The following is a 57,671-nucleotide window of genomic DNA, read 5'->3' as shown; positions in this document are numbered from 1 at the left end:
ATGATGGTTGCCCTCGACAGCCCCTACGAAGGCATTAACTTGCCCGGACCCATCACATGCAAGACCTTCAAGGCCTGTACCTCGCAGGTCAATGTCGGAAGTAATTGAGATAGCATTCCCACTATTACCATACCAGCTCGTAATATTAGCCGTGCCGATGCCGAATACACCGCCAAAGTAGCCGTTCGTTTGGACCGTCATGGCAATGCATGCGAATGTATCCGCATCATTAATGAGGTATGTACCCGACTTCCCGTCACCATTTTGGGACCGTAGCTGATAACCCCAAGAGTAGCCAGCACTGCTGCCAGCATCTGGAGCACCACTCAGATTGCACAACGGCTGATAAAAGGTGCTTTCATCAAGTTTAATAAGATCCTTGCTGAGCTTGCCCTCCTCTCCGGTCAGGCGGATAACCTGGTTATAGGTCAGGTCATCGATCCTCGCCGCAGCAGGACGTTTGTAAAGCCAATAATTATCGTTCGTTGCCTCAGCATCCGAGCCTGAACCTAGAGCAAACACCAATGGGGCGCATCCATCCAAGGATCTAAGAATTTGGCTGGTATTACCGTTGGCCTCGAGCTTGCAATCGGATAAATCGGTAGTCCCACGCAAGCGCAAGACGCCGTTCCATGCCGAACCCACAATTCCGGCACCACATGCGATTGATTCGTTTTTATCAGTTTCAACGCGAACGTCCCCGCAGTCCAGAATTCCAAAACGCGAACGCCCGCCCACGCTATAGCCGCTATCCAAGGCGCCAACAACACCGCCAAACCCGCAGTTCTTTCCATTGGCTTTTGGAGAATGGCACGTGACGTCCGCGCCGTCAACGATTACAACGCCTCCAGTATTGTTGCTCTTTGCCACCCAGCCGACCAGGCCTCCTGCCAGTCGCGGCGCGACGCTGCATGTAGTATCAACCGAACAGCGGTTGCCCGCGGCACCCGTCTTTATATGAAGGGTGTTGTTCGACTTCTCTGTGTTGGTCACATCCTGAACTCTACCGACCAGACCGCCATAGATGGAGCTGGAGCCCGTCACCAGTTTGCTAGTATACGAGCCACCTGATATTGCGACATCGCCGTTCGTTGTGTCCAGGAGACCGAACACGCCGCCCGCGCCCGTGTCCCCACTTTGGCCAAGATTCACGCCCTCGCCCGTATCGATTTGGTCGTTGTTGGCAAACTCGACCGGGCCGGCAAAACTAACGTCGCCGATGAAGCCGCCGGAACTTTTGCTGTTCGCATCGCCGACGTTGGCGGGACAGGTGAACTTCTTGTTGTCCGCGCCCAGCGCGAGCCTGGTCGCCTTACCGATGAAGCCGCCACTGGCGGTGGTGCCCTTGACGGTGAGCATGTGCAGGTCGAGAGCCTCCGTGACGTTGACTGTGGCGCCTGTGTTCGAACCGACGAGACCTGCGACACCACCGGCGGAACCGCTTGCAGACTGAACGGTAGCAGCGGGAACATTAAGGGTGCCGACGTTCAAAGTCGCGCCATCCTCGACCGTGCCTACGAGCAGACCGGCATTACCGGAGCTCGTCTCGACGACACCGCCCGCGGCAAGGCTAGCGGGAAACTTAACAGACCCCACCGTAAAGGTTCCGCTCTTGACTGTATTCGCTAAAAGACCGATGTTTCCCGCTGCATTTACGTTGAGCTTCTCGAGAGAACCGGCAGGGCCATAGGTGACCTCTGTAGTAAGGTCACCCATCGCCTCACCCAAAAGGGGCGCCGTCAGAGCGGAAGTCGTATCCGTCCCGCCGGTACCTACGGGATCTGCGATGTTGACCACAGCGTTGAGCGTCTTGCCCCCACCGCTGACCTTCGTAGCGACCATCGGCGCGCTATAGGTAGTTGCGCCTATCCACTTTATCTTGACCGTATTGTTTTGGTCAGTCAGTTTGAAGTTATTGAAAACCGTCCGGTTAGACGTAAGCTCAACAGGGCTATCAACGCCATTCAACGACCTATAGATTTTGCCTTCAAACGGATGCTCATCACTGCCAAGGCCCTGGAAAGACATGCCGTTCTTAGCCGACTCGGTGAGCTTCGCATCGCCCGTGATGATAACCTTGATCTGCGCATCATAGTAAAGCGAAGCGTCGGCGTTAGACAGGACGGCGAACGCCTCCGACGACTTGACATCAAGGCTTCGGATTCCGCTCCTGTCGTCTTTGCGTACGATGTTTTCCGCGCCGTTCGCCTCGAGCAGCTCGACAAGCTCATCGAGATTTGTAATCGTCGCACCCGCCTGGTCCTCAGCGTCCTCCGAAGTCGCATCATCGGCATCTTGCTCGGCGTCGTCAGCGGCGGCATCGTCAGCGGCATCGTCGCCTTCCGTCTGGTCGCCCGTGGAATCGGAACCCGTAGCGTTATCGGTGGTATCGCCTGCTGCAGCGTCATCCTTCGCCGCGTCATCCCCAGCACTGTCGCTTTCGGCGCCGGTATCACTCGACCCAGACCCGGTCGTGACATCGCTCTTGGTCTCGCCGCTCTCGGCTGCGTCCGATGCCTCCGCAGCCGCGGTGGCAATCTCGCTCGAGATGTTCTGCCAGCCTGCCGCCACGGCGGCGACCGTGGGCGAACATGCCTGGAGCACCATGACCACCGTCATGAACTCTGCGAGTATGCGCTTTGCCGTTCTCATCGATTCCGTACCTCTTATCCTAAAAACTCTGCTTCCAGAGTTATTGAGTCTCCGTCGTGCCCGTCAGGGTAGTTCCGCTCACCCTAATGCCCAGGTCACCCCAGTCACCGGGCGTCTTGCCGTCCGCTCGGTAAAAGTTGACGATCATCGAGCCAGGCTCCATGGTGAACGTAACCGTGTGATTTGTTTTATCCGCCGTCACACCATGGTTGGTCTCGAAGAACGGATCGATCTCCACGTTCTCCCCCCACGTGAGCGTGACGTTTGCCGGTGCGCCCGTAACCGTCACACGGTAGTTGTACGCAGCGTAATCAGCAAACTTGCCAGCCTCATCAACCAGCGCGCCCTCAACCGCAGCGGTTTTGACCTCGGCCTTCTTTGACGGCACGACTTTCGCCGCCAGACAGGTGAGCTCGGTGCCGGGGCTCTCCTTCGAAACAACCATGGCCTTAATCACAAAGTAGGCATGTCCCAACTTGTCCTCAGGAAAGGTCACGGTGTAATCGTTCTTGGTAGGCTGATTCTCCGGAAGCTTGACGTTTCCGGCGGGTTGGGGCGCATAGCTCCACGTGGCACCATCGAGCCCATACCCCTCGACCGTCAAGGTATACGTCACGTTTTTATCGTTGCAGAAGTTGCTGTTGCTCAGCAAATAGTTATAGATGCTAAAGGTGAAGCTGCACTGCTTGTTGTTGGGATATACCGTAACGGAGCGCTGGGCGCGGTCGAGCTCGTCGTTGCCAGGCGCACTCATATAGCCCGTGAGCAGGTCGCTCGCAAACAGGCTCTGCGCGGTGCCCGTTGCGGCGACGGACTTTAGAAATCCGTTGGCGGTGTAGGCGGAATAGGTAAAGTAACCACCCGTCACGAGCGCCACGGCGCAAGCAAGTGCGATTGCTGCCACAACCAGCTTATTCTTGGCTAGGCTCTTGCTTTTTGCCAGCTGCTCGCGCTCGGCATCCTGCTGCTTCTCTCGCTTCTCCATGTGCGCCCCCTCTCCTACTTACCGCTCGTGTTGCGCGCGATCAGGTAGATCACATCGGTCTCTTTGGCGCTCTCGTCCCACGAAAGCCTGATGATAAAGTTGAGCGTGTCATTGTCAGTCGAGCCGTCGAGCGTCTTAGCGTTGAGTTCGCTCTTGCCGAATTTCTTGTATCGGTAGAGCGGGCGCGCGTTGCGCTGGACGTTTTGATAGTCCTTGAACGTAGGGTCGCTTGCGCCCTCGCCCGGCACGGCTGCCAGACCGTCGTTCTCCTTGTTGATATATTCGAAGCTCGTAAGCAGGTTCTCTCCGGTTGCTTTCCAGCTATAAGATTTGCCGTCTGCGGTACCGCTCACGTCGGGCGTCTGGAGCGCAGACGTGTTCTCGGCTCTGTACAGCTCAATAGTGAGACCTGTAATGTTGGTCGTATTCGCGAGTTGCAGCTCAAAACCGTCACCGCCCGTTTGCACGCAAAACGCGCGCTTGAGCGTCACCGTGTTGCCAGTCTTGGTATCGCCGTATTCGGGGTTGTAGCTCAGGTCGATCTGCTCTGTTGCCGTAGCGTTGGGGCCCAGCACTTTGAGCTCTGCCGGCTCCTTGATCTTGCCGACGGTGGAGCCGCGATTGGCATCGACGAACCATCCGAGCGTCAATCCCAGCAACACGAGAAGCACGGTAAGCAAGCCCATGATGGCAAGGGATTCGCGACGGTGGCCGCTCACCCAAGCCTTGATACGCTCGATGCGGCCAGCCGGACGCGCTTCGCCGTGCGAGCCGAACCCGTTGCCGCCGGGGTTTGCCGCTCCTTCGTTGTGTTTGATATCGCCCTGCTCGCGGGCATTAAGCTGCTCGTCCATTTATTTATCCGCCTCCTTGGCGGTAAAGCGCACGCGAATGTACTTGACGTTCTTGCCGATAATCTCGTCGGCGTTGTTGTAATAATTGGCGCAGGTTTCCACATCCGCAGAGGACATGCCGGCTCCGACAGGCGGAACCGCGCTAGGCGCCTGACCTGGCACGCTCGTGCTATCGGCGCGGAAATAGCACGCGTGGTTATTGTTGATGTCGCCGACGAGGGTCGTGTATCCCCCCTCGTCGCCTGTGTTAGCGAAAAGGTTGCCACCGTAGCCGGCGTTGCCCGTGCGAACATAGCTCTTGAACTGCTCCGGCCAAATCCAGTAGAGGGTTTTGGTGACGGTTTCGGTCGTATTGTTTGAGCCCTCAGCACGAAAGCTCTTCGCCGGAATGGTAAAGCTCTGTGTGATGACGGTGACGCTCGCTCCGTCCTGGGTCACCGTGGTTGTCGTGGGAACCAGCGGATTGGAGTAAAAGCCAGAGGTGTCTTTGCCCTGGAAAACCAAGATATGGCCGCGCACCAGATTTTTAAGCGAGTTGATGATCTCTTCATTTTTCGATGCGTCCGTAGCAGTGCCGTCCGTGCCCGCAACGCTCGTCTGGACAGAAATCTCCCAGGTCATCTCCACCGTAATATCGTGCAGGTCGTTGCAGAGCGGCTTGACGTTGAGCTGAAGCTGGCCCGCCGACCCCGGAGAAAGACTGCCATCGGCACTCATGTTATTGAGGTTGAAAAGATTGTTCACGGCAAGGCTTGTACTGTCCGACGCGTAGTTGTCCTGGGCGTCGTACTTACCTGCCGTGCCGCCCTGCGTTCCCGAGAGCACAAACCGTGGGCCCTTCGCCCCGATCGTACTCCCCGTGGCACTCACTCGGTTATTCGCGGCAAACCAGGCCAGGCATGCAAAGATGGCAACGATGGCGGCCAGCACAAACAGACCGCTCACCAGGAAATCCTTCCAGAAATCCTTGAGGGTCCGCACATGCTCGTCGGCAGCTTGGCGGTACTCGGCCGCCGTCTTGTGCTGCTGGAGCTCGCTATGTCGGTCCATGCCACTCATCGTTTGCGTTTGCCCTGCTAGCGGGCGTGCCATCCTTTCCGCTCGGTCGCGTTTATCCGTTGTTCGCAGGTAGAGAATTCAGGCAGAATACAACACCGTACGATAAGGTAAAAGAATAGCATTGACCTGCGGCTTGCTCCACAACGCAAGCCTTAATGATGTCTTAAAGATTACGAACAGCAGCCACGCCCATATGCCAAGGACTTGGTGCAAACTAATCTGCCCCCTGCACCAAAACCGGGGTGGGGCCCGCTGTTCTTGCAGGCCCCACCCCGGTTGATGGTCTATGTGCGCAGGGACGCAGTCGGGCGGGGCGGATCCGTGCTACCGCCCCGCCTGGCCGCGAAGTTAACTACAGCTCGTTGGCCGCGTGATACGCCGTGCGAATGGCGCTCGCGATGTCGGCGGTGCGCTCGCCCGAGCAGTCGCCCACGCAGGTCACGGGCACCGTTACGCCGTCCAGGTCAAACGCGTTGGCCTTGGAGCCCACGGCCATCACCACGTAATCGCAGGCGATCCTCACCGGCTCCTCAGTGCCGTCCTCGGTGGTGTGAATGGCCTCCACGCCCTCGTCGGTAATGGCGGTCAGGCGGGTCTTCACGTGCTGCTCCACGTTGTGCTCGGCAAAGTCGCTCATGATCAGCGGCAGAATGGTCTCGGACTCGCCCGCGGCAATCTTGTCGAGCATCTCGACAATCGCCACCTCGCAGCCGTGCTGCAGCAGGTACTCGGCAGTCTCGGTGCCCACCAGGCCGCCGCCGATGACGGCGACGCGGCCCGTAAGCTCCACCTTGCCGGCCAGCACGTCCCAGCTCGAGACGACCTTGTCCGAGTCGGCACCCGGAACGGGGATGACCACGTCGTGCGCACCCACGGCCACAATCGCGGCGTCGGCGGCGTTGAGGTCCGCGGGGCTAGCGGCGTGGTTGAGCTCAACCTTCACGCCCAGGCCGGGCAGAATCTTCTCGTAATACTCAACCGAGCGCATGATCTCGTCCTTGCGCGGAGGCGCGGCCGCCAGCACAATCTGGCCGCCCAAGTGATCGCTCGCCTCGTAGATGGTCACATCGTAGCCGCGCTTGGCCGCCACGCGCGCGGCCTCCAGGCCGGCGATACCGCCGCCCACCACGGCGATCTTCTTGTCGCCTTCGCCCGGCTTGATGGCGATGGTCGCCTCGTCGCCGTTCTCGGCATTGAGCACGCACGAGATGTACTTGCGGTTTTGAATCGCATCGACGCAGCCCTTGTTGCAGTTGAGGCACTCGCGGATGGGCTCACCCGTGGCAGCCTTCAGCGCAATGTCGGGGTCGCACATGAGCGAGCGGCCATAGGCGATGATGTCGGCCGCGCCGTCTTCCAGAATCTTCTCGCCGGCCTCGACCGAGACCACGCGGCCGACGGTTGCCACCGGCACGGAGACCAGGGCCTTGACGCGCTCGGCCACGGGCAGCGTCCAGTTGTAGGGCATGGCGCCCATGGGCGGAATGGTGTCGCCCATGTTGCCGGTGTGGTTGGCCTGCGCGACCTGGATCATATCGATGCCCGCGCCCTCGAGCAGCTTGGCGAACTCGCAGGCCTCGTCGGGCTGCAGGCCGCCCTTGCCGCGCGGCGTGCCGTCGGGGTTCTCCATAATCACGGGGAGCTTGTACTCCACCATCAGCTGCGGCGCGGCCTCCTTAATGGCAGCGACGACCTCGAGCGCGTAGCGGACGCGGTTCTCGAACGAGCCGCCGTACTCGTCGGTGCGCTGGTTGAGGATGGCCGAGCACAGCGAACCCACCAGGCGGTCGCCGTGGACCTCGATGGCATCGATCCCGGCCTGCTGCGCGCGAGCGGCCGAGGCAGCGATGGCTTCCTTGATCTGGGTGAGCTGCTCTACGCTCGCCTCGTTCACAAAGTGCTGCATGTCGTGGTGCAGCTTGGCGTAGGCCTGCTTGCGGATCTCGTTGGACTCGGCCATCTTGGCGGCAAAGGTCTCCTCGTCGCCGGCGGCCTTTGCCTCCTGCGCAGCTTTCGCAGCGGCCATGGAGCCCATGACCATGCGGCCGACGCCGGGGACGTCGTACTCGGGGTGGAACAGCTGCAGCGCGACCTTGGCGCCGTGCTTGTGGACGGCGTCGGCCAGGGCCTTAAACGTGGGGATCTGAGCGTCGGTCGCCAGCTTGGGCGTGGGGCTTGCGGTCATAACGGGAGCGACGTCGCCGATGACGATGTAGCTCACGCCGCCACGGGCCAGGCGCTCGTAAAAAGCCAGGCTGCGCTCGCCGATGGAACCGTCGCGCTCCTCGTAGCCGGTGGTCAGCGGCGGGAACATAATGCGGTTCTTGAGCTCAAGGGGGCCAACCGTAATGGGCTGGAGCAGCTTGGATGCAGGTGCGGTCATGGACATTCCTCTCTTGTAGGCGCGGCGGCGATGGTGCCGCGTAGTTGTCTAGAGGATATGGCATGGGAGCACAGTGGCGCAACGGAAATCGGCAGACAGCAGGTAGCGGCAGGTGGATGGGGCGGGGCCGGCTGCCGGTTTGTCTCGATCTGTAACAGTAAGACCCTATTTTGCCGAGCAACTGTTACAGATCGAGACAAACCGAAACCGTCCCGGCGGAAAATCTCAATCTGTAACATCTACAGGCCAAAAACGACCCTAGATGTTACAGATCGAGACATTCCTCTCGACCCATCCTCAACAATCTAGATCTGTAACATCTGGACCCACTTTTGCCCCTTTACTGTTACAGATCGAGACAAACCAATCTAGCCTGCCGAAAGATCTAGATCTGTAACGGTTACTCGGCAAAATGGGCCCCAGATGTTACAAATCAAGACAAACGGGACCCGCCTGCAAGAAAATCTCAATCTGTAACAACAACTCGGCAAAATCCGTCCCTCATGTTACAGATTTAGACAAACCGTCCAGGCGGGGACTCAACATCTCAATCTGTAACACCTAGCCGCCCAAATCGGGTCTAGATGTTACAGATCGAGATTTTGTTTGAGAGGCCGAGAATTGGACCGAAAATACGGTCCCGGAATAACAAAAAAGCTCGCCGGCTAGGCCGACGAGCTGCAATTTCTTGGTCGCGGGGGCAGGATTTGAACCTACGACCTCCGGGTTATGAGCCCGGCGAGCTACCAGACTGCTCCACCCCGCAATGTCTGGGCGCCTCATGTGCGCAAGAAAGAATCTTACGCGGGAGTTCGGTAAACGGCAAGGAAAATCTCGTAGAGCATAATTCCTTCATATTTAAATTCCTCAGCCCATATCACCGTCAACGAATCGCAGTCGAGCGCCGTCGGCGACGCGTATACAATGGTGCGCGTCCTTTTACGCCGACACCTGGAGTAGACATGCTGCTCGCTATCGATATGGGAAACACGCAGACGGCCATGGGCCTGTTTGACGGAGACGAGCTGGTGCAGTCATGGCGCATGCCCACCGACCGCTCCTATACCGCCGACGAGATCCACGTGCGCCTGATGGGCTTCTTTAAGATGTACGACCTCTCGCTCAACGCGGTCGATGCGATTGCCTTTGCCGGCGTGGTGCCGCAGCTCTCGCGCGAGTGGCACGCCGTGGCCGACCGCATCGCGGCAGACGCCATCGTCATTGGGCCACAGACGGCCGCGGTGACCAAGCTGCGGGCGGCGCGTCCCCAGGCCGTTGGTGCCGACCGCATCGCCAACGCCGTCGCTGCCGAGACCTTCTACGGCGCCCCGGCGATCGTGGTGGACTTTGGCACCGCAACCAATATCGACGTCATCGACGAGGACGGCTATTACATTGGCGGAGCGATTGCGCCGGGCATCCGCATTTCGATGGACGCGCTCGCCGCCCGAGCCGCCAAGCTCGCCAGCGTTCCGCTTGAGGCACCCGAGCACGTCATCGGCCGCGATACCGAGGAGTGCATCAAAGTCGGCGCCGTAACGGGCGCCGCAGCCATGGCCGAGGGCCTGGTCGCCCGCATGAAGCGCGAGCTGGGGCGCGAGGACGCCACCGTTATCGCCACAGGCGGTCTCGCCAGCATTGTCGCCGATTCGACCGATGCCTTCGACGTGGTCGACGGGCAACTCACCATCAAGGGCATCTGCGAAATCTACCGCCGCATGCAGGAGCTGGGATAGAGTAAACGCCAGGTCGCAGCAACCAGCCTCCAATCCTATTCCTCAAAATCGAAAATTATTCAGTTTTGAGGAATAGGATTTTTTGCTAAGCCTCGCCGCACAACCACCTCGCCAGGTCCACGATCTGCACCCCATCGCGATCCGTGGCCTCGTGATGTGTGCGGGCAAGAATCATCTTGGGATACGCATCGCCAATGCTCAGCAGTGGCGAAATCTCGCGTTCAAACGTCTTATCCGAGCTGATGTCGTCGCTCACCTGAATGTAGAGCTTCTCGCTTCGCTTGATTGCTACAAAGTCTATTTCCTTTTTATAGAGCACACCGACGTATACCTCGTATCCGCGGCGCAGCAGCTCGATGGCCGCCATGTTCTCGTATACGCGTCCCCAATCCATATCACGTGTACCAAGCAGTGCGTATTTGAACGCGTGGTCTGCCAGGTAATACTTCTCGCCGCTCTTAAGGTATTTTTTGCCGCGAATGTCGTACCGACGAACTTTATAGAAGGCAAACGCATCGCACAGGTACCCCATGTACGTGCCGACCGTCTTGTTCGTAATCTTTAGCCCATCCGCATTCAAAACATCTGTAATGTTGCGTGCCGACGTTATGTTGGAGACGTTGTCCATCATGTAATCGGCAATGCGCAGCAGTGCCGATTCGTTTCTCACGTTATGCCGCTGCACGATATCCCTCACGATGAGCGTTTTGAAGACATTGGAGAGATATTGGTAGCGCTGCTCCTGCAGTGGATAAGGGTAAGAGCCGGACATACCGCCGGTTCTCGCGTACTCATCGAAGTCGCGATCGACCTCGCCCTCGTCACTATAAAAGCGATACTCCTCAAACGAGAATGGGAAAACCTCGATCTCGAACGTGCGCCCCGTAAAGAGCGTCGACAGATCGCTCGACAGCAAAAAGGCGTTCGATCCGGTGATGAAGATGTCGTACTGCTCGGATGCATGGAGGCTGTTGATCGCGCGTTCAAAGCCGTCGCACATCTGAACCTCGTCGATAAGCAGGAAGTTTTGCTTGTCGGACACTCGATGCTCTTTCACATAGGCGAGCAGGGCATGATATTCGAGCAGGCCCTCGAACTCGTCGAGGTTGTAATTGATATGGATGACATTCGAATTGGACAGATTTGCCTCCACGTAATCGCGGAGGGCCTCGAGCAATTTTGACTTACCGCTACGGCGAATGCCCGTTATGACCTTGATGTCCGGTACGCCAATAAGGCTCGTCAACGTGTCCATATATGACGTTCTATTGATGAGTTTCATTGGTGCCTCCCTGCGGTCTTCTATCGCTATTCCTCAAAAACGAAAATTATTCAGTTTTGAGGAATAGACTCTGCAACGAATATACCTCGTTAAAGGCCGAGCTGGCTTAATTCTATTCCTCAAAATCGAAAGATTTTCAGTTTTGAGGAATAGGGTGCTGACAACCCATTCCCCAGACAACAAGACCCTCCCCAGCACAGGCCGAAGAGGGCTTCGTTGTCATCGCTATCTTTGAGCGCGGGCACCTCGCGTTACAGTCCGCGAATCCGTACGGCCTCGGGCGGAAACTCCTGCTCGCCGGCATCGGTCTTGATGGTCGCGCGGCCCCAGATGTCCAGGCCCGCAAACACACCGACCGCAAGCGGCAAGCCGTTGGGCGACACCGCCGCGACCTGACGACCCAACAGTGGCACCATGTCAAAGTACTCGCCCAGCACCGGAGCCAGCGGGCCGGCAGCGCCCTGTGGTGTGTTGGCGGCAACCGCCCAGGTGTCCACGCGGACCAGCACGGCGGCGGCCAATGCCTCGATCAGCGCCTCATCTGCCATATCCACACCAAGCTCACCCAGTGCCGAACGCTCAATATCCACCGTCACCGCGGCAAACATGCCCGCGGCACCGGCACCGCCGTTGACGGCGACGCGCGCGAGCGACGTCTCAAACGCAGGCGCGCCGCACACGATGCCACTCGGCCACTGGATGCCCACCTTGCCGGCAAGCCCCAGGCCCGGCGTTGCGGCCGTGCCCGCGAGCGCGTCCATCATGCCCATTGCGGCCACAAACGGCAGACCGTGGAAGGCGTGCATGTTCACATCGGGGCGCACGACCAGCGAAAACGTCAGCGATGCATCGCCCGCGCTCCACGCGCACCGGCCCGCGGACGCACCCTCGCGGCCCGCGTCACGCGCCGCGTCGAGCTCGGTACCGGCGGCAACAGCATTCATCTCAATCATCTACATACGCCCCAATTCGCCCACGATATGGCCCACGCGGTCCTCGGGCTCCTTGACCTCGACACCGTTGTAGCGGAAGAACCGCGCCGGGTCGTGCATCAGGTCCTCGAGCGGCACCAGCACAAAGTCGCGCTCGCCGATCAGCGGATGCGGCAGGCGCAGCTTCTTGCCGCCGTGGGTCTCGCCGTCCATCCACAGCAGGTCCAGGTCGATGGTGCGCGGGCCGTTTGCCTTGGCCTTTTTGGAGCGGTCGCGGCCCAGCTCGGCCTCGATCTTCATGAGCTCGTCGAGCAGCACCAGCGGCGCCAACTCGGTCTTGATCTCGATGACGGCGTTGGCAAACGCGTCCTGGCGCGTCTCGTAGGCCGGCTCGCTCTTGTAGATCTTGGAGGAGTTGGACACGCAGGTAAGTGGAATCTCGGCGATCATGTCGCGTGCGGCGCGGATGTTGTCGCAGCGATGCCCCAGGTTGGAACCCACGGCCACAAACGCGCGGCGCGGCTGCGGCTTGGCGACAGCCCAGTACCCGTTCAGGAACTGCGCAAAGCCCGCAACGTCATGCACGCGCACGATGTTGGCGCCGGCCTGGATGGCGCCCAGGCACACACCAAACGTGGCGGCATCGCGCGCGGCGGCATCGGTCACGCCCGAGACGGCGCCCACAAAGCGCTTGCGCGACACGGCGCACATGAGCGGATAGCCCAGCGACGCCATCTTAGCGGTCTCGCGCTGGATGACGATATCCTCGTTGGCCGTCTTGCCAAAGCCCGGACCGGGATCGATGCAGATGCGGTCGCGCGACACGCCGGCATGGATGAGCGCGCGGGCCTGGTCGGACAGAAAGCCCATGACGCGGCGCATGATGGGCGCCGAATCGGGCAGGGTAAAGCGGCGGAGCTGCGAGGTGGGCACATAGGCTTCCTCACGGCGGGCACTGCGGCGCATCATGGCGGCCAGGTGGTCGCTGGGCTCTGGTGCGACTTCGGTAGCTGCGGGCACGGCCTCGGGCGCAACGGCAGCAGGGGCAGCCTGCTCGGTAGCCGGCGTCTCTGACTCGGCAACAGGCTCGGGCGTGGGCTCTGATTCGCCAAACGGCAGCGAGGGCTGTACCACACCGCCCGGAAGCTTGGTCTCAACCTTGGACTCGCCCAGCAACTTGCCGCGACGGCGACGGGCTGGCTTCTCGGCCTCGCGCGCGGCCTCGGCGGCCGCTTCGCGTGCCTTCTCGGCAACAAACGCCGCAGCCGAGGTATCAAGCTGCACCGTCGCGTGCGTACGAGCAGGGGCGGCGACCTCGCCGGCGTGCATCACGATAACGCCGCAGGCGCTCGTCTTAACAAACTCGACCATCTTGGGGTCGGTGAAGCCCGTCACGTCGTTGACAATAGAGGCGCCGCAGCGCACGGCCGCCTTGGCAACCGCCACGTGGCGCGTGTCAATCGAGACGATGGCACCCTCTTTGGCCAGCGCGCGCACCACGGGCAGCACGCGGCGAGCCTCCTCGTCGGGGTTGACCGGGGTAAAACCAGGGCGCGTGGACTCGCCGCCCACGTCGATGATGTCGGCGCCGGCGTCGAGTATCGCCAGGCCGTACTCGATTGCGGCATCCGGGTCGAAGTGCTCCCCGCCGTCGCTAAACGAATCGGGCGTCACGTTGAGGACGCCCATGATGCGCGGACGGTCAAAGCTGAGCTCGTACTTTCCGCACCGCCATGTCTTGCTATCGTTCGCCATGAACATCCTCCTCAAATGCCCGCGCCGCCGCGCTCGGGCGCAGGCGGCGGGGTCGCTTTGCAATCAGTCTTTCTATTGTATCCGCGCACACGGGCTAGAACGCAAACGCGGCCGCGATGTCGCAAGAAATCAGCAGGTCGGCATTTGCATCTTGATCGGTGGGAGCAAGATTGCAAATGGCCAGCGTATCGCCGGTAAAGTAGCGCGTAAGGCCCGCCGCCGGATACACCACGAGCGAGGTCCCGCCCACAATGAGGGCATCGGCCGCGGCGATGGCGGCAACGGCGCCGGTCAGCACATGCTCGTCGAGCGGCTCTTCGTATAGCACCACATCGGGCTTGATGCGACCACCGCACGCGGGGCACACGGGCACGCCCGCGGCGTCCTCGTGCTCGCGCGAGCAAATCCACTCGGCGCTATAGACCGCTCCGCACGACTGGCAAATGTTGCGATGGACCGATCCGTGCAACTCAAACACGCGCTGCGAGCCCGCCATCTGATGCAAGCCGTCGATGTTTTGCGTCACCACGGCATCAAGCTTGCCGACGCGCTCCAGCTCGGCCAGCTTGGTGTGGCAGCGGTTGGGCTTAGCGTTAAGCGCGATCATCTTGGTTCGGTAAAAGTCGAAGAACTCCGCCGGATGTGTCTCGTAAAAGCTGTGCGACAGCATGGTCTCGGGCGGATAGGCAAACTGCTGGTGATACAGGCCGTCCACGCTGCGAAAATCGGGAATGCCGCTTGCCGTGGAAACACCCGCGCCGCCAAAGAAGACCACGCGCTTGTGGGTATCAAAAAGCTCCGCCAGCGCGGCGGAGGCCTGCTTGGGATCCGATATTGCCTGCGTCATATGAGCCCTCCGTCCTTGTTGATCGGGGCGACTGCGATTGCGCCGTCGTCCGCGGGGCCCGCCCCGCCCCTGTTGCGCTAATCTTAAGCCTGCCAACCCCGTCGAAAGGACACCATGCCTCAGACTTACACTTTCGCCTCGTGGAACGTCAACGGCCTGCGCGCCGTGCTCAAAAAGGACCCGAGCTTTATCCAGATCGCGCAAGAACTCGACGTCGATATCCTGGCGCTGCAAGAGACCAAGCTGCAAGAAGGCCAGGTCGATATTGACCTGCCCGGCTATCACCAAACCTGGAGCTACGCCGAGCGTAAAGGCTATTCGGGCACTGCGGTCTTTAGCCGCCAGGAACCGCTGCGCGTGCTGCACGCCGACGCGCTGCTACCCTACGCCGACGAAGGCGAGGCTGCCGAGCTCGTTGCCCAAGCCGCGACCGAGGGCCGCGTCTGCGCGCTGGAGTTCGACAAATTCTGGTTTGTCGACGTCTATACGCCCAACGCCCAAAATGAGCTCGCGCGCATCGATGTGCGCATGGCCTGGGACGATGCCTACCGCGGCTTTTTGAACGCACTCGAGCGCGAGACCGGCAAACCCGTCGTGACCTGCGGCGACTTTAACGTGGCGCACGAGGAAATCGACCTTAAGAACCCCAAGTCCAACCGCGGCAACGCCGGCTTTTCGGACGAAGAACGCGGCAAGTTTACCGAGCTGCTCAACGCCGGCTTTACCGATACCTGGCGCACGGCAAACCCCGACGTCGAGGGCGTCTACAGCTGGTGGAGCTATCGCTTTAATGCCCGCAAGAACAACGCAGGCTGGCGCATCGACTACTTCCTGGTAAGCGACGCAATCGCCGACAACGTACGCGACACCGGCATCCGCAGCGACATCTTTGGCAGCGACCACTGCCCCGTCACCCTCACGCTAGAGCTCTAGCCCCAACTGATCCCCTGGGGACGGAGGAAAACGGATCATTTTGGGCCTCGTGAGGGTATCCGTGTGACCCATCCGCCACGAAACACGCCCATCTACTACGTTTAAGCCACCACCCTCAACCACAGCGAACAACGCCAAAAGAAAACCGCAGGTAGAAAGCCTGCGGTTTTTCATAAAACGCGAACATTGTCGGGGGCATCAAGCTAAACGTAGTAGATGGGCCAGTTTCGTGGCAAGCGCCGTCAACTGATTCCCTGGGGACATCTGGGGACGGAAGAAAATGGATCAATTTGGCTCTCTGAGGGCCACGATGCCCGTCATATCAGCCGGCCATTCCAAAACTTTGCCGGTTTACGGGGCTGAATCGCGAACCCCTAACCATACGCAATTCCGAGATAATAAAATCGCAGGTAGACGGTGTGCCTTATTTCGAAAAATGCTGGTATGGTCGGCCCGCGCTAATCTAGCCCCGTAAACCGGCATAGTTTTGAAATGGCACTTCGGCAGTATTGATTCCCGCCCCGGCGTAACCAACCCTACAGCCCGTATTTCACGACGACTCGGTTGATGCGGCGACACCAAGGCTTGTACAGGGCGACCAAAAACACGCAGGTCGCAAGGCCGTGCGTGATATCGAACGGTACGGCGGTGGCAAGACGCGCCATGGCACCCGCCCACGTGAGCGGCTGTACAAACCCAATGATGTCATACGCGTTGATCACAACGCCGTACAGCAAACCCGAAGCAAAGCCGTAGATCAACAGCGCCGGCATACGCACGGTGCCATCGGCGCGATCAAAAGCGCCGGCATGCGCCAACGCACCGCCAACGTATCCCACGAGCCCCCAGGCATACATCTGCCACGGCGTCCACATGCCCTGTCCAAAAAAGAAATTGCTGGTCAGCGCCGCCAGCGCGCCAACCATAAAACCATTGCGGCAACCAAGCGTCGCCCCCGCGATAATGGCGATGGCGCTCACCGGTTTAAAGTCGGGAATGGGGCCAAACAGAATGCGCCCCGCCGCAGCCAACGCCGCCAGAACCAGCGTTGGCACAATCTGGCGTAAGCCCGGGCGCGACGCCTCGTAGCCCGCAAAGAACAGCGCGAGCACCAGCGCCACCACGACAAGCATGGCAAGCGCCGCCTGTTCAACGCCCGCCAGCAACGCCGCAGCCATCACGGCTGGCACCGCCAGCAGCAGCGGTATCTCCAGTTTTGCGAGCAGGCGCGCGACGCGATAATCCGTCATCCCATCACGCCCTATAAAACACGTTGTCGGCAAAGAAGTCGGTCGGCGGCTCCATGCAGGCGATCTCGCCATCAAACATCATGGAAATGTCATCGGCAACCTGCTCGGCAAAGTCTAGGTCGTGCGTCGCCATGACGACGGTGCCGCCAGCCTGCGCATGGTCGCGCAGGGCGCGGGCGATGATGCGGCGGCTGGCCAGGTCCAAACCCTTGGTGGGCTCATCGAGCAATAGCAGTTCGGGGCCGATCAACAGCAGCTTTGCCAACGCAAGCAGCTGACGCTGTCCGCCCGAAAGGTCATAGGGGTGGCGCTCCCCCAAGTCCGCGAGCCCCAGACTCGCCGCGCGCTCCCGCGCCATAGCCTCGTCGTACCCGCAGGCCGAAGCCCATTCCATCAGCTCGTCGCGCACCGTCTCGGCAACCAGCAGGGCCTTGGGGTTCTGCGGCAGCAGCGCAGCCGAGGCCGCCCCGCGCACCATACGACCACGTTGCAGCTTGGCAGTCTTGGCCAGCACCGAAAGCATCGTCGACTTACCGCATCCGTTGCCGCCCACGATCGCATGCACCGCACCGGCCGAAAACGCCACGTCGAGCCCGCGCAGCACCCAACCGCCCGCGCGATCGTAGCGAAACCAGCTCCCTGCCAGGGTGGTAGCCGACCCGCCGTACATTTTTTGGAGTATTCTGCTCCCATCCGTGCGCGGGAAGGCTTCCGAGCCGTTCTCGAGCGACGTTTGCGCCACAAATTCGGACGATTTGTCCAATTTCAAACTTTTTTTCGCGCTCGATACGTCCCCGGGCGGCTCCAGAGAGCCCAAATTGTCCTCACGCCTGTTGAATACTCCGTTTTTTGCACATCGGACGGCACCCCACCCCAACATGTCGTCGGAAAACAGCGATTCTCGGCGTCCCAAAGAAGCCATATCCGCCACCTCGCGCACGCGACCGTCCTCAATCCGGTACGCACACGTCGCGTATTCGAGCATCGGGCGCGGCTGGTGCGTTGCCACAACAACCGTGCAACCCAACTCGCGGTTCACGCGAAACAGCGCGTGCAGAAAATTTTTCTCGGCAACAGGATCGAGCTGGGACGTGGGCTCGTCGAGCAGCAGCACGCGCGGGCGCAAGGCCAGCACGGCCGCCAACGACAGCAGCTGCTTGCGTCCGCCCGAAAGCGCATCGGTATCGCGGTGAAGCCAATCTTCCAGTCCAAAGAAATAGCTGGTCTCAGCTACGCGACGGCGCATCTCGTCGCGCGACACACCCAGATTCTCTAGGCCAAACGCCATCTCGTGCCACACGGTTTCGCACACGATCTGGTTCTCGGGATCCTGGAACACATAACCCACGCGCTCCGCCGATGCCCGCACGTCCATGTCGGCGACGGGCTCGCCCAGCACGCGCAGCTCGCCGGAGCGCGTACCCGCCGGAGCGATCTCGGGCTTGAGCAGCGACAGCAGCGTCGATTTGCCCGACCCGGTACCGCCAACAAGCAGCGCAAACGCACCTTGGGAAACACGCCAATCAAGTCCCTCGAGCACCGGTGCCTCGGCCCCGGGATAGGCAAAACTAAGGCCTCGCACCTCAATCGCCGGCGCGGCCGAGCCATATGCCACACCCGCCGCCGAGCTCCTATCAAACCGAGCCATCAGCCAAACCTCTTCTCATCAATCGCATGAAACGCGCAAGGCAGCACCATCCAGGCAGCGTACACGACATAGCCCGGCCACGGCGCCGGCACCGAGAGCTGCGGATAAAACGAATACTGCGTCGTCGCGGTCCACGCCACTGCCACCGCGGCAGCACCAAACAGTGCGAGCCCGGCCAGCGCGGCAACGTCGCTGCGCCCCAGTCGATACCGCGCATACGTCGTACGACGCGTCGCGGCACCCCACCCGCGCGAGCGCATCGCGTCCGCACGCTCCAGCGAATCTTCCATGCCCCAGCCCATCAACACGCTCGACGCCCGCAGGCGCGAGCGCACGGGGTCGGCCGGCGCGCGGCCCGGCACGTCAATCGCATCTTGCACCGCCAGTACCGTGCGGCCGCGGCGCAAAAACTGCGGGATAAGCCGCATGCACATCGAGATCATGAGCGCAATCACCGGTGCGGCATTGCCCAGCAGCGCGAGCACCTTGTCGTATTCGAGCATCGACGCCGCGGCCTCAAACCACAGCACGCTCGCCACAAACAGCCCGCCCATGCACAGGCCGTATACCATGCTCTCCAGATACACCGCGCGCATGCCAATACGGAACAGCTCCGTCGAGCCCGAGGCGCTAAACAGCGGATTGAGCACCGCGACGATCAAAATCACCGGCAGCTGCCAGCGGAGCGCGCCCAGCGTGCGGGCAGCCCCACGCGCCGCAAATCCATACGCCAGCCCGCCCGCAAGTGACAGCGCAATCAGTACCGGCTGCATCGAGAACATAGTGAGCCCCAGCGTCAGCACTATATAGAGTGCCGGCACAGCCGGATGCGACATCGAGAATGCCGCGACGGGCTCGCCGCCAAACTCCTCTCGTATGTTGTCCACGGGCACCCCCGTCCCCTCGCTCAAACAACAGCTCCGCAGCACCGCCAACGCCGCACGCAAGCAGTGCAAACGGCACGCCGGCGGCGCAAGCCTCAACCGCCGCAAACCAATCGTTACGCGCTCGTCATATGCCTGCGGTATCATATTGCGCCGTGTATCGTTTCCAAACACACGTCTCTATAACGTAACAGGAGATCACATGGACGCAACCGCAATTATCCTCGCTGCCGGCGAGGGCACCCGCATGAAGTCGAACCACTGCAAGGTTTCGCACAAGATCCTGGGTAAGCCCATGGTCCAGTGGATCGTCGACGCTACCATCAAGGCCGGCTGCAGCCGCGTCGTGGTTGTCATCGGCAGCCACGCCGACGAGATGCGCGCCCTCATCGACGGCGCCTACGCCAACAGCGCCACCAAGGTCGAGTGCGTCGAGCAGACCGAGCGTCTGGGCACCGGTCACGCCGTGAAGGTCGCACTCGAGGCCTGTGGCATCACGCAAGGCCCCGTCGTGGTGCTCAACGGCGACCTGCCGCTCATCACCGCCGACACCGTCGCCAAGTTCGCGCAAACCGTCGCCACCGGCGAGCTCGCCTGCACCGTCATGACCATGACCCCGCCCGATCCTTTCGGCTACGGCCGCATCAAGCTGGGCGCCGATGGTCAGATCGAGCGCATCATCGAGCAGAAGGACTGCACGCCCGAGCAGGCCGCCACGCTGCTGGAGTGCAACGCCGGCTGCTACGCCTTTGACGGCGCGCAGCTCGCCGCCCACATTAACGAGATCGGCAACGACAACGCGCAGTCCGAGTACTATCTGCCCGACATGCTCGAGATCCTCAAGGGCCACGGCCAGGCTGTCTCCATCTTCCACTGCGACGACTACCGCGACGGCCTGGGCGTCAACAGCCGCATCCAGCTCGCACAGCTCACCGCCATCGCGCGCGACCGCATCAACGAGCACTGGATGGCCGAGGGCGTTACCTTCATCGACCCCACGCAGGCCTGGATCGGCCCCGATGCCGTTATCGGCCGCGATACCGTCGTGTGGCCGCAGACGCACCTGATCGGCCACGTCACCGTGGGCGAGGAGTGCCAGCTCGGCCCCAACAGCCGCCTCACCGACACCACCGTCGGCAGCGGCTGCGTCATCGACGAGACCATCGCCATCGAGGCCGTCATCGAGAACGGCGTCGACTGCGGCCCGCGCGCCTACCTGCGCCCGGGCACCCACATGCTCGACGGATCCAAGGCCGGCACGCACGTGGAGATCAAGAAGTCCACGATCGGCGAGGGCTCAAAGGTGCCGCACCTGTCCTACATCGGCGACACCACCATGGGCTCCGGCGTCAACGTGGGCGCGGGCTCCATCACCTGCAACTACGATGGCGTGCACAAGCACAAGACCGTCATCGGCAAGGACGCCTTCATTGGCTCCGACACCATGATGGTCGCGCCCGCCCAGATCGGCGACGGCGCGCTCGTGGCCGCTGGCTCCGTCATCACCGAGCCGGTCCCGGCAGACGCGCTCGGTCTGGGCCGCGCCCGTCAGGTAAATATTGAGGGCTGGGCCGCCGATTACCGCCGCCGCCTGCACGAGGACGACGAGGTATAACGTTTTACCAAGCACAAAAGGAGCTGCTCCATGGGGGCGGCTCCTTTTTCTATCGTGACCTGCGCAACCGGATGAGTGGTCGGTTCGTGTCCGTTGGCGGTAAAGACGTTATCAGGACCCGATAAACCCCGCCGCGCGGTTACAATGCAACAAGGCATCTATATGGCATTCGATGTATAAAGGAGAAGGGTAATGCCGATTAATGATCCCGAGAAGTCGGAGAATATGCGCAAGTCCATCCGCGTGTATTCCGGTTCCTCCAACCGTCCCCTCGCTCAGAAGATTGCTGAGTACCTTGGGGTCGAGCTTTCGGGCCTTACGCTAAAGCAGTTCGCCAATGGTGAGATTTACGCCCGCTACGACGAGACCGTCCGCGGCGCCGACGTCTTCCTGATTCAGTCCGTGGCCGGCGGCAACGTCAACGACATGCTCATGGAGCTGCTCATCGCCACCGACGCTGCCAAGCGCGCATCCGCCCGCTCCATCACCGCCGTTATCACCCACTACGGCTATGCCCGCCAGGACCGCAAGGCCGGCCCGCGCGAGCCCATCACCGCCCGCCTCGTCGCCAACCTGCTCGAGCGCGCCGGCGTCAACCGCATCATCACCCTCGACCTGCACCAAGGCCAGATCCAGGGCTTCTTCGATATCCCGGTTAACCACCTGTCCGCACTGCCGCTGTTTGGCCAGTACTACAACGACATGCACTTCGACACCGACAACCTGGTTGTCGTCTCCCCCGACGTGGGTCGCGCCAAGGCCGCCAAGAAGCTGTCCGACATGCTCGGCTGCGACCTGGCCATCGCCCACAAGGGCCGTCCGCGCCACAACGCCGCCGAGGTCATGGGCATCATCGGTGACATCAAGGGCAAGACCTGCATCATCAACGACGACATGATCGACACCGCTGGCACCCTGTGCGCCAACGTCAAGGAGCTCAAGGCTATGGGCGCCGGCGACATCTACGTCTGCGCCACCCACGGCATCTTCTCCGGTCCTGCCATCGAGCGTCTGAACGACGCCCCCATCGTCGAGTGCGTCGTCACCGACGCCATTCCCGTCGAGGTCGGCGGCAAGATCAAGACCATCTCGGTCGCCGAGGAGTTCGCCCAGGCCATTTCCGCCGTTTACCACGAGGAGCCCGTCTCCACGCTCGTCGGCGGCGACTTCGCGCTGTAGTCTGCCGCGCATCGCATCATCTTTGATGCTTTTAAAGGGTCGGAAGCTCGCTTCCGACCCTTTTTCTATCCCTCGCCAACCTTCCCTGGACAATTAGTTCAGATACGTATTTTTTTAAAGCCCCAAAGGGCCGTTCGGAGCCTTCTGAGCTCCCCGGCGGATGCCATGCCGCCCAAAGCTCATCGTTTTCGAGTACAACCTCCGCATATTTACCCTCAAATCGCCCTCAAAGGCCCTTAGAAACACCTCGAACGCCCGCCGCCTTATACGTATCTGAACTAACTGTCCAGTAGCCATCGTCAACCTTCTCGGCAGAGCTCAATTTCCTGCAATCCCCTCAACCGATTCCACCGATTTCCTAACACCCGGCCGTTCATGGCGCCCAGCACCCCGCTGAGCGAAAAGAACGGTATGGCGGTCGCATTCTGCCGCCAACTTAGTACGTTATAGCTATGACGACCGTGATTTCACATTTCTCCGCCCTCCGCGCAATTCGTCGCGCACGACGGGCGTACTCTGCCCTACCCTGGAGCTCCATTGATAGTGAACAGCAAGCACAGGCCTTGGCTAGCTGCATTCCCAATAATGACGCGATAGACTTTGGCGCACTTTCGATACTCGACGCCTGGAATGAAGATGATTCCGAGCTGCTCGATCTTCTCGTTTCAAACGAAGGCAACCGACGCCCCGACAAGCGACTTCTTCAGCATATTCTCTCCGCTCCGCTTCCTGAAGGTGCAATTATGCACGTCGAGGCCGACATCTACGCAACGTCTCCTGCCATGACAGCCATGCTTTGTTCTAAAAATGAATCAGTCGCCAAAACCTTGATGCTTCTCATGGAACTGGTCGGAACTTACTCCCTTCCTCCCGGGGCAACATACCCCATTGCCCATGACGACATCTGGCCCAAGGGCGATGGCTACGAAGCGACGGGCGATCTTGATTGCCTGGGCAACCAGTCAGCGGCCGAACAACAGAACGAAACCCGCTATGAACAGGCGCACTACAAATGCAAGCCCGCCACGACCATCGAAGAGCTCGAGGCGGTCGCACGGTTCGCCAAAAGTAGCTCATACGCCTCGTTTCGCACGGCAGTCAAACTCGCCCGGGCTGGATCCGCATCCCCAGCCGAATCCCTAATGTTTGCCGTTCTCGGAGCGCCCATGCGCTTTGGCGGATTCGGATGTTGCAGCCTGCCCATGGGAGGCCTGCAACTCAACCATCGAATCGACTTCGATACTCTTGCGGTCAACATGTCCTCGGGCATCCCCTATGCCATCTGCGACCTATATTGCCCGGCAGCCGGAGTCGACAACGAATACAACGGAATTGGGCATGAGCTTCAAAACGCTCGCATCCACGATGGCAATCGAAATAATGGCCTCAAGGCCATGGGCATCCACGTCCTGGTTATCAATCGCGACCAAATGAAAGACCTTGTTGCACTCGAAGCCTTCGCCCAAACGATGCATCGACTCGCAGGAGTCCGATTCCGGTACCGTATCAAGGGCTATCGCAAGCGACAGGCCGCTTGGCTCAACGCTCTGCGGGCCGGAACCGGCCTCGCGCCGGTCTAAACGGCGAATCACCCGTGCGCCGTCGAGCAGGGCTGGGCAGTTAGTTCAAATACGTATAAATGGACGCATTGAATTAGACTGTTTTGCAGCTATCTCTATACCATTCGCCCTATTTGAAGGCAGGGTAGACTTCAAAACAGCGCCATATGGACTAACTAAAGCTCCAAAACAACGTATCGGCATTGAATTGAGTAATTCGAGTCCTCAGAACTTATACGTATCTGAACTAACTGTCCACCTCGGATTTCGACGGCCGTCCAAACGCCCCCAAACGCCCTCAATTACCCTCCATTTGACAGCGGCAACAGGGTCGCTCACCATAGCAGGCGACAAATCAACGAAAGGATGAACATGGCAGCTGCACAGCCGCTTAAGATTCGCATGGTTGCCGGGCTTGGCAACCCGGGCGAGGAATATGCCGAGACCCGCCACAACGCCGGCTTTAAGGCGATTGACGAGCTGGCCCGTCAGGCCGGCGTCACGTACTGGAAAAACCAGGCCGGCGCCGAGGTCGCACTCATCAACATCAACGATCCCGAGGAAGAGGGTGGCAAGCGCCAGATCGTGCTGGTCAAGCCGCAGTCGTATATGAATACCTCGGGTGGCCCCATCTCCAAGCTCTGCCGCGAGTACAAGATCAAGGCCGAGGAGCTGCTCGTCATCCACGACGAGCTCGACATCCCCGCCGGTGACGTGCGCGTCAAGGTGGGCGGTGGCCACGCCGGCCACAACGGCCTGCGCTCCATCATCGACAAGATGGGCAGCCGCGACTTTAGCCGTATCCGCACCGGCATCGGCAACCCTCCCGGCAAGATGGCCGTGGCAGACTATGTGCTCAAGCAGCTGCGCGCCCGCGAGGCCGAGGCCTTCCAGGACACCTGCGCCCGCGCCGCCGACGCCGCCGGTCTGGCCATCGTGCACGGCGTAATCTACGCCCGCGACCACGTCAACGGCGCCGCCTCCGCCAACGGCAAGCACTAAAACCTACCGTTTGGGGATGTTTATTTTGGCAGGTTTTATCTGCGGAAACGCCCCGGTGGCCGCATCGCAATAAACCCCGCGCCGCCATACACGCATAACACCCCAAAGGGGGCCGGCCTCATCACAACCCGAGGCCGGCCCCCTTTGCCGTTTTGCCTGATAAAACCGACCAAAATAAACCTATCCCTATTTGGTAGGTCGAAGTGGATAAACCCTTTTCCCAACCGCCGAAGACACACGTAAACAGCATGTCCATGAGGGTATAATTTGCACCGTATGTCTGCACAACGCCTGTGCGCGTACGGTTTTATTCGGGCTACCGTCCATTTCCGTGGAGGCACGGTTCGGCGGCCCTAACAAGAGAGGGGTTCTATGTATAAGATCCTGGAGAAGACGCAGTTCTCGGAGAAGGTGTTCAAGTTCCGCATCGAGGCGCCCGCAATCGCCAAACATGCGCACGCTGGACAGTTCCTCATGGTTCGCGCCAACGAGACGGGCGAGCGCGTCCCGTTTACCCTAGCTGGTTGGAACGGTGACGAGGGCTGGGTCGAGTTCATCTTCATGGTGATCGGCAAGACCACCGAGATGCTTTCCACCTATGAGGCCGGCGAGTCACTGCGCGACGTCGTGGGCCCGCTGGGCGTTCCCACCGAGATGGCCGAGGGCCCCTGCGCCGTCATTGGCGGCGGCGTCGGCCTGGCAATTGCCTTCCCGGTCGCCAAGCACCTGGTCGAGACCGGCCACGAGGTCCACGCCATCATGGGCGCCCGCACCAAGGACCTCCTGCTCATGGAGGACCAGTTCCGCGAGCTCCTCGACGAGGACCACATCCATATCACCACCGATGACGGCTCCTACGGCGAGCAGGGCGTTGTCACCGCTCCGCTGGAGCGCCTGCTGCAGGACAAGGCCGTGAGCCAGGTCTTCTGCGTCGGCCCCGTTCCGATGATGAAGTTCTCGACCCTCACCGCCCAGAAGTACGACACCCCCATTACCGCGTCCCTCAACCCCATCATGGTTGACGGCACCGGCATGTGCGGCTGCTGCCGCGTCGAGGTGGGCGGCGTGACCAAGTTCGCTTGCGTCGACGGCCCCGACTTCGATGCCACCCTGGTCGACTGGGATGACCTTCGTGCCCGCCAGGCCGCTTACCGTTCCGAAGAGGGCGAGTCCCTCAAGGCTTATGAGGAAAAGAGCTGCGCATGCCACTAGTTAACGGTCGTTTCGTTGCCGATATGAAGTCGCCCCGCACCCCCGATAACGAGGAGCCGGCTGCCGAGCGCGCCTGCGACTTCCGCCCCGTCGACAAGGGCTTCACCGAGGAGATGGCGCTGGCCGAGGCCGAGCGCTGCCTCAACTGCAAGAAGCCGTTCTGTGTTGAGGGCTGCCCCGTCAACATCAACATTCCCCGCTTTATCGAGCAGATCCGCGCGAAGGACTTCGGCGGCGCTCTCGATACCATCCGCGAGGACTCCATGCTTCCCGCCATCTGCGGCCGCGTCTGCCCGCAGGAGAACCAGTGCGAGGGCAAGTGCATCCGTGGCAAGAAGTCCGAGCCCGTGGCCATCGGCCAGCTCGAGCGCTTCCTGGGTGACCGCCCCGAGCTCGCCTCCACGCCCAAGATGGCCCCCAAGAACGGCAAGAAGGTCGCTGTCGTCGGCTCCGGCCCGTCCGGCATCACCTGCGCCGGCGAGCTCGCCCGTAACGGCTTTGACGTTACCGTCTTTGAGGCCTTCTTCACCGGCGGCGGCGTGCTGGTCTACGGCATCCCCGAGTTCCGTCTGCCCAAGGCGGTCGTCAAGCGCGAGATTGACGGCCTGGAGGACATGGGCGTCAAGTTTGAGTACAACTCCGTCGTGGGCAACATGGCCACGGCCGAGGAGCTGTTCGAGCAGGGCTTCGACGCCATCTACGTGGCGACCGGCGCAGGCCTGCCCAAGTTCCTCAACGTCCCCGGCGAGAACCTGCCCAACGTCTTCTTCGCTAACGAGTACCTCACCCGCGTGAACCTGATGAAGGCCAACAAGTTCCCCGAGTACGACACCCCCACCAAGCACGGCAAGAACGTCGTTGTCTTTGGCGGCGGCAACGTGGCTATGGACGCTGTCCGTACCGCCAAGCGTCTGGGCGCCGAGCACGCCATCATCGCCTATCGTCGTACCGAGGATGAGATGCCCTGCCGTCGTGCCGAGCTGCATCACGCCAAGGCCGAGGGCGTCGAGGTTCTGCCGCTCGTCTCCCCGCTCGAGTTTGTCGCTGGCGAGGACGGCTCCGTGTGCGCCGTCAAGGTCCAGAAGATGGAGCTCGGCGAGCCTGACGAGTCCGGCCGTCGCCGCCCGGTGCCCATCGAGGGCGCCATCGAGGAGATCCCCTGCGACGTCGCTATTTCGGCTATCGGCACCAACGCCAACCCCTTCGCTGCCAAGATCGGCGGCAAGATGGAGCTCAACAAGTGGGGCTACATCGTTGCCGACGAGGAGACCGGCCAGACCACCGATCCCCGCATCTGGGCCGGCGGCGACATCGTCACCGGTGCCGCTACGGTCATTCTGGCGATGGGCGCCGGCAAGAAGGCCGCCGCTTCCATCACCAAGAGCCTGCTGGGCGAGTAATCACCCACAGCGCTAGCCATCAAACGGCAAAGTCCCCGTCGAGCACACGCCCGGCGGGGACTTTTTCTATGCCAGACCCCAGATCACCACAAAGGAGACAGGCACCTTTGTGGTGGTTTTGGACTTGCCTGATCGTTTTGTCTCAATCTGTAACAGTTGGAGTCCGTTGAGCCCTGCAGTTGTTACAGATCGAGATATTGTGCCGGCCGCCCACGCCGCATCTCAATCTGTAACAGTTAGAGACCAAATATGCCGCCTGGTGTTACAGATCAAGACGTTGGGCTGACGGCCGAACGGTTCATCTAAATCTGTAACAGTTAGAGCCATTTTCGCTGGCTTGGTGTTACAGATCGAGACTATGCAAAAGCCGAGGATAGGCACTGCCGCCAAGGCCTTCCCCTCGGCCTAAAACAAAAACCACCACAAAGGTGCCTGTCCCCTTTGTGGTGGTTTTGGTCGGTTAGTCTTCGAGCTGCGCTACTTTGTAGCGGTAGGCAGCGGCGATAACGTCTTTGCAGCCCTCGCGGCCCAGCTTGGCGCGATTGACGACGATGTCCTTACCGCTCGTCATCTTCCACTTTCCGGCACTGTAGCGCTTATAGAACGCCTCGCGCGCCTTCTGCTGCTGCTTGACCAGCTTGGCGCCCTTCTTTTTATTAAGGCCACGCTTCTTGCGCACAATCTCGACGCGGTCCTCAAAAGGAGCGGTCACCAACACGGCAATGTGGTTGGGGTTGTTACGCAGCAGGTAATCGGACAGGCGGCCTTCGATAATGCAGCTCTCGGTCTCGCCCAGGTCCAAAATCACCTGGCTCATCTTCTGGAACAACTTGTCCGAGTACGAACGCGCGTCGTAGCGGTCGGGCAGGAACGCCATGTTCTCCACGGCCAGACGCTCGTCGTAGGCGGCCATCTTGTCGAGCGACTCGCCCGCGCGCAGCGACGCACGTACCAGCAGCTCGTTATCGTACAGCGGAATCCCCAACTCGTCGGCAAGCATGCGGCCAATCTCGTGGCCCTCGGCGCCAAAGTCGCGCGCGATGGTAATGACCACAGGATTCTTCTTGTTCTCCAGATCGCTCATCGCGATTCCTTTCTAACAAATGAGAAAAGGCAATTCCTGATTCCCATTTTGTCACTTACGACCGTCCTGGTTTCCCAAGTGCGGCAGATTGCCCCGAAAGAGGAGCGCCGCGTACTAAATGTACGCAAGCGACGATTGAGGGGCAAGGTGCCGTGCTTGGGGAAGCAGGACTATGCGGCCACGATGCGGCGTTGATATGCCCTCACCAGCAGCGAGATACCAAAGTTGAGCACGAAGTACATCGCAAACACCAGGCCGTAGAGCATAAGCACCTGCGACAGGTCGATCGCGTGGGCCATCACGACGTTTGCCGTGTACATGAGCTCGGCCACGTTAATGCCCGAAAGATACGAGCTGTCCTTGATGACGGTCGTGCACTGGCTAAACAGCGCCGGAATGATCGTCTTAAATGTCTGCGGCAGAATGATGTAGCGCATGGTGGCAAAGAAGCCAAAGCCCTGGCTCTGCGCTGCCTCAAACTGGCCGCGCGGAATCGAGTTGAGGCCGCCGCGCACAATCTCGGCCATAACAGCGCTGGTAAACAGCGTAAAGGCGATGGTCGAAATCACAATGTCCAAACCCTGCACCGTAAAGTAGATAAACAGGATCCACAGCAGGTTCGGCGTGCAACGGAACAGCTCGATGTAGGCACTCACCAAAATACGAAACGGGCGGGGCGCATAGCTTTTAACGAGCGCCAGCACCGTGCCAAAGATGAGCGAGAAAAAAATCGACAGCGCCGAGATCTCGATCGTCTTAACAAAGCCGCCCCAAATGTAGAGCAGGTTGGTCGCGTTGAAGATTTCCATGCGCTAGGCCTCCTCTACGTTGTCGAGCCCCAGCTCGGCGAGGCTCACGCCGCGCGGACGCTCCTTGGAGCGGCGCTCGAGCCACTGCACCAGCATGGCGAGCGGAAAGCAGATGATGAAGTACATAAGGCAGCAGACGATGTATCCCTGCAGGTAACCGTACAGGCTCACAAAGTTGTCTGAACGGTACATAAGGTCGCCGCCGGCCACAAGCGCCAGCACCGACGTGTTCTTGACTAGGTTGAGTGCCTGGTTACACAGCGGCGGCAGAATGATCTTGAATGTCTGGGGCAGCACGATGTACCAGTACGCCTGCGCACGGGTGAAGCCCTGGCTCTGCGCCGCCTCCATCTGACCGCGCGGAACCGCCTCGATACCGGTGCGGATAACCTCCGAGATGTAGGCCGCGTGATACAGGCCCACGCCCAAGAAGCCCAGCACGAACGGCGCGATGCGCACCGGCTGGTCGGCACCGGTTATGGCCTGCAAAAACTGCGGACCAGCCATGTACATAAAGAGCACCTGCACGGGCAACGGGGTGTTCTGGTAAAACTCCACGTACACGCGGCTTATGGCGCGCAGCACGCGCGAACGGGTGGTAGAGAACACACCCAGCAGCGTGCCCAGCACCAGCGACAGCAGCAGACCGGCAACGACCACCTGTAGCGTCACGCCAAAGCCCTCCCAGAAGGGCCCCATGTTTTGAAATGTCGTCGACCAACGGTCGGCGTCAAATAATCCTTCGAGCATTTGATTCCTTCCTTGGACGATGCGCCTATACAAGACCCCAGGTCTTGACCTCTTGGTCGAGCCAGCCGTCGGCCAGACGATCGCAAATCACCTGATCGACCACGGCCGAAAGGTCGCAGCCCTTCTTGGTCGCCACGCCGTAGCCCTGCTCGCCAAACTTGACCTCGGGCTGCAACAGCTCAACGGTCTCGTTCATGTAACCGGCCAGCGTGGAGCGGTCCATGGCAAAGACGTCGATATTGCCGGCGTCGAGCGAACTCTTGATGATGGGATAGCCACTAAAAGCCCTAAACTCGGGCTTACAGCTAAAGCCGTTGTCCTTGATCATCTGCTCGATCAGGCCCTGCGTGGTGGCACCCTGGCTCACGCCGATGACCTTGCCGTCCAGGTCCTCAATCGAGGTAAAGCCCGAACGCTTCTTGACCATGAGTCCCACGTAGTCGGTGCGGTACGGCGTCGAGAAATCCCAGCTCTTCTTGCGCTCGTCGGTGATGGTGTAGGTCGCCGCGACCACGTCGAGTTGGCCGTTATCGATCAGCGGGCCGCGTGTCTTGGGCGTTACGTCGGTAAACTCGACAAGCTCCTGGGCACGGGCTTCCTTGTAGCTCACGCCAAAGACAGCGGCGGCGATCTGGTAGCACAAATCGACTTCCATGCCCTCAAAGCGGCCTTTGGCGGTGTCGTAATAGCCGTAGCCGGGAACATCTTTCTTGACACCGGCATTCAGATGGCCGCGCGACTTGATGGCCGCAAGCTTGGATCCCTTGTCGGAACCCTCGCCGCTGGTGGAGTTGCCGCAACCGGTGAGCGCGGTCCCCGTCAGCGCGAGCATGCCGGCGCCCGCCAGCTGCAAAAAGTGACGGCGCGACACGGCCGCCCTCGTCATATCCGTCATGTCCATCACCGCGCCTAGTGCAGAATCTTGGACAGGAACTCGCGGCAGCGCGGGTTCTCGGGGTTATCGAAGAAGTGCTCGGGCGTGCCCTCCTCCAGGATGCGGCCGTCCTCCATAAAGATGACGCGGTCGGCCACCTGGCGCGCAAAGCCCATCTCATGCGTCACGCAGATCATGGTGATGTCCTCCTGCGCAAGCTCAATCATAACGTCCAGAACCTCCTGGACCATCTCGGGGTCGAGCGCCGAGGTCGGCTCGTCAAACAGGATGATGGGCTGCTTGGTACACAGGGCACGGGCGATGGCGATGCGCTGCTGCTGACCACCCGAGAGATTCTGCGGATACTCGCCGGCCTTATGCGCCATGCCGACGCGCTTGAGTGCGGCGATGGCGATCTCGGTCGCCTCCTCCTTGCTCTTCTTTTGCAGCTTGATGGGCGCGAGCGTCAGATTGCCGAGCACCGTCATGTTGGGATACAGGTTGAACTGCTGAAACACCATGGAGCTGTACTTGCGAGCCATCTCCAGGTGATTCTTTTTGGTGAGCGGCGTACCGTCGATGACGACCTCGCCCGACGTAGGCTCCTCCAGATAATCGACGCAACGGATGAGCGTCGACTTACCCGAACCAGAAGGCCCGATCATTACGAGCTTCTCGCCGCGCTTGACGGTGAGGTTGATATCTTTGAGCACATGCAGGTCGCCAAAGTACTTGTTGAGATGCTTGATCTCGATCATGTCTGCCATGAATGTCCCTTCCCTGCGTTTACACGAGTTGAACTATTGTACGGAAAGAACCACGTTTCCGCAGCCCACGCTACATCCCCGTAAAGAACCCGCAACCTTCCGCCCACTCATTGGGCACAGACTTAAATGAGTACCCCCCGTGGGTACTCATTTAAGTCTGTCCCCAATGAGCACCGAAAATAATACAACCGCCCTTGTTGAGCATAAGTCAGCGAAAACCCGTACACGCGAGCAAGGTGACGTGAAATGAAAGGGCGCAGACCTTATGGTCGCGCCCTTGAAATTGAACGTCAGATTGCCGTGTGTACGGGTTTGCAGCGTCGAGCCGTTACGCGGTTTGGTAAAACCGCGTAACAAATTACGCGAGTTTGGCTCCAACGATCTTTGCTGCTGCCGGCTTATCAAAGTTGCCGCCAGTGGCCTTACCCAGAGCGCCCATGACCTGGCCCATCTGCTTCTTGGACGTGGCGCCCAGCTCGGCGATGACCTGCTCGATCAGGGCCTCGAGCTCCTCGCCCGAAACCTGCGCGGGCAGAAGGCTCTCCAGAATCTTGACCTGCTCGGTCAGGTTGTCGGTACGCTCTTGGTCGGTGCCGGCCTTGATGGACATCTCCAGCGTCTCGCTCGTCTGCTTAATCAGACGCTTGATCATGCTGTTGACGTCTTCCTCGGTCACATCGCGGCGCTCGTTAACCTCGATATTCTTCACCTCGGCCTTGACCTGGCGAATGATGGACAGGCGAACCTTGTCCTTAGCCTTCATGGCCGCGATCATTTCCTTCTGCAGCTCTTCGTTGGTCATCTGCAAATCCTCTCTAATAGCGTGGGCGGCACTCGCGCGAGCACCGCCCCATGATTACTCAGTCGTCGACGAATCGTCGGTCGAACTCTTGGTAACGCCCTTCAGACTCACGTTATAGGGTACGTCCTTGGGCATGGGGTTGACGGTGATGTCGGCATCCTTCTTGTACTGCTCCAGCCACTCGCTGTACGCAGTGCTGGCCGCTTGCGTCTTCACCACGTTGGAGACGTACTTTTTGATGGCCTTGGGCACCTGGTTGATGTCATCAACCTGATTATCGACATGGAAGTAGTCGGTGCACTTGATGATGTGGTAGCCATAGGTCGACTCGATGACTTCGCTCACGTCGCCCTTGTTGAGCCCCTCGAGCGCCGTCTGGTAGCTGTCGACAAAGGTGGTGAGCTTATCCCAGCCCACATCGCCCTTCTTCTCCTTGGAACCGGTGTCCTCGGAGTACTGCTCAACGGCGTCCTCAAAGCTCAGCTCACCGGAGTTGATCTTGTCCAGGCACTCCTGCGCCTTGGCCTTGGCGGCAGCCTTGTTCTCGTCGGAAGCGTCGGAATCAACCTTGATCAGGATGTTCGACGAGCGGCGGGCGTCGTTGTAGCTGGACAGGTTTTCGTTGATGTAATCGACGATCTCGCTGTCCTTGGGCTTGCTCGTGGGCGCGACGGCATCCTTGAGTTTCTGCTGCGCCAGACTCTCCTTGAGCGAATCCTTGTAGGTATCCTCGGTATAGCCGTAGGTCTTGAGGGTCTTCTTAAAGGCCTTGGCACCGCCCGCGCTCTTGCATGCGTCCTTCCAAGCCTTCTCGACCTCCTCGTCCGACACCGTCACGCCGTTCTCCTTCTGTGCCTGTTGAAGCAGAATCTGCTGCGTGTAGGAGTCGATGAGTTGCTTGCGGTACTTCTTGGGCGTGAGGTCGTTGTCGACCAGGTACTGCGCCCAGTCCTTGTCATTGGTGTAGCCGTAGGACGTGCGCATGCTCATGATCTGCTTGGTCACGGTGTCCTCGGTGAGGTTGGTGCCGTTGATAGTGGCAGCTACACCGCCGGTAAGCTTGTAGCCCGAGGTATCCTCTGCCTGCGACATCAGGCCGGAGCACGCCATGGCCGAGACGGAAAGCAGCATTGCCAGCACGCCGATGACCACCAGAACGATCTTGACGGTCTTGGACACGCGGGTCTTGCGCTGCTTCTTGCGAGAGCTGGAGGCGGCGCGAGCCTGCTGCTCGGGCGTCGGCTCGGGTGCGGGGTTCTTTTTCTTATTTGCCATAGTTGGCCTTTCGCATAACGAATCGAACAAACGCCATTGTGTCACAACGCAGCCCCCGCGGCACGCTTGGTGCATTGGGGACAGGTTAATCTGCACCATTTTGGTGCAAAGGGGACAGCTCTGGCAGCCGGCACCTTAGAAGTGGCGGCGGATGGCGTCGACCATGCCCTGGGACGTGGTCTGGCCGAGCACGTCGGCTGCGGCATCGGCGTCCATAAAGATGTTCATGAGCGCCTGCAGGGCCTCGACCTGGCCGCCCGGCTCGGCGATGCCCAGATTGATGACGATCTGCGCCGGCACCGGAGCGCCCATGCCAGCCATAGCGTTAAATGTCACGGGCGCGGCGGGCTTCACCACCGCGATATAGGGCTTGGCCACAAACCCCGGATCGGTATGCGGAATGGCAATGTTTGCCGCCGGCATGGCAAGACCCGTGGGATAGGCATCCTCGCGCGTGCGAACGGCGTCGAACCAACCGTCGGCAATGTAGCCACGCGGTACAAGCTCGCCCTCAAGCCGCGCGAACACCTCATCCGGCGTCGCACACTCCCAATCAAAAAACACCAGCTCAGGCGCAAACAGCGCTTCGTTATCCGCCATGCGCTCACCTCTCTCACCTAGTCATTCAAGAACGTCCCCGATGACTACCCAAAACAAAAGGTGGCCACACGCGCCTTGGCGCCAATGACCACCCTAACCACTCAACTAAATTGCACTGTGCACCGCTAGCCGCGGGGCGCATCAATTGCGACCTTGCCGCTCTCCAGCACGTGGACGCGGCCGTCAGCGAGCATTTGCACGACCTCGGGATACAGCACGTGCTCAATCGCGTGGATGTGCTCCTCGAGCGTATCGACATCCCAACCCTCCTCAACAGCCAGCGCACGCTGGGCGATGATGGGGCCGTTATCGTAGATCTCGTTGGCAAAATGCACGGTCACGCCAGTCACCTTGACGCCGCGCGCAAACGCATCGTCAATCGCATGAGCACCGGTAAAGCTCGGCAGCAGCGCCGGATGCAGGTTGACCACGCGATTGGGGAACGCCGCCAGCAGTGGCGTGTGCACCATACGCATGTAGCCGGCCATGACCACATATTCGCAGCCGCGCTCGAGCAGCTCATGCGCGATGATTTCGTCAGCGGCGATAGGATCGGCATAGACATCCTTGGACAGCGTGAGCGTCTGGATGCCCGCACGCTCGGCGCGCTGCAAGCCCTTGGCCGAAGGACGGCTCGACACTACAAGCTCAATCGAGGCGTTGAGCTTGCCGGCGGAGATAAGGTCGATCAGCGCCTGCAGGTTGGTGCCCGAACCGCTGATAAGCACGCCGATCTTGAGCGGCTCGGCCGTATCGGTGCCGGTCGGACGGGTGTAGGGCACAAAGCCCAGGCCCTCGGCAGCAGCCATCTGCTCGCTAGCGCTCATCGGAGTACACGACCTTACCGGAACCCTCGACGCACTCGCCCACGCGGAACGGCTTCTCGCCCAGCGCGACCAGAGCCTCGGTCACGGCAGCCTCGTCCTCGGGGGCAACGATCAGGCACAGGCCGACGCCCATGTTGAAGGTCTTGCATGCCTCGTTGGGCGCGAGCTCGGCCTGGCGCGACACGTAAGTAATGACGGGCGGAACGTCCCAGCCCATCTCGGCACCGTTGCGGGTGACCACGGCATCGACGTCGTCGGCGAGTGCACGGTTGAGGTTCTCGGTAATACCGCCACCGGTGATGTGGGCAATGGCATGAACGTTGGCGCCACCGCGGAGCAGCTCCAGAATCGGCTTGACGTAGATGCGCGTAGGGACCAGCAGAGCATCGGCCAGCGAAGCACCGTCGAGCTCCTCGAGCGGACGGCTCAGCTCCTCGGCCTTAGCGGCGGCCTCGGGCGTGCCCGGCTTGATGCCGTCAACGCCGATGACCTTGCGCACGAGCGAGTAGCCGTTGGAGTGCACACCGGTGGAAGGCAGACCCAGGATCACATCGCCGGGGCGAACGTTCGCGGGGTCGAGCATCTTGGGACGGTCGACGACGCCCACGGTAAAGCCGGCGAGGTCGTAGTCGGCGGGAGCCATGACGCCGGGGTGCTCGGCCATCTCGCCGCCCACGAGCGCGCAGCCCGCGAGCTTGCAGCCGTCGGCCACACCCTTGATGATCTTTGCCATGTGCTCGGCCTCAATGTGACCGATGGCAACGTAATCCAGGAAGAACAGCGGCTCGGCGCCCGAAGCCAAAATGTCATTGACGCACATGGCGACCAAGTCCTGGCCCACCGTCTCGTGACGGTCCATGATCTGGGCGAGCACGAGCTTGGTGCCCACGCCATCGGTGCCGCTAATCAGGATCGGGTCTTCCATATCCTTAAGCGCGGCGGCCGAGAACAGGCCGCCAAAGCCACCGATGCCGCCGATGACCTCGGGGCGGTTGGTGTCCTTGACCATCTGCTTAATAGCGTCGACGGCGCGGCCGCCCTCGGCGGTATCGACGCCGGCGTCCTCGTACGTCACATGCTTGCTGTCGCTCATCTGAGCCTTCCTCTCCCACTACCGTCTGACGAGCAGGCGCCAAACGGTGCTCATAGTTGCGCCATTTCGGCGCGCGCCATAACAGCACGCGCCGTCATATCAACAAAACAGCAGGTAAAACCTACCAAAATAAACCTGTCCCTACATGGCAGGTTTTAGGCCTCGCCGTGCTCCTCTTCCCAGCTGCGGTCGACATATTTCTCGACCACGGCGTCGTCGTCAAAGTGCAGCGGCTTGTCCAGGTTGCGGGGCTTAAAGCCCTCCATGAACTTGTCACGGCCAAAGCTCTCGGGAATCGCCACGGGATAGCGGCCGGTAAAGCACGCGTCGCAGTAGCCGCCCTTGGGCATGACCTTCAGCAGGCCCTCGACCGAAAGGAAGGCCAGCGAATCGGCGCCAATGTACTCGCAGATCTCATCGACCGTCTTGTTGGCACTGATGAGCTGCGACTGCACGTCGGTATCGATACCGTAGAAGCACGGCCAGATGACCTCGGGCGAGTTGATGCGAATGTGAATCTCCTTGGCGCCGGCGTTGCGCAGCATCTTGACGAGCTGCACCATGGTGGTGCCGCGCACAATGGAGTCGTCGATGACGACCAGGCGCTTGCCCTCGATGTTGTCGCGCAGCGGGTTGAGTTTCATACGCACGCCCATGGCACGCAGCTCCTGCGTAGGCTCGATAAACGTACGACCCACGTAGCGGTTCTTGATAAGACCCTCACCAAAGGGAATGCCACTCTCGTGCGAATAGCCCTCCGCGGGCGGCAGGCCGGAGTCGGGCACGCCGATGACCAGGTCGGCCTCGACGGGCTCCTCATGTGCCAGCTGACGACCCATGTCATAACGGCAGGCGTAGACGCTCTTGCCGTTCATGATGGAATCGGGGCGAGCGAAGTAGACCTGCTCAAAGATGCAGTTAGCAGGCTCTTCGGCAGCAGGCACGCCCTGCTCGGACACAAGGCCCTCGGCGCTGATGCGCAAAATCTCACCGGGACGGACGTCGCGGACGTACTCGGCGCCCACAATATCGAGCGCACAAGTCTCGGAGGCGACGACCCAGCCGCCGGCGCGGGTGACATGGGTGGCAACGTCAACCGTCGCGGCGCCGTCCTGCGACGGCAGCTGCGAAACGGATGCGGCATCGGCCTGGTCCAGGCCCTCGTCCACCAGCTTGCCCAACACCAGTGGGCGAATGCCATGCGGATCGCGGAAGGCGTAGAGCGCCTGCTCGTTGATGAGCGTCATGGCATAACCGCCACGCACGAGCTCCATGGTCTTGCGAATGCCCTCGCGCAGGTGGCCCGTACGCTGGGTAAAGTAGCCGATGAGCTTGGTCGCGACCTCGGAATCCGAATTGGAGAGGAACGGCACGCCCAGCTCGATCAGCTGGCGGCGCAGCTCGTCGGTGTTGACGAGGGTGCCGTTGTGCGCGAGCGCGATAATGACGCTATTGATGGTAGAGAGGTGCGGCTGAGAGGCTTCCCAGCTCTTGGCGCCGGCGGTGCCGTAGCGCACATGACCCACGGCCAGCTGACCGGAGAGCGTCGACAAGTCGGCATTGGAGAACACGCGGTCGAGCAGGCCCAGATCCTTGCGGACCATAACCGTACCGCCGTCACCCACGGCGATTCCCGCCGATTCTTGGCCACGGTGCTGCAGTGCACGCAGGCCAAAGTACGTCAGTCGAGCCACGTCGCGATCGGGCGCCCAAACACCAAAAACGCCGCATTCCTCATGCAGCTGGTCGGAGTCCGGATCATACGTCGACATGGCGTTCACCTGTCCCGCGGCACGCTCGGCCGCGCGGATGGTTTCTTGAGACATGGCATCCCCTCAGAGCCTCGTATTTTGGCGTTACCCGCCTTATTATACGCACGGCGCGACGCGCTCCCCAGCGCATGAGCAGCGCTTTTTAAAAGCCCACCGAGCTAATAATCCGTTTTGCGGCCAAACATTTTATCGGTCTGTCCAGCGCAAGCGCCCGCGCCCCCAGATGGCCGCCGCGTCCGCCGTTGGGGATTACAAAGTTGCAATTGGGACGTTCGTCCTGTCTTTTGGCAGGTCGGCGGCGTATCCTTATAACCGACAACAAAGCGAGAAAGGTTCTGTATGGATCGAAACGAACTCGACCCCAGCGTCCCCAGCGCCACGGAGGTCAAGAAGATTCCCCTCATCATTAAGGTGTACGCCGTCCTGTGCATCCTATCCGGCGTGGGCACACTCCCGTCGGTCGCTGCCTTTATGTGGCAGGTCATCACCGCGCTCATCAACGGCAACGCCGCCGAAAAGCTCGGCGACAATATGCTGGTCTCGGTTGGACTCATCGTCGCCGGCATCATGCTCTCTGCGGCAAGTGCCGTCATCCTGATCATCTTTGGCCTGGACCTTATCAAAAACCAGCGCCGCAACGCCGCCCGCCTGTCCTACATCCTTATTGCATTCACCGTCGTCGAGCTTTTGGTCGACGTGATGCTCCAGGGCATCGGGCCCTTCTTGCTGCGCCCTGCCATTCAGCTCGGCATCCTCGTAGCGCTTTCGGCAACCGTCGACCCCACGCTGCGCCAGGAGCGCGAACTGCAGCGCCGCCTGCAGGAGATGCTCGACCGCGACGCCGCCGCCGAGGGCATGCTCGGCCGCGATGAAACCGGCGAGGGCTACATCAAGCTCAACTACTTCAACCTGTTCTGGGTATTCTTCGTCTGCTGCGTGCTCGGCCTGATCGCCGAGGACATCTGGCATATGACAGTCGACGACCCGGGCGTCTACCAGAACCGCGCCGGCATGCTGTTTGGTCCCTTCAGCCCCATCTATGGCTTTGGCGCCGTACTCATGACCATGGTGCTCAACCGCTTCTATAAAAAGAACCCCATCATCATTTTCCTGGTAAGCGCTGTGCTCGGCGCGAGCTTTGAGGTGTTCGTGGGCTGGTTTATGCAGACCTCATTTGGCGTGGTCTCGTGGAGCTACTCGCACATGAAGCTGTTTGGCATGCCCGACCCACTCGCCGTCCTTACGGGCGGACGCACCTGCACGGGCTTTGCCTGCCTGTGGGGCCTGGGTGGCCTTATCTGGATCAAGCTGCTGTTGCCGAGGCTGCTCAAGCTCATCAACATGATTCCGTGGAAGAGTCGCTACTCGGCTACCGTCATCTTTACCGTCATTATGCTGGTCGACGGCGTCATGACGCTGCAGTCGCTCGACTACTGGTACCAGCGCGTCAACGGCACGGAGCCGGATATTCCCGTCGCGCAGTTCTACGGCAAGTATTTCGATAACGACTACATGGAGAACCGCTTCCAGAGCATGACCATGAGTCCCAAGGATGCGACGCGCGTGTAGCGCCACGCAATGCCGAGATTTTCCAACGCACAGAAAAGCCCGCTGGCAGACTGACCGAGCCTGTCTATCGTGGCTGGGGCAGAGGGATTCGAACCCCCGTAACTGGTACCAAAAACCAGGGTCCTGCCGCTGGACGATGCCCCAAATGGGTGTGGGCGCGCAAGCGCGCCGCTCTAGTGTAGCGTACCTAGTCGCTCAGCGCATCACATAGGCCGTCGAGAAGGCGAACGGCCAGAGTTTGCGCATCACTTGAAGTGAACGTGCCGTAGCCGGTGATGCCCGTGAGCTCGATGCGGAGCTTGATCGGGCGGGCGGGTGGCCGCCGCGGCGACCGCCGTCTTGATGCGCAGTGAGAGGTTGTTGCACTCGGCCAGGGTGATCGTGGCGCGCGGCTCGGCGTCGTCGGGCAGCGCATCGGAGGCGATCTCGACCGTCAGGTCCACATCCTCGGGCGCGACGTCGTCATACAGCACGATGCCGCTGCCATCGGTCGTTGCGGTTGCGATATTCCACACGCGCGAGGCGACGTTGCGGGCGATTGCGTCCTCGCCGCCGATGGCGATGCTCCAGCTTTCGAGCACGCTCGCGGCGCGGGCGAACCCCATGCGGGCCTCAGCCTCGACATCGATCACAGAGGGCTTGCCCTCCCACACATGGTGCAGGCGGTTCACGTAGTTGAAGGTGTCCTGGAACGCCATGCCATCGGCGAACAGCCCCACGTTCTCCTGGAACTGCTGCAAAGCGGCCTCGGTATGCGGGCCAAAATAGCCGTCGTCCACGCCGCAGGCAAAGCCGAGCGTGTTGAGGGCGCGCTGCAGGGCGCGTACGTCGGCACCGTGGAAATTGGGAAGGCGCAGGTACAGCGTGCGATCGCCGAGTTTGTAAGACTCGTCCACCAGCGCGCTCCAGCATGTACCGTCCACATCCTCGCCCGCATCCAGTCCCTGCTGGGTGCGAAACGCGCGAACGGCCGCAACCGTAGTTGCGCCGAACTCCTTTGCCGTCATTTCGGCGGCGTCGATCATATATCCAAGCGAGGAAAGGCGCGTCTGCACGTCCTCGACGGCAGGCCCTTGCATTCCCTGCGAAATGGGTTCCATGAGATCCCCTTACAACCTGGCGCACGCTGCGGACTTACAGGCCGCACGGCGCGTCTTCATGCGCGCGGGAGAACGAGTGCCTTCGCGCGGCATACATCATACAGTCTACCAAGAGTGCCGACGGCTCCGCATAAAGTACAGCAGAGTGCCACCTTGCAAACGGAGTTAGCTTGATTCGCTTACGCGTACTTCAAAGTCAAAGGAGTTACTTTCGCCTCGATACGTCGCCACGGAATACTCGACAGGAGAGTCAAGCGCGTCTCGTGCAACGGTTTGGAAAATGATGAGGGGGTCGCCCTCTTCAATGTCGAGCAGGGCGGCGGTCGTCACATTGGCTTTTGAGACCTCGAGGTGGCGGTGCGCTCGCTCGACTGGGTTGCCAGATTTGCTCATGGCAAAATACAGGCTGGTCTCTTCAAAGTTGACAGCATCGAAGTCTTGGTACGGTTTGCAGGGAATATAGCTTTCCACAAATACGTTGGGGGTGTCGTCGGCATATCTTAGGCGGACGAGTTTGTACACGTCTTCGCCGGGCTCCAGCTCAAGCTTGCTGGCGATTTCGGTTGTTGCTTTGACTCGCTTGAAGGTGAGGACCTTGGTGCGTGGTGCGCGTCCGGCTCGCTTCATCTCGTCCTCGAAGCTCATAATGCGCATGGCAAAGGCCTGATCGACCTTGGGGAGCGTTACAACGGTGCCACGGCGCTGCCGTTTTTCCAAGTAGCCTTCGCTTACAAGGGTTTGCATGGCCTGGCGAATAGTTGACCGGCTGACGCCGTACATATCGCATAGTTGCATTTCAGAGGGGATGGTTTCGCCCACGGCGTACGTGCCGTTTTTAATTTTGGCGAGTAGATCATCTTTGATTTGGTCATAGAGCGTCATTTTGTCATACCTTTTTAAGGCCGAAGTTGGAACGAATATAACATATGGGGCGGAGCCATAAGGCTCCGCCCCGATGGTCGGGTTAAATTGTTGGCTTGCCGATTGAGCTATTGCTTAGAAGACGCCCAGCAGGCAGAGCGCGGAGACCACGACGGTCAGGATGACGATGACCTTGGTGGGGCTGTACTGCTTCTTGCCCAGCATCCACCAGGTGATCAGCACGGTCGCCAGGGGAAGGATGGAGGGGAACACGCCGTCGAGGGTTGCCTGCAGGGGCTGCCATTCGCCGCCCAGCGGGATGTTGAGGGTGGTGGTCAGGCCGATGTTGCCTGCGGCGAGGGCGCCGATGACCATGATGCCCAGGATGTTGAAGGCATCGGTGATGCGGCGGGCGTTCTCGCCCACGATGACGTCGATGGCGCCGACGCCGAGCTTGTAGCCGGTGCGGTAGCTGATGAACGAGATGAGCGGGCCGAGGATACCGTAGGCGATCATGTAGAACAGCGGGCCGATCGGGCTACCGCCCGTGGCGAGGCTCATACCGATCGAGAGCAGAATCGGGACGATGATGCCCTGGATGATGGAGTCGCCGATGCCCGCCAGGGGGCCCATGAGGGTTGCCTTGATGTTGTTGGGCATATCCTCGGAGACCTCGCCGCCCATGGCGATGTTCTCCTCGAGGGAGGTCACGATGCCGTTGATGAGCTGGCCGGTCTGGGGCTCGGTGTTGAAGAACACGGAGTGGCGGACGAGCAGGCGGCGCTTGGCGTCGGGGTCATCCTTGTAGTACTTCTCGGCAAAGGGGAGGTATGCCCAGGCGTAGGCGTGGCCCTGGAGCTTCTCGTAGCTCATCGAGGACAGGTGGGTGAAGGCCCAACGCAGCCAGATGGTGTTGAGCTCCTTGTTGGAAAGGTGGCCGCCGTTTTCGGTCTTCTTGGCGGTGGTGCTGGTGAGTTCCGTAGTCATGTGAGTTCGCTCCTTCGGGGATTAGAACAGATCGTCATCTTCGTAGACCGCGGTGGTCTCCTGGGGCTCGGAAGTCGCGAGCGCGGGTTCGGCGGTCTTGCCGCTCGACAGGAACACGAGGTAGGCGACGAGTGTGGCGAGGAACACGATGGCGATCATGGAGAGGCCGGCGAAGGAGAGGAGCACGAAGCCCGCGAGGAAGAAGATCAGCTGGGCCTTGTCCTTGATCACGATGTTCATGAGCATGCCGATGCCGAGAGCGGGAAGGACGCCGCCGAGGACGGAGATGATATGCGTGACGACCTCGGGAACGCTATTGAGCAGGGTTTCGACCACGCCCTGGCCAAAGTAGACGACCAAAAACACCGGGACGGCGCGGATGAAGAAGGTGCAGATTTGGGGGTAGATGATGTGCCACTTAGTGATGCCGCGACCATCGTTGGCCTCAGCGGCGGTCTGGGCCTTGCCGTTGAAGAAGGAGTAGAGGGCCATGCGGGTGTTGTAGAAGATGAGGCCGAGGGTTTGGCCCATGAGCACGGAAAGGGTGACGGCGATTGCCGGATCCTTGGTGGTGGCCATGGCCAATCCGATGCCGCCGTAGGAAGCGTAGGTGATTTCGGAGTTGGTCGCGCCGCCGGTGGACAGGTTGGCGATGAAGACGGCCTGGACGGCGACGCCGCATAGAACGCCGGCGCTCACGTCGCCGAATACGAGGCCGCACAGCAGGCCGGCGACGAGCGGGCGGCCCATTACGTAGTAGCCACCGGACATGCCGAACAGGCAGGCGCTCTCGATGGCGCCCAGGTAGCAGAAGACGCCGCACATGAGCGCGGGGAAGAGCAGGGTAAGGTCCATGGTGTTCCTCCTAAGCTGGTGTTGATGCGTTTACATCGACTGGTACTTGGTTTTGACCGCGGGCCAGGTGCGGACAGCGTCGTCGGGCAGCAGCTGGAACTGAAGGTCGATGCCGGCAGCCTCGAGCTCATCGAGCGCGACGACGTCCTCGTCGTTCATCATCACGGTATTGCCCATGTTCTTGGTGCCCTCGCGCGTGGCATTGAGGTTTCCGATGTTGAGCACGCCGCCGAAGTCGCCGTCGATCTTGATCAGGTCGGCGAAGTTGCGGATCGAGTCGGAGATGACGAAGAAGTTCTTTGCCGAGGCCTGGGCCTTGGCGAGGGCCTCAGGTCCCTGGGCGAGGGTGTAGATGCCGAGCTTGAGTTTGCCCGCTGCGGCTTTGAGCACCTTGCAGCGAAGCTGGTCCGCGGCGATCTTGTCGCTGATCACCAGGATGGCGTCAGCCGGCTTCACCGCGACCCACCGGGTGGTGGTCTGTCCGTGGATGACTCGGTCGTCCACGCGTGCGAGCACGATTGCCATTGTGTCTCCTTCCATTGGGCGATTCTTTTGGGAATCGCGTTATCACTAAAACAGGTCGTCGTCCGCGAGGGACTCATCTTCATCCGGGAGGGCCGCTGCGGTGACGCCGGAGGTTCCAGCGTTGAGCGCGAGTTCGACGGCGGCGTCCAGGTCGTCACTTGCCGCAGCCGCGACGCCGACCTCGATGAGCATGCCGAAATTGAAGCCCGATACGACGCGCAGGTGCTCGGGGTTTTCGAGGAACAGGGCGTAGGCCTCGTTGTAGGGGGTTCCGCCGAGTAGATCCGCGAGGATGAGCGTGTTGCCTGATACGAGCTGCGTCTTGACCGCATTGGAAAGGTGCTCGCGGAAGACGTCGACGCCGTCGTCGCCCAGACCCACGGCGACGATGGGGCTGTCGCTCGAGACCATCTTCTTATAGGTGTCGAGCATGCCGTCGCAAAGCGTGCCGTGTGAAGTCAATACGATGTTCACTGATATCTCCTTTCGTCGCGATTAATCATATATGTATGACCAAAATGTTTAGAGATTGAATCTTTTTGAGTCCACAAACGGTATTAAATCGGACATAAACGGTAAATAGTATTATTTAGCATCAATATGTATGACAATATGCTAGGATGCAGGCACGCACCAATCCTCAACGAAGGGAGCCGTCATGGCACGTTACACGCTCGATGATCTCGCCCGTCTGGTCGACCACACCAACCTCCACCCCGACGCCACGCGCGAGGATATGGAGAAGCTCTGCCAGGAGGCGAAGGACTACCACTTCAAGATGGTCGCCATCAACTCCGTCCAGTCCAAGCTCTGCTCCGAGCTCCTCGCCGGTACCGACATCCACACCGGTGCCGCCATCGGCTTCCCCCTCGGCCAGACCACCATCGCCACCAAGGTCTTCGAGACCAAGGACGCCCTGGCCAACGGCGCGAATGAGATCGACTACGTGATCAACCTCACCGAGCTCAAGGCCGGCAACTGGGCCTACATCAAGGACGAGATGCAGCAGATCGTCGACGTCTGCCGCGAAGCCGGCGTCCCCTCCAAGGTCATCTTCGAGAATTGCCTGCTTACCGAGGATGAGAAGCTCGAGCTGTGCAAGATCGCCAGCGAGGTCCTGCCCACCTTCGTGAAGACCTCCACCGGCTTCTCCACCGGCGGCGCGACCGTCGAGGACGTCCGTCTCATGCGCGAGCACACCGACCCCCGTGTTAAGGTTAAGGCCGCTGGCGGCATCCGCACTGCCGACGCCTTTCTCGACATGGTCCGTGCCGGCGCCGAGCGCATCGGATGCAGTGCCGGCATGCCCATCATCGATGAGCTGCGTACCCGCATGGAGAGCGAGGGCATCGACGCCTTCGAGCTGTAAGGAGTGCATATGGGCCCCATCCTGCTCAAGCCCAACTACATCTCTCCCGTCTGGTCGGGCCCGCGCGTCAACGAGGCGCGCGGCCTTTCCGGGGACGCCCTGTACGGTGAGTCGTTCGACGTGTCCGTGCACGATGGGCTGGTCAACGATGTCGACGGCGGTCCGTTCGACGGCATGCCGCTCGACCGCGTGATAGCCGAGAACAAGACCGCCATCATGGGTGAGCTCGATCACGACGGCATCGTGCAGATCATCACGATGGACGCCGGTGAGAACCTGTCCATCCAGGTGCATCCCGACGAGGCGTATGCCCGCGAGCGCGAGTCCGACCACGAGAAGGCGGAGTCCTGGTACATCCTGGACGCCGAGCCCGGCGCCTCGATCATCTGCGGCACGACGACCGACGACCTCGACGCGTTGCGTGATGCGACGGCAGATGATAGCGTGGGTGACCGCTACGGAAGGCGCGTCCCCGTGAGCGAGGGCGATTTCGTGCTCATCCCCGCGGGGACCTTGCATGCGATGGGCGAGGGCGTATTCGCCCTCGAGGTCGGCAGTCTGGGCTTCAAGACGTACCGGTTCTGCGATTGGGGTCGCGGTCGCGAACTCCATGTCGAGCAGGCGTTCGATGTGCTCGACACTTCGATCCGTCCCGAGCCGGCGCACTTCGGCGCCTTCGATCCGAAGGCTCCCGCGAGCGTGCATCGTGGCGTCACGCACCGTCTGTTCACCTCAGACGTCGTTGACGTCCGGGGCGAATGGGAATGCCTCCTGGGCGATCGATATGCCGTTCTGTCCTGCGTGGGCGGTCATGCCCGGGTGGTCACGGACGACGGTGCCGTCGATCTTCCCCGCACCGCCTCTGCGCTGATTCCTGCGAGTGCGGGATCGTTCACGGTCGAGGGGACGTGTCGCGTGTTGGTGAGTCGCGTCGTCGATGAGCGTGACGGCTAGCGCGACGGGGAGTAATTGGGGGTCGATATGTCCGGATCAAAGTCTCGTGTTGTGGTGACGGGTGCGAATGGGTATCTTGCGAGCCTCATTCGTTTGTACAACGCCGATAAGTTCGAGTTCGTGAGTGTTACTCGCGCCGACGTGGACCTTTCAGACGTCGAGGCGGTTGCCGAGTTTTTCTCTGCGCTTGAGTTCGACGTCTGCCTCCATATGGCGGCGGATGCCTCGACGGCCCGCTGCGAGGGCGATCCAGAGGGTACACATCGAATCAACACGGAGTCGTCCATCGCTATCGCCCGAGCGTGTCGCGCCCGTGGTGCGCGCATGGTCTTCTTCTCGACCGAGCAGTGTTTTAACGCCTCGCCCGGTGAAGCGCCGTTCCATGAGGACGACGAGATGGCAACCACCACACGATACGGCGCGCAGAAGATGGAGGCGGACGCCTGGATCAGGGAGAACCTCGACAATTTTCTGATTTTGCGCCTCTCGTGGATGTTCGGCCTTCCTATGCCCGGGGCAAAGCCCGCCCCTAACATCCTTACGAACGTGCTGCATGCGGTTCGGACGGGAGAGCCTGCGGCGTTTCGTGTGCATGAGCGGCGGAACATGACGTACGGTCAGGAGCTGGCGAGCGCCATATCGCAAATTCTCGTGCTGCCCAGCGGCGCGTATCATTTTGCGAGCCAAAACGGCCTGAGCACCTACGAGACTGCCCGTCTCGTGGCCAGCCGCCTCGGTTGCGACGAGCACCGTATCGAGGAGCTCGTGCTTCCCGACACCGAGACCTATGCCGATCGACCACGGGACTTCCGTCTTTCCTCGGAAAAGCTCGCGCACGCGGGGGTACATCTGGGAACGTTCGAAGATGGCCTCGAAAGATGCTTGAGAGATTTCGGAATGCTGTAGCGCGTGGAACGCGTGCGACATATTGGCCGTTCAACTCGAAGGCCCGATCGGTGATTGAACTGCCTCCCATTTCTTGGACACGAGAAATGGGAGGCTTTCTTATGTCCGACGACTTGAGACTCAGATACGACGAGAGCATGCGCCGGATGGCGGCGGAGCTGTTCGCCGAAGGGCACGGCTACCATTCGGCGGCGACCCGTCTGGGACTGCCGCCGGCGACCGTGAGAAAATGGCATCGAGCGTACGTCGCACTCGGCCTCGAAGGGTTGTTGGCCATGGGAAAGAAGATCAGGAGCTACCGCTGGGAGCTCAAGGCGTCGGCGGCCAGGGACGTGGTGGAGGGCGGCGAGCCCAAAGCCGCGGTCATGGCGCGCTATGGGATTGCGTCGCTGTCCCCGCTGGAGAAATGGTGCAAAGCCTACCGGGAGGGCGGCGCCGAGGCCCTGAGGCCGAAGCCCAAGGGCAGGCCGCCCGGGTCGGGCGCGAAATCGGTTCGCAGGACGCGCGAGCAAGAGCTCGAGGAGCGCGTCCGGAAGCTCGAGGCCGAGAACGCCTACTTAAAAAAATTGGCGGCCCTGGGGGCGGAGAAACGGCTGCGAGCTGGGAGCGGGCCCAGATAGTCGCCGAGCTCTCGGGGCGGGGATTCGCCCTCGCCGACCTGCTGGAGGCGGCGGGGATGGCCAGGTCGACCTACTATTACGCGCTCCGCCACCCGCCGAGGCCCACGAGCCCCGAGCTCTGGGGCAAGGCCGTCGAGGTCTTCAGCCGGACGGCGAACGGCTGCGGCCACCGCCAGATCGCGATGTGCCTGCGGGCGGAGGTGGGCGCGCGCATAGCCGACAAGACGGCGCTCAAGATGATGCGCGAGATCGGGATCTCCTGCGGCATCCGCCGCGAGACCGACTACCACAGGTACAACTCCTACAGGGGCGTCGTCGGGAAGGCCTTCGAGAACGTGCTGGGGCGCGACTTCGCGGCCGACGGGCCGTGGGAGAAGATGGGCACTGACGTCACGGAGTTCAGTTCAGGCAGCCCTGGGGGAAGGCGTACTTCGCGCCGGCGTTCGACTTCGGCAGCTGCGAGATAGCGGCGTGGTCGATCTCCCGGCACCCGGACATGGCCCAGCAGAAGGAGATGCTCGGCATGCTGCTGCCGAAGATCCCGAAGGCAAGAACCCGATCATGCACAGCGACATGGGGTGGCAGTACCAGCACGAGGCGTACTGCACCGCACTGCGCGAGGCAGGGGTCGTCCAGAGCATGTCGCGAAAGGGGAACTGCCTCGACAACGGCGCGACGGAGCAGCTGTTCGGCCACATGAAGGACGAGTTCTTCCGCGGGCAGAGCTTCGCAAGCTTCGAGGAGCTCAAGGAGAGGCTGGAGGAGTACATAGTCCACTGGAACACAAGGAGGAGGCAGGTTAGACTGAAGGGGCTGACCCCGGAGGAGTTCCGGAGCCAGTCCCTAGCGGCTTAGGCCGTATCTATTGACCCGTCCAAGATTTGGGACGCAGTTCAATTTGAACTGCCAGCGGGCTTTTTGTTGGCGAGTGCTGCTGCCGGCATTACGCCTCGCGCTCGACCTCGCTCACACACTCATTTTTGATGGTACCGACGAGCGCCTGCAGCGCATCGACCACATGCGGGCGAATGTCCCCGCCAATGAGCACGAGCATGATGTCGTCGCCCACGGTAAGCTCGCCGCTCGCCAGCCACACGCGCACATAGCCGATACCCGGCATCGCGCGCGTTGCCTCGATAGCGGCCTGCGCCTTTTCGGCATCGAAGCCAAACACCATGCCGCCCACCTTATGTCCAGGCGCCACACCATCTGTCTCGACCCCGCGCACCTCGGACTTAGGCGTCGCACGCACCACACCGTTATGCGTCAGGTACATACCGCACGCAGATGCCGACGAATCGGCCTTGGCCTCGCGCAGCCAAGCATCAACCGAAGGCATCGATTTGCCACTTTCAAGCATCATTTCTCCTTTTTACCGTCATCGAGTAGCTCATTTGGGACGGGGCTTTTAGCTACTCTCGAACAACTTATTCCTCAACCGGCGTGAGCACCATGACGGCGCGCGTATTGCTGAATGACAGTGAACGACAGGTCACAAGCGTTACGACCTTGGTTGCCGAAGCGGCGCGGTCACTTGCGTCGCTCGCCACGGCAGAGGCACCGTCGAGCATCTCGGACAGGTAATTCTTCAGTCCGTCATCGCCCTCAAAGTTGGGCGTGCGCGCCTTGGCATACGTGTCCTCGACCACCTTGGTCGCCAGCGGACGCAGCTTATACGTCGCATCGCGCGTGATGTAGTACACGTATTCCATGCTGTCGAACGTCGCCCGATCGGTCGTGTTCGAAATCACGTTGAACATCGAACCGTCGTTCATGTGATGACCGTAAATCGTGGTCTGCTGATCCACCATGCCCGGCGCGGTGTCATCGCTATCCAAGAAGATGGCTCCCGAGGCATTTGCGGTGCCGTCGAACAGCGTGTTGAGGTACTTGGAGTTGTTGTTGGTCTGCACCACGGGGTAGTTGATGTTGGTGCCGGGCGCGTAAATCCAACCCACAACCTCGGGATTTGTCTGGGCAAGCGCATTGAAGTCGATAATCGGCACGCCGCTGGCGTCCTTGTCGCTCACATATTGTTTTTCGATCTTTTGATACGACTCGCTCGCCTGCTTGTAGCCAATCTGCGCGTTGATAAAGATGGCGGCCGCAGCAACGATTAGGCCGATGCCAATGATGATGAGCAAGATGGGGATAACGGAGCGACGCTTTTTGCGCGGCGTCTCGGTATAGCTCGATGGCGCGGTATGCGCCGAAGAGCGAGGTGACTTCTTGGCCGTACTGTATGACGAAGGGCGATATGCAGCAGGAGTATCCTGACGGCGATGCTTCGCCGGCGTCACGGGGCGCGGCGCGCGCGGCTGCTGAGGAGAGGATGTCCGACCCTGCTGTGGCGCGCGGGCTGCTCCCGACGTGGCTGGATCGGGAATCCGAGAAGCCGAAAAACGCTTTCCCTGATAGTCGGACATGGCTCTCCTTATGCTGCAAATGGACTGGCAGAGCGCTTAGGCGTCAGCCATCTCCTGCTTCATCTTCTCGATAACCTTGCGGTACTCAGGGTCGCATGCGCCCAGAATCTGCGTGGCGTAGATGGCAGCGTTCTTGGCACCGTTGATGGCCACACAGGCAACGGGCACGCCCGAAGGCATCTGCACCATCGACAGCAGCGAGTCCATACCACCCAGATCGCTCGTCTTCATAGGCACGCCGATAACCGGCAGCGGCGTAAAGGCAGCCACGACACCACCCAGGTGAGCGGCCTTGCCGGCGGCGGCGATAATCACCTTGATGCCGCGATCGGCGGCAGTCGAAGCCCACTCGTGGACCTTCGCCGGCGTGCGGTGTGCGCTCGCGATCACGAGCTCATAGGGCACACCCAGTGCCTCGAGCTCGGCGGTGCAGCCTTCCATAACGCCCAGATCGGACTTGGAACCCATGATGATCCCGACAACCGGCTTTTGATCTGCCATAAACATAGACCTCCTGTTGAGAGCGGTGACGCAGCGAATCCGCGACCCTTAACTGCAAATAATTCAAGTATAGCCACCGATGCCGATGTGTTCGGTGAGAGACGGAATGCTTTGCGAGATTAAGGCCGAAGGGTCGGAGCTTTCCGCCTACATTCAAAAAGCATGCCCACCGTCCTTGGGTGGGACGGCGGGCACGCTTGCTTAGCTGTTGCTGGGGCTACTTGGCCTTGCTGCGACGATGGAAGAAAGCGCCGATCGCGGCGATGATGGCGCCGAGACCACCGACGGTCACGACGGTCGCCGCCGTCTGGTCGCCGGTATTGGGGATCGCCGAACCGTTCTTCTTGCTGCCCTGGGCCTTGTCGCCTGCGGGCTTGCCCGCCTGGTTGCCGCCGTTCGAGCCATTGCCGGAACTCTGGTTGCCCGAGCCGCCCTGGTTGCCGGAGTCGGCATCCCTGAGGCTCTCAATGGCCAGCTTGAGCTGGTCATAGGCCGCCTGGAGCTGGGTGTCGGAAGCATTCTCATCACCCAAGACGTCCTCGGCGTAGGTAATGGCATCCGTCAGGGCCTTGACAGACTCGTCCGTCTTGCCCCTGGTGTCAGTCTCCTTCGCCTGCTTGACCAGGGCCTTGAGCTGCTTCTTAGTCGGATTCTCGACCGGGACCACCGGGGTCTTCTCGAGCGCGCCGCGGGCGCTCTCGAGCGCCCTGAGCGCCTGGTCGACCTCGTCCTGCGTGGCGTCCTCATCGCTCAAGATGGCGCGGGCGCTCGCCAGGGCGTTCTCGAGCGCCGTCCAGGAGGCCTCGGTGTAGTCACCGGCCTTGAGGTCGCCGGCAGCAACCTCGGCATCAACCTTTTCGATCGCGGTAGCGAGATCATCCTTCGCCACCGGATCGGGGACGGCCGTACCGTAGAACTTGAGCTCCGCCATGCTGCAGTAGGCATCAACGTCGCCACCGCCGGCGTGAATCACCTTGACGGTCACGTAGCGACCGCGCGCGGCGCCAAAGCTCATCTGCTTCCAGTCGCCACGGTCGGTGAGCACGCGGCCGTCGTTGTCGAAGGCGAACGTACCCATCGACGCGGCGGTGCCCATCTCATAACCGTCGGCAGTGTCGGAGACCAGTATCTCGGCCTCGAAGATATCGCCGTTAGTGCCGCCGTCCTGGCGCGGCAGGAATGTAACGTCGGTGAGATCGTAGTCGCGGCCCAGGTCGACACTCAGATACTGGGGCATACCGGTCCCATGGGCCCAGTCGCTGTGCCAAAGCGTCCGCTCGTCGCCGTCGAGAGCGTTGACGGCGTTGCTGCCCTCGTAGTCGGCCTCACTCGAGAAGTCGGCCACCTTGACGTTCTTGCGGTTCTCGGGCGTGTTGATGAGGATCTTCTCATCGACAGGGCGCATCTTGAGGCCGTCGATTGCCTTCTCGATCTTGGCAGTGGCGTCTGCGACATCCTTCTTGCTATAGCTGCCCTGGCCGCTGTCGAGGAGCTTCCGAGCCGCCTCGACCGCAGTGGTGAGAGCTGCATAGGAATCCTTGGTGTAGACGGACTCGCTGTAGCCCGCGGCCTTGGAAAGCGCTGCCACGAGCGCAGAGGTATCGACACCAGCCTTGACCTCGACCTCATAGGATGCGGTCTTGGAGGGGTCGAGTACCGACGCCACCGTGATCTTTGCCTTGCCGGCCTTGTTGGCACGCAGGTAGTAGCTCACGCTATCGCCAGCCTGAACAGCGGAGACGCTTACCACAGAGGGGTCGGAGCTCTCGACCGTCACATAGGGGTAGCCAGCGCTCTCAGGCGTAGCCTTGGCGTCGACGGGCGTAATGTCGCCTTCAAAGAACTCGGTCTGGTTCTTGCCTAGCTCGACACCCTCGATGGCCTCGACACCCTGCGTGTAGTTGAAGTTGACCTCACGCAGTGTGAGCATCTGGTCACCCGATGCCTCAAGCGGCGTGACCTCGACCTTGGTCGCCTTCTTGCCCTTGTTCTCGGCAGAGAGGTCAAAGGCGTAGCGAGCCAGGAAGGAATCGTACTCCCCGCCCGCGAACTCTTGGATCGAGCCATCCTCGAACGTCACGACGGCCTTGATCTTCTGTACGGTTCCGTTGCCGCCGTTGCGGTTAACGACCTCGACGCTATCGAGTTTCGACGGCGTCTTAAATGCGAATGTCATCGTGGTGGGAAGCTTCACGTAACTCGGTAGCTTACCCTCGCTGTCCCAGTTGCCACTCCAGTTCCACAGGAACTCAAAGCCGTTGTCGCCCTCGTTATTATCGAACAGCGCGTTATAGCTCTTCTGCTGGATAAGTTTCTCGACGTTGGTCCCGTCGTCGGTCGTGAGCTCATCGTTGGTCATCGTGATGTTGAAGGCATCCTGGGCGTACTCGGCGACCGTTGGCTGAGGAACGTCCGGCATCGTCACCGTGCCGTCGCTCGCAAACTCAAGTGCGTCGCATGCCGGGCCGATAAGCCAAGATGTCGAGGGCAGTTCGACCTTTCCGGCGGTCTTGGCCTTGAGCTTGAAACTCGCCACCGCGCCAGTACCGTTGTAGAGCTTGCCATCGCCGCGGTTGGCAAAGGCGAGATTGATAGTCTGCGTTCCGTCCACGAACTGGACCTTCTCGCGAGACAGGTTCTCCATGCCGGCAGTCGAGCCGTCCTGCGCGATGCTCTCGGACACAAACTCGAACTGGTCGCTCTTGAAGTTGACGAGGGCGCCCAGGGCGTTGACGTTCTTGGCGTCGGCCGCATAGACATCAACGGTGATCTCATCACCGGCCTCGACCTCGGTCTTGCTCGGAATCACCGCGAGCGAACCTGCGACCTTGCCCTTTTGTTTAGTGCCGCCGTCAAGACCCGCCATGGTGAACGAGTAATCGTAGACGTCGTAAACGCCGTTATCGTTGAGATCGGCGAAGTGGTCGCGGATCTGCGAACCGAACGTCGGGGTATCGGGCTCGCGATTCTCGAGGCCCAGATAGTTCTTCATGTTGGAGTAGTCTCCGTCGGAGATCGTGGCCTTGTTGAGGTTGGAGCCCACGGCGAAGCCATCCGTGCCGTCGGTCTTGTAGATGGCAATCTCGGACGCGGAGAAGAAATTGCCGACCGAGGCGAGCGGTGTCATGCGCACGTAACGAGCGGCCACGGTGCCGTCAAACGCTACCGTCTTACAATCAGCGGAACGTGCCCAATCGACCTCCTGGCTCGTCCAGTGGACGCCATCGAGACTCGTCTCAACACGCATCTTGGTCACGGTGCCGTTGCCGGCGTCATCGCGCGGATAGTACTCGAGCTTATCGAGCTTGTAAGCGCGTCCATAGTCAACGGTAAGCGCCTTGCCCAGATCGTTGCCACCGGAGTGGAAACCGCCGTCGCCCGACTGGAACTCATGGTCGAAGGCGAGCTCGGCCTTATGGCTGCCGTAAAGTGAGCCCTCCCAGGTGATTTCCTCGGCGTCGGGGACGTTCCGCCACGGATCGAGTGCGGAGTTCGCCTCGAGCACATCGCTCCAGGCGGAGTAACCTTCGGCGTTGCGCGAACGAATCTGGTAGGTGTGCTTGCTATTGTAGGCGAGGTCGGTGTGCGTGAACTCGGCCGCATCACCCACGGCAAACACAGTGCCGTCGACCTTAAGGTCGTAGGAGGTAGCACCATCGACCTTTCCCCAGGTGAGCTTGATGCTCGTTGGGGTCGTGGCGTCCTCGGGGGCAGCAAGGTTCGTGGGTGCGGAGAGGTTCTCGTTGAGGCGATCGGCTGTGAGCGTGGCGTCGGCGTTCACGAAACCGCCCAGCTCAAGCGTCTGCGCCGCTGCAGCAACATCGGTCTTCGCGAACTTGACGTAGACCTTGGGGTTCGTGGTGATCTTGGTGTTGTTAAAGCTCTCGCCCCGCTCGGCCTCGGTGCCGTCCACATCGCTGCCGTAGTGGTTGAGGTTAGGGGTCTCGCTGTAGAAGTAGACCGCCTGGCCGGCCTCGGGGGTCGCGGTGTCAAAGGTCTCCTGCGAGTCGACCTCAACCACGTTGAGCGCGGATCCGCCGTTCTTGGCGACGACGCTCATGGGCTTGGCGGACACGTTGGCCACGAAGGTCGTGGTGCGATTGGAGTCGTAGCCGTTGTAGCCACCCTGCGAGGCTTCGGCGGTAAAGGTCGCGGTGCCGCCTGCGGCCTTGGATCTGTAGACGGTGCTCACATGCTCACCGTAGGAGATATTGTCGATCGTACCGTAGGAATCGTCCTCAGTCGTGTTGTTCTCGATGGAGGAGCCGTCGTCCTCGTACTGCGTAAAGGTGCCGTCGCCCTCGGTGGCGAAGAACTCGACGATACGCTGGCTGCGGTCGGTACCCTTGGTGTTGGTGTCGCTCACGGCCTCGGGGTTGTTGTTCTCGGCGTACATCGGCACGATAGCGTTGGCCTTCACAAACAGCGGCAGCTTCCAAAGCGGAGCCTCGTAGTTGTTGAGAACCTGGCCGCCGCGATACTGCTTACCCGAGAAGTAATCGATCCAGATGGTGGGATTCTCGTCGGTGCCGTAGTTGGGGAGGTAAATCCCATTGCGAATGTCGTTGCCGTTCTCGTCTGCCTGGGTATCCTGATACACCGGTGCCACTAGGAAGTTCTCACCGAACATATACTGGTACTGCGTCGAGGTGCTTGCGGCGTACTCGGAGTTATCGGAAAGCAGCATGGCGCGGATCATGGGCAGGCCGGCATCGCCGTTACCCGTGTCGATGTTGGCCGCCGAGGCCGCGCTCGTGTAGATATAGGGCATGAGCTGCGCCTTGAGCTTGAGGTAGAAGCGCGAGATGCCTGTGTAGGGATCGCCGTGCGTCATGGGCGATTTACGGTAGGTGCCCCAACCGTCCATGTCGAGCATAGAGGGCGTGAACGTCTTCCACTGGTAGTCACGCGCAGAGATGATGGGGTCGCCGCCAAAAATGCCATCCATGTCGGAGCCGATGTTGGGGTTGCCCGAAAGACTCTGACCGATATACGTGGGGATATGGAAGCGAATGTACTCCCAGTTACCGCCATACTGGTCGCCGGTCCAAATGCCACCAAAGCGCTGCGTGCCGGCCCAACCATCGAGCGTGATGATGTTGGGGCGCTTGTTAGCGCCGGTCGTCACCGTGTCATAAGCTGTCTTGATGCCATTAAGACCAAAGGAGTAGCCAGATCCAACCCAGGCAACGTCGGTCTTAAGGGTAGTGATGCCTCCCGTCTTGACCTCGGCGTCGAAGTCGCGAAGCAGATGCCACGGGGTCTCAGGGTTGCTGTCGGGCTCAAGGTTGGACTGGGTCCACAAGCCCGTGCTCACACCCTTTGAGTTGGCATACTCGGTGAACTTCTTAAGGTTGTCGACGTTGGCACGCACAGCGTTAAGACGGTCGGCCGAGCTCGCTCCGTCGGAGTTGACGCCGCCGGTCTTGTAGTAACCGTTCTGGCCATAGCCGGCGCCGTAGCCGTCGTTCGGCAGGAACCAGCCGAGCGGCATGTCGCTGTCCTCGTAGTCATCGATAACCTGCCGAGCAGAGAACTGGCGGTCGAAATCGGTCGCTTTCATGTTCTCGGTATCAACCGTAGGGCCCTCACCGTTGAGCGTCTCGGCCGCAAGTGTGCCGTCGAGCTTGTAGCCCGTCGACATGCCAGACTCGTACTTAACGTCGCCCTTCTCGCTCGAGGACTTGCTGCCCTTGGTCTCCCACTTCTTTTGACCCGAGGTCGTTGACCAGCCATCACGGTTATAGGCATTAAGATGACCAAGGTAGAACCCGTACTCGGGCAGCAGTACCGGGTTACCGGTCACCTTGTAGTAGTCCTGCAGCATCTCAGTTGCCACGTTCGAAGCTCCCTCGTTGGTCGCCACGAAGTAGTAGGCATCAAACTCATTCTCGCTGTGCAAAGTCGTGACCGTCGATGAGTCCGTGGAACCGAAGTCGTAGGAACCCTCTGCAAACGTGTTTCGGAGTACGCCGTAGCCGTCACTCGTCCAATAAAACGGGTTGGGCGAGGCAACGCCGCCATCAGTCCAGTTGTTCGTGTTGGAGATGGCGATGGTCTGGTTGGTGTGCAGGAAGCGTCCGTTCTGGGTGCCGCCGCCAAAGAAGTTCTCGGACTTCTCCTTGGCGAGCGTCTGGACGGTACCCTTCTTATCAAGGTCGAGGGACGCGGACTCGGAAACCACGACACGGTCGCCTGACTTGATACTCATCTTGCCAGTCGCCTTGTCCAGGATCACGGTCGCCTTTCCGCCGGTGATCTCGATAGTGTCGCCCTTGTCGGCAACCGTCGCGCTCGGCTTGCTGTAGGTGTCCGAGGTATCGGGCTGAGCCTGGATTTTAGCCGTGTGGGACTTACTGCGCGGTGTGGCGTAATCGGAAAACTCACCCTTGGGGTCGACGTTATAACGGAAAATACCGTCCTCGAGGAACGTAATACGGCCCTTGATGCCGTCAGCGAAATCGATGTCGACGACATTCGAGGCAGACTGGGACACGGTCGCTGAGTCGACGCCCTTGAGTGGCGTGGCAATCGCCTGCTGGGGATTGGCAAACACGAGCGTCGCTGCAGTGGCAACGAGGACCGCGCTTCCCTTCACCCACCGTTTCGTAAAAATGGAATTCCTGCGCACCTGGGCTCCTTTCTTCCGAGATGCTGAGGTGCCGAGGACGCCCCCCCCCCGGCAGCATGGGAAAACGTATCAAACGGGGATGTTCGGTACATTCCGCACAATGGGGCCACCCGTTACCAAGGGGCCAACTGGTAGTAACCAGATAGCCACCTACTAGGTCATATCAATATATGGGAGCACTTGCGCAACCAAGTTCGGAAGTCCACCAGCGGCAGTAAAATGAGCGTCAGCGGCAAGGTGGGCTTAATAAGCCATACCAATTGGTTCTTCAGTCAAATACCAATCTAGCAAAAATGTACTGTTTATCTGGTATTACACAGACCATACCTTTCCCTCGGGAACTGGGCTTCGCGAAGTTTCCCGAGAGAAAAGCTCGACCGCCGCCCTGCGACCTACCGAAGATTGCTATGACGTACGTTGGCTGATTTGGTTTGGAATGAGAGGTTGACGGAGGATGGTGGACAGTTAGTTCAGATTTGTATTTTTTGGCCGGGTCCTTACGTGCAAACGTATCGTTTTGAAGCCGTTTTAGACCCAATAACGCCCT

47 protein-coding genes, 2 tRNA genes and 1 pseudogene (1 of these 50 running past the window's edge) are annotated in these 57,671 nt (G+C 60.6%); 15 read left to right on the top strand and 35 right to left on the bottom strand.

The annotated features are described in order from the left end of the window. The 6 genes from DXC67_RS02050 to DXC67_RS02025 form a co-directional block, all read right to left on the bottom strand. Nucleotides 1-2,652, bottom strand: partial view of a hypothetical protein gene (locus DXC67_RS02050; protein ID WP_117637161.1) — the beginning only. The gene continues 8,235 nt to the left of window position 1, outside the view; the window shows 2,652 of its 10,887 coding nt (coding positions 1-2,652); it begins with the start codon at nucleotides 2,650-2,652; its stop codon lies off the left edge, out of view. Nucleotides 2,653-2,692: 40 nt separating this feature from the next. Further along, nucleotides 2,693-3,637 carry a hypothetical protein gene (locus tag DXC67_RS02045; protein WP_117637160.1) on the bottom strand — a complete coding sequence of 315 codons (945 nt, stop codon included), beginning with the start codon at nucleotides 3,635-3,637 and terminating at the stop codon, nucleotides 2,693-2,695. Nucleotides 3,638-3,651: 14 nt separating this feature from the next. Continuing rightward, nucleotides 3,652-4,491: a hypothetical protein gene (locus tag DXC67_RS02040; protein WP_117637159.1), complete on the bottom strand. Its 840-nt coding sequence runs from the start codon at nucleotides 4,489-4,491 to the stop codon at nucleotides 3,652-3,654. Beyond that, the gene (locus DXC67_RS02035; protein ID WP_117637158.1) at nucleotides 4,492-5,541 is read right to left on the bottom strand and encodes a hypothetical protein; all 1,050 of its coding nucleotides are present in this window, start codon (nucleotides 5,539-5,541) and stop codon (nucleotides 4,492-4,494) included. It abuts the gene before it with no gap. A 361-nt stretch (nucleotides 5,542-5,902) separates the two neighbouring features. Continuing rightward, nucleotides 5,903-7,933, bottom strand: a complete 2,031-nt coding sequence (gene bilR / locus DXC67_RS02030) for a bilirubin reductase, long form (RefSeq protein WP_233503129.1) — start codon at nucleotides 7,931-7,933, stop codon at nucleotides 5,903-5,905. 689 nt (nucleotides 7,934-8,622) lie between these two features. Beyond that, nucleotides 8,623-8,699 (bottom strand) — tRNA-Met (locus DXC67_RS02025). 196 nt (nucleotides 8,700-8,895) lie between these two features. Between DXC67_RS02025 and DXC67_RS02020 the strand changes: the two genes are divergently transcribed. After that, the gene (locus tag DXC67_RS02020) at nucleotides 8,896-9,669 is read left to right on the top strand and encodes a type III pantothenate kinase (protein WP_117637156.1); all 774 of its coding nucleotides are present in this window, start codon (nucleotides 8,896-8,898) and stop codon (nucleotides 9,667-9,669) included. A gap of 85 nt (nucleotides 9,670-9,754) precedes the next feature. On the opposite strand, the gene DXC67_RS02015 is transcribed toward DXC67_RS02020, so the two are convergent. The 4 genes from DXC67_RS02015 to DXC67_RS02000 form a co-directional block, all read right to left on the bottom strand. Continuing rightward, nucleotides 9,755-10,951 (bottom strand): ATP-binding protein, encoded by a 1,197-nt coding sequence (locus DXC67_RS02015; protein ID WP_117637155.1) that lies wholly within the window; start codon nucleotides 10,949-10,951, stop codon nucleotides 9,755-9,757. A 251-nt stretch (nucleotides 10,952-11,202) separates the two neighbouring features. Continuing rightward, nucleotides 11,203-11,904: a hypothetical protein gene (locus DXC67_RS02010; RefSeq protein ID WP_117637154.1), complete on the bottom strand. Its 702-nt coding sequence runs from the start codon at nucleotides 11,902-11,904 to the stop codon at nucleotides 11,203-11,205. Next, entirely contained in the window at nucleotides 11,905-13,638 is a 1,734-nt protein-coding gene (gene folK, locus DXC67_RS02005) for a 2-amino-4-hydroxy-6-hydroxymethyldihydropteridine diphosphokinase (protein WP_117637153.1), read from the bottom strand. Nucleotides 13,639-13,732: 94 nt separating this feature from the next. Beyond that, entirely contained in the window at nucleotides 13,733-14,485 is a 753-nt protein-coding gene (locus DXC67_RS02000) for an NAD-dependent protein deacylase (protein ID WP_117637152.1), read from the bottom strand. 114 nt (nucleotides 14,486-14,599) lie between these two features. Here DXC67_RS02000 and DXC67_RS01995 point away from each other — a divergent pair, with 114 nt between their 5' ends. Then, nucleotides 14,600-15,418 (top strand): exodeoxyribonuclease III, encoded by an 819-nt coding sequence (locus DXC67_RS01995; protein ID WP_117637151.1) that lies wholly within the window; start codon nucleotides 14,600-14,602, stop codon nucleotides 15,416-15,418. 536 nt (nucleotides 15,419-15,954) lie between these two features. On the opposite strand, the gene DXC67_RS01990 is transcribed toward DXC67_RS01995, so the two are convergent. The 3 genes from DXC67_RS01990 to DXC67_RS01980 are packed head-to-tail and all read right to left on the bottom strand — an operon-like array spanning nucleotide 15,955 to nucleotide 19,203. Continuing rightward, entirely contained in the window at nucleotides 15,955-16,668 is a 714-nt protein-coding gene (locus DXC67_RS01990; protein WP_117637150.1) for a DUF6580 family putative transport protein, read from the bottom strand. Nucleotides 16,669-16,672: 4 nt separating this feature from the next. Next, entirely contained in the window at nucleotides 16,673-18,316 is a 1,644-nt protein-coding gene (locus tag DXC67_RS01985) for an ABC transporter ATP-binding protein (RefSeq protein WP_117637149.1), read from the bottom strand. After that, entirely contained in the window at nucleotides 18,316-19,203 is an 888-nt protein-coding gene (locus DXC67_RS01980) for an energy-coupling factor transporter transmembrane component T (RefSeq protein WP_233503128.1), read from the bottom strand. Before DXC67_RS01980 ends, DXC67_RS01985 begins: the two co-directional genes overlap by 1 nt. A gap of 199 nt (nucleotides 19,204-19,402) precedes the next feature. Between DXC67_RS01980 and glmU the strand changes: the two genes are divergently transcribed. The 6 genes from glmU (at nucleotide 19,403) to gltA (ending at nucleotide 27,167) form a co-directional block, all read left to right on the top strand. Beyond that, nucleotides 19,403-20,815: a bifunctional UDP-N-acetylglucosamine diphosphorylase/glucosamine-1-phosphate N-acetyltransferase GlmU gene (gene glmU, locus DXC67_RS01975; RefSeq protein WP_117637148.1), complete on the top strand. Its 1,413-nt coding sequence runs from the start codon at nucleotides 19,403-19,405 to the stop codon at nucleotides 20,813-20,815. Between the two features lie 192 nt (nucleotides 20,816-21,007). Beyond that, nucleotides 21,008-21,994 carry a ribose-phosphate pyrophosphokinase gene (locus DXC67_RS01970; protein WP_089573682.1) on the top strand — a complete coding sequence of 329 codons (987 nt, stop codon included), beginning with the start codon at nucleotides 21,008-21,010 and terminating at the stop codon, nucleotides 21,992-21,994. A 452-nt stretch (nucleotides 21,995-22,446) separates the two neighbouring features. Then, nucleotides 22,447-23,574: a hypothetical protein gene (locus tag DXC67_RS01960; protein ID WP_117637146.1), complete on the top strand. Its 1,128-nt coding sequence runs from the start codon at nucleotides 22,447-22,449 to the stop codon at nucleotides 23,572-23,574. Between the two features lie 351 nt (nucleotides 23,575-23,925). Next, complete coding sequence (pth, locus tag DXC67_RS01955; protein ID WP_197032170.1) at nucleotides 23,926-24,555, top strand: aminoacyl-tRNA hydrolase; 630 nt, start codon at nucleotides 23,926-23,928, stop codon at nucleotides 24,553-24,555. Between the two features lie 372 nt (nucleotides 24,556-24,927). Continuing rightward, nucleotides 24,928-25,767 (top strand): sulfide/dihydroorotate dehydrogenase-like FAD/NAD-binding protein, encoded by an 840-nt coding sequence (locus DXC67_RS01950; RefSeq protein ID WP_006235793.1) that lies wholly within the window; start codon nucleotides 24,928-24,930, stop codon nucleotides 25,765-25,767. Then, complete coding sequence (gene gltA / locus DXC67_RS01945; protein ID WP_089572633.1) at nucleotides 25,758-27,167, top strand: NADPH-dependent glutamate synthase; 1,410 nt, start codon at nucleotides 25,758-25,760, stop codon at nucleotides 27,165-27,167. The genes DXC67_RS01950 and gltA overlap by 10 nt, the downstream gene beginning before the upstream one ends. A gap of 460 nt (nucleotides 27,168-27,627) precedes the next feature. On the opposite strand, the gene DXC67_RS01940 is transcribed toward gltA, so the two are convergent. The 11 genes from DXC67_RS01940 to DXC67_RS01890 form a co-directional block, all read right to left on the bottom strand. Continuing rightward, nucleotides 27,628-28,251, bottom strand: a complete 624-nt coding sequence (locus tag DXC67_RS01940; protein ID WP_055285378.1) for an AAA family ATPase — start codon at nucleotides 28,249-28,251, stop codon at nucleotides 27,628-27,630. 170 nt (nucleotides 28,252-28,421) lie between these two features. Continuing rightward, complete coding sequence (locus DXC67_RS01935) at nucleotides 28,422-29,060, bottom strand: amino acid ABC transporter permease (RefSeq protein ID WP_055285379.1); 639 nt, start codon at nucleotides 29,058-29,060, stop codon at nucleotides 28,422-28,424. A gap of 3 nt (nucleotides 29,061-29,063) precedes the next feature. Then, nucleotides 29,064-29,810 carry an amino acid ABC transporter permease gene (locus tag DXC67_RS01930; RefSeq protein WP_035136546.1) on the bottom strand — a complete coding sequence of 249 codons (747 nt, stop codon included), beginning with the start codon at nucleotides 29,808-29,810 and terminating at the stop codon, nucleotides 29,064-29,066. A 25-nt stretch (nucleotides 29,811-29,835) separates the two neighbouring features. Beyond that, a complete protein-coding gene (locus tag DXC67_RS01925) occupies nucleotides 29,836-30,711 on the bottom strand; it encodes a transporter substrate-binding domain-containing protein (protein WP_082435536.1) in 876 nt (291 codons plus the stop codon). A gap of 8 nt (nucleotides 30,712-30,719) precedes the next feature. Next, on the bottom strand, nucleotides 30,720-31,451 hold the full coding sequence (locus DXC67_RS01920) for an amino acid ABC transporter ATP-binding protein (RefSeq protein ID WP_022094215.1): 732 nt from the start codon (nucleotides 31,449-31,451) through the stop codon (nucleotides 30,720-30,722). Between the two features lie 358 nt (nucleotides 31,452-31,809). Next, nucleotides 31,810-32,253: a GatB/YqeY domain-containing protein gene (locus DXC67_RS01915; protein ID WP_006235801.1), complete on the bottom strand. Its 444-nt coding sequence runs from the start codon at nucleotides 32,251-32,253 to the stop codon at nucleotides 31,810-31,812. Between the two features lie 54 nt (nucleotides 32,254-32,307). Next, complete coding sequence (locus DXC67_RS01910) at nucleotides 32,308-33,528, bottom strand: peptidylprolyl isomerase (protein WP_117637145.1); 1,221 nt, start codon at nucleotides 33,526-33,528, stop codon at nucleotides 32,308-32,310. 135 nt (nucleotides 33,529-33,663) lie between these two features. Further along, on the bottom strand, nucleotides 33,664-34,128 hold the full coding sequence (locus DXC67_RS01905; protein ID WP_117564041.1) for a PTS sugar transporter subunit IIA: 465 nt from the start codon (nucleotides 34,126-34,128) through the stop codon (nucleotides 33,664-33,666). Nucleotides 34,129-34,253: 125 nt separating this feature from the next. After that, nucleotides 34,254-34,955 (bottom strand): phosphoribosylglycinamide formyltransferase, encoded by a 702-nt coding sequence (purN, locus tag DXC67_RS01900; protein WP_117637144.1) that lies wholly within the window; start codon nucleotides 34,953-34,955, stop codon nucleotides 34,254-34,256. Then, complete coding sequence (gene purM / locus DXC67_RS01895) at nucleotides 34,945-36,048, bottom strand: phosphoribosylformylglycinamidine cyclo-ligase (protein WP_117637143.1); 1,104 nt, start codon at nucleotides 36,046-36,048, stop codon at nucleotides 34,945-34,947. The genes purN and purM overlap by 11 nt, the downstream gene beginning before the upstream one ends. A gap of 155 nt (nucleotides 36,049-36,203) precedes the next feature. Beyond that, nucleotides 36,204-37,874, bottom strand: a complete 1,671-nt coding sequence (locus DXC67_RS01890; RefSeq protein WP_117629792.1) for an amidophosphoribosyltransferase — start codon at nucleotides 37,872-37,874, stop codon at nucleotides 36,204-36,206. A gap of 285 nt (nucleotides 37,875-38,159) precedes the next feature. On the opposite strand from DXC67_RS01890, the gene DXC67_RS01885 reads away from it, so the two are divergent. Beyond that, nucleotides 38,160-39,389: a putative ABC transporter permease gene (locus DXC67_RS01885; protein WP_117629791.1), complete on the top strand. Its 1,230-nt coding sequence runs from the start codon at nucleotides 38,160-38,162 to the stop codon at nucleotides 39,387-39,389. Nucleotides 39,390-39,459: 70 nt separating this feature from the next. Here DXC67_RS01885 and DXC67_RS01880 read toward each other — a convergent pair. From DXC67_RS01880 to DXC67_RS01850, 7 genes and pseudogenes are all read right to left on the bottom strand, one after another. Then, a tRNA-Gln gene (locus DXC67_RS01880) sits at nucleotides 39,460-39,533 on the bottom strand. Between the two features lie 43 nt (nucleotides 39,534-39,576). Further along, a pseudogene (locus DXC67_RS01875) lies at nucleotides 39,577-40,489 on the bottom strand (peptidoglycan-binding protein). 165 nt (nucleotides 40,490-40,654) lie between these two features. After that, the gene (locus DXC67_RS01870; protein WP_117637142.1) at nucleotides 40,655-41,371 is read right to left on the bottom strand and encodes a GntR family transcriptional regulator; all 717 of its coding nucleotides are present in this window, start codon (nucleotides 41,369-41,371) and stop codon (nucleotides 40,655-40,657) included. A 114-nt stretch (nucleotides 41,372-41,485) separates the two neighbouring features. After that, entirely contained in the window at nucleotides 41,486-42,337 is an 852-nt protein-coding gene (locus tag DXC67_RS01865; protein WP_117637141.1) for a PTS system mannose/fructose/sorbose family transporter subunit IID, read from the bottom strand. A 21-nt stretch (nucleotides 42,338-42,358) separates the two neighbouring features. Then, on the bottom strand, nucleotides 42,359-43,192 hold the full coding sequence (locus DXC67_RS01860; protein WP_117637140.1) for a PTS sugar transporter subunit IIC: 834 nt from the start codon (nucleotides 43,190-43,192) through the stop codon (nucleotides 42,359-42,361). A 30-nt stretch (nucleotides 43,193-43,222) separates the two neighbouring features. Then, nucleotides 43,223-43,717, bottom strand: a complete 495-nt coding sequence (locus DXC67_RS01855) for a PTS sugar transporter subunit IIB (RefSeq protein ID WP_117637139.1) — start codon at nucleotides 43,715-43,717, stop codon at nucleotides 43,223-43,225. A 45-nt stretch (nucleotides 43,718-43,762) separates the two neighbouring features. After that, nucleotides 43,763-44,191 (bottom strand): PTS sugar transporter subunit IIA, encoded by a 429-nt coding sequence (locus tag DXC67_RS01850; RefSeq protein ID WP_117637138.1) that lies wholly within the window; start codon nucleotides 44,189-44,191, stop codon nucleotides 43,763-43,765. Nucleotides 44,192-44,375: 184 nt separating this feature from the next. On the opposite strand from DXC67_RS01850, the gene deoC reads away from it, so the two are divergent. The 6 genes from deoC to DXC67_RS10480 all read left to right on the top strand — a co-directional run bounded on the left by deoC (nucleotide 44,376) and on the right by DXC67_RS10480 (nucleotide 48,421). Beyond that, entirely contained in the window at nucleotides 44,376-45,086 is a 711-nt protein-coding gene (deoC, locus tag DXC67_RS01845; protein WP_117637137.1) for a deoxyribose-phosphate aldolase, read from the top strand. Nucleotides 45,087-45,095: 9 nt separating this feature from the next. Continuing rightward, entirely contained in the window at nucleotides 45,096-46,040 is a 945-nt protein-coding gene (locus DXC67_RS01840) for a class I mannose-6-phosphate isomerase (protein ID WP_117637136.1), read from the top strand. A gap of 27 nt (nucleotides 46,041-46,067) precedes the next feature. Beyond that, nucleotides 46,068-46,946, top strand: coding sequence for a sugar nucleotide-binding protein (locus tag DXC67_RS01835; protein ID WP_117637135.1), 879 nt, complete (start codon nucleotides 46,068-46,070; stop codon nucleotides 46,944-46,946). A 101-nt stretch (nucleotides 46,947-47,047) separates the two neighbouring features. Beyond that, nucleotides 47,048-47,566, top strand: coding sequence for a helix-turn-helix domain-containing protein (locus DXC67_RS01830; protein WP_117637205.1), 519 nt, complete (start codon nucleotides 47,048-47,050; stop codon nucleotides 47,564-47,566). Between the two features lie 56 nt (nucleotides 47,567-47,622). Beyond that, a complete protein-coding gene (locus DXC67_RS10485) occupies nucleotides 47,623-48,033 on the top strand; it encodes a transposase (RefSeq protein ID WP_199410556.1) in 411 nt (136 codons plus the stop codon). A gap of 94 nt (nucleotides 48,034-48,127) precedes the next feature. Further along, entirely contained in the window at nucleotides 48,128-48,421 is a 294-nt protein-coding gene (locus DXC67_RS10480) for an IS3 family transposase (RefSeq protein WP_199410555.1), read from the top strand. A gap of 88 nt (nucleotides 48,422-48,509) precedes the next feature. On the opposite strand, the gene DXC67_RS01820 is transcribed toward DXC67_RS10480, so the two are convergent. The 4 genes from DXC67_RS01820 to DXC67_RS01805 all read right to left on the bottom strand — a co-directional run bounded on the left by DXC67_RS01820 (nucleotide 48,510) and on the right by DXC67_RS01805 (nucleotide 57,091). Beyond that, nucleotides 48,510-48,926, bottom strand: a complete 417-nt coding sequence (locus tag DXC67_RS01820; protein ID WP_117637134.1) for a molybdenum cofactor biosynthesis protein MoaE — start codon at nucleotides 48,924-48,926, stop codon at nucleotides 48,510-48,512. A 67-nt stretch (nucleotides 48,927-48,993) separates the two neighbouring features. Continuing rightward, nucleotides 48,994-49,992 carry a class B sortase gene (locus DXC67_RS01815; protein WP_117637133.1) on the bottom strand — a complete coding sequence of 333 codons (999 nt, stop codon included), beginning with the start codon at nucleotides 49,990-49,992 and terminating at the stop codon, nucleotides 48,994-48,996. Nucleotides 49,993-50,028: 36 nt separating this feature from the next. After that, nucleotides 50,029-50,493, bottom strand: coding sequence for a 5-(carboxyamino)imidazole ribonucleotide mutase (gene purE, locus DXC67_RS01810; RefSeq protein ID WP_006235810.1), 465 nt, complete (start codon nucleotides 50,491-50,493; stop codon nucleotides 50,029-50,031). 217 nt (nucleotides 50,494-50,710) lie between these two features. Further along, nucleotides 50,711-57,091: a discoidin domain-containing protein gene (locus DXC67_RS01805; RefSeq protein ID WP_158551266.1), complete on the bottom strand. Its 6,381-nt coding sequence runs from the start codon at nucleotides 57,089-57,091 to the stop codon at nucleotides 50,711-50,713. Nucleotides 57,092-57,671: the final 580 nt, after the last annotated feature.

The sequence above is a fragment of the Collinsella sp. TF07-1 genome (assembly GCF_003437235.1).
Lineage (GTDB): Bacteria > Actinomycetota > Coriobacteriia > Coriobacteriales > Coriobacteriaceae > Collinsella.
The sequence above is the reverse complement of the archived record's forward strand: the minus strand, read 5'-3'. Positions and strand labels throughout refer to the sequence as shown.

Coding starts and splice junctions, on each gene's coding strand:
- glmU (WP_117637148.1), top strand. CDS start 19,403: ATGGACGCAACCGCAATTATCCTCGCTGCCGGCGAGGGCACCCGCATG.
- DXC67_RS02000 (WP_117637152.1), bottom strand. CDS start 14,485: ATGACGCAGGCAATATCGGATCCCAAGCAGGCCTCCGCCGCGCTGGCG.
- DXC67_RS01960 (WP_117637146.1), top strand. CDS start 22,447: ATGACGACCGTGATTTCACATTTCTCCGCCCTCCGCGCAATTCGTCGC.
- DXC67_RS01940 (WP_055285378.1), bottom strand. CDS start 28,251: ATGAGCGATCTGGAGAACAAGAAGAATCCTGTGGTCATTACCATCGCG.
- DXC67_RS01950 (WP_006235793.1), top strand. CDS start 24,928: ATGTATAAGATCCTGGAGAAGACGCAGTTCTCGGAGAAGGTGTTCAAG.
- DXC67_RS02040 (WP_117637159.1), bottom strand. CDS start 4,491: ATGGACGAGCAGCTTAATGCCCGCGAGCAGGGCGATATCAAACACAAC.
- DXC67_RS01815 (WP_117637133.1), bottom strand. CDS start 49,992: ATGTCCGACTATCAGGGAAAGCGTTTTTCGGCTTCTCGGATTCCCGAT.
- DXC67_RS01890 (WP_117629792.1), bottom strand. CDS start 37,874: ATGTCTCAAGAAACCATCCGCGCGGCCGAGCGTGCCGCGGGACAGGTG.
- purE (WP_006235810.1), bottom strand. CDS start 50,493: ATGGCAGATCAAAAGCCGGTTGTCGGGATCATCATGGGTTCCAAGTCC.
- DXC67_RS01970 (WP_089573682.1), top strand. CDS start 21,008: ATGCCGATTAATGATCCCGAGAAGTCGGAGAATATGCGCAAGTCCATC.
- folK (WP_117637153.1), bottom strand. CDS start 13,638: ATGGCGAACGATAGCAAGACATGGCGGTGCGGAAAGTACGAGCTCAGC.
- DXC67_RS01820 (WP_117637134.1), bottom strand. CDS start 48,926: ATGCTTGAAAGTGGCAAATCGATGCCTTCGGTTGATGCTTGGCTGCGC.
- DXC67_RS01925 (WP_082435536.1), bottom strand. CDS start 30,711: ATGGACATGACGGATATGACGAGGGCGGCCGTGTCGCGCCGTCACTTT.
- DXC67_RS01905 (WP_117564041.1), bottom strand. CDS start 34,128: ATGGCGGATAACGAAGCGCTGTTTGCGCCTGAGCTGGTGTTTTTTGAT.
- purM (WP_117637143.1), bottom strand. CDS start 36,048: ATGAGCGACAGCAAGCATGTGACGTACGAGGACGCCGGCGTCGATACC.
- DXC67_RS01935 (WP_055285379.1), bottom strand. CDS start 29,060: ATGGAAATCTTCAACGCGACCAACCTGCTCTACATTTGGGGCGGCTTT.
- bilR (WP_233503129.1), bottom strand. CDS start 7,933: ATGACCGCACCTGCATCCAAGCTGCTCCAGCCCATTACGGTTGGCCCC.
- gltA (WP_089572633.1), top strand. CDS start 25,758: ATGCCACTAGTTAACGGTCGTTTCGTTGCCGATATGAAGTCGCCCCGC.
- DXC67_RS10485 (WP_199410556.1), top strand. CDS start 47,623: ATGGCCAGGTCGACCTACTATTACGCGCTCCGCCACCCGCCGAGGCCC.
- DXC67_RS02010 (WP_117637154.1), bottom strand. CDS start 11,904: ATGATTGAGATGAATGCTGTTGCCGCCGGTACCGAGCTCGACGCGGCG.
- DXC67_RS01865 (WP_117637141.1), bottom strand. CDS start 42,337: ATGACTACGGAACTCACCAGCACCACCGCCAAGAAGACCGAAAACGGC.
- DXC67_RS02035 (WP_117637158.1), bottom strand. CDS start 5,541: ATGGACCGACATAGCGAGCTCCAGCAGCACAAGACGGCGGCCGAGTAC.
- DXC67_RS02015 (WP_117637155.1), bottom strand. CDS start 10,951: ATGAAACTCATCAATAGAACGTCATATATGGACACGTTGACGAGCCTT.
- DXC67_RS01930 (WP_035136546.1), bottom strand. CDS start 29,810: ATGCTCGAAGGATTATTTGACGCCGACCGTTGGTCGACGACATTTCAA.
- DXC67_RS01885 (WP_117629791.1), top strand. CDS start 38,160: ATGGATCGAAACGAACTCGACCCCAGCGTCCCCAGCGCCACGGAGGTC.
- DXC67_RS02045 (WP_117637160.1), bottom strand. CDS start 3,637: ATGGAGAAGCGAGAGAAGCAGCAGGATGCCGAGCGCGAGCAGCTGGCA.
- DXC67_RS01910 (WP_117637145.1), bottom strand. CDS start 33,528: ATGGCAAATAAGAAAAAGAACCCCGCACCCGAGCCGACGCCCGAGCAG.
- DXC67_RS01835 (WP_117637135.1), top strand. CDS start 46,068: ATGTCCGGATCAAAGTCTCGTGTTGTGGTGACGGGTGCGAATGGGTAT.
- DXC67_RS01870 (WP_117637142.1), bottom strand. CDS start 41,371: ATGACGCTCTATGACCAAATCAAAGATGATCTACTCGCCAAAATTAAA.
- DXC67_RS01920 (WP_022094215.1), bottom strand. CDS start 31,451: ATGGCAGACATGATCGAGATCAAGCATCTCAACAAGTACTTTGGCGAC.
- purN (WP_117637144.1), bottom strand. CDS start 34,955: ATGAGCGCTAGCGAGCAGATGGCTGCTGCCGAGGGCCTGGGCTTTGTG.
- DXC67_RS01985 (WP_117637149.1), bottom strand. CDS start 18,316: ATGGCTCGGTTTGATAGGAGCTCGGCGGCGGGTGTGGCATATGGCTCG.
- pth (WP_197032170.1), top strand. CDS start 23,926: ATGGCAGCTGCACAGCCGCTTAAGATTCGCATGGTTGCCGGGCTTGGC.
- DXC67_RS01860 (WP_117637140.1), bottom strand. CDS start 43,192: ATGGACCTTACCCTGCTCTTCCCCGCGCTCATGTGCGGCGTCTTCTGC.
- DXC67_RS02020 (WP_117637156.1), top strand. CDS start 8,896: ATGCTGCTCGCTATCGATATGGGAAACACGCAGACGGCCATGGGCCTG.
- DXC67_RS01915 (WP_006235801.1), bottom strand. CDS start 32,253: ATGACCAACGAAGAGCTGCAGAAGGAAATGATCGCGGCCATGAAGGCT.
- DXC67_RS01990 (WP_117637150.1), bottom strand. CDS start 16,668: ATGACGGATTATCGCGTCGCGCGCCTGCTCGCAAAACTGGAGATACCG.
- DXC67_RS01830 (WP_117637205.1), top strand. CDS start 47,048: ATGTCCGACGACTTGAGACTCAGATACGACGAGAGCATGCGCCGGATG.
- DXC67_RS01855 (WP_117637139.1), bottom strand. CDS start 43,717: ATGGCAATCGTGCTCGCACGCGTGGACGACCGAGTCATCCACGGACAG.
- deoC (WP_117637137.1), top strand. CDS start 44,376: ATGGCACGTTACACGCTCGATGATCTCGCCCGTCTGGTCGACCACACC.
- DXC67_RS01840 (WP_117637136.1), top strand. CDS start 45,096: ATGGGCCCCATCCTGCTCAAGCCCAACTACATCTCTCCCGTCTGGTCG.
- DXC67_RS10480 (WP_199410555.1), top strand. CDS start 48,128: ATGCACAGCGACATGGGGTGGCAGTACCAGCACGAGGCGTACTGCACC.
- DXC67_RS01995 (WP_117637151.1), top strand. CDS start 14,600: ATGCCTCAGACTTACACTTTCGCCTCGTGGAACGTCAACGGCCTGCGC.